The organism is Glycomyces sp. MUSA5-2 (genome assembly GCF_037034145.1).
In the GTDB taxonomy this organism is placed as follows: domain Bacteria; phylum Actinomycetota; class Actinomycetes; order Mycobacteriales; family Micromonosporaceae; genus Glycomyces; species Glycomyces artemisiae.
Window position 1 is genome coordinate 54,819 of sequence record NZ_JBAGKG010000011.1, and the last position, 57,004, is coordinate 111,822.

Below are 57,004 nucleotides of genomic sequence, written 5' to 3' on the forward strand. Positions count from 1 at the left end.
CGCTCCCGGCGTCGGGTAAGGTACTCCGCGGAGGATTCGCATAGTGGCCTAGTGCGCACGCTTGGAAAGCGTGTTGAGTGAAAGCTCTCAGGGGTTCGAATCCCCTATCCTCCGCCACACGGCCGGGTTTCCGAACCCGGCTTTTTTCATGCCCACTGGAGACGCGAAACGGGGCGGGACCTTGCGGTCCCGCCCCGTTCTCACTGCCTCAGACGCTTAGCCCGCGCCCTCGCCGGCCATGCCGCCGCGCGGGCCCGCTCCGGGGCTCTTGGGCGGCAGGGTGCCGGTTCCGGCGCCGGGGCTCTTCGGGGCGCGCTCGCCGGCCAGTTCGGCCGGAGGCGTGTCCGGGATGCCCGCGGGCTTGTCGGCGCCCCTGAAGGTCAGGTTCGTCTTCTCGATGTCCTTCGGGTCGCCGTCGACGTCGACGATGACGATCTGGCCGGGCACGAACTCGTTGAAGAGGATCTTCTCCGAGAGCGTGTCCTCGATCTCGCGCTGGATCGTCCGGCGCAGCGGCCGCGCGCCGAGCACCGGGTCGTAGCCCTTGTGCCCGAGGTACAGCTTCGCGTTGTCGGTCAGCTCCAGGGCCATGTCGCGGTTCGCGAGCTGGTCCTCGATGCGCTTCACCATCAGGTCGACGATCGAGACGATCGCCTCCTGCGTGTGCTTCGGGAACACGATCGTGTCGTCGATGCGGTTCAGGAACTCGGGGCGGAAGTGGTTCTTCAGCTCCTCGTTGACCTTCTCCTTCATCCGCTCGTAGTCGCCGCCCTCGGACGAGTCCGCCTGGAAGCCCAGCGACACGGCCTTGCCGACGTCCCTCGTGCCGAGGTTCGTGGTCAGGATCAGCACCGTGTTCTTGAAGTCGACGATGCGGCCCTGGCCGTCGGTCAGGCGGCCGTCCTCCAGGATCTGGAGGAGCGTGTTGAACACGTCCGGGTGGGCCTTCTCGATCTCGTCGAACAGGACCACCGAGAACGGCTTGCGGCGCACCTTCTCGGTGAGCTGCCCGCCCTCGTCGTACCCGACGTACCCGGGAGGCGCACCGACCAGGCGCGACACCGTGTACCGGTCGTGGAACTCGGACATGTCGAGCTGGATGAGCGCGTCCTCGGAGCCGAACAGGAACTCCGCGAGCGCCTTCGCCAGCTCGGTCTTGCCGACGCCCGAAGGGCCGGCGAAGATGAACGAGCCGGACGGGCGCTTGGGGTCCTTGAGCCCGGCGCGGGTGCGGCGGATCGCCTTCGAGACGGCCTTGACGGCGTCCTCCTGGCCGATGATCCGCTTGTGGAGCTCCTCCTCCATCTTGAGCAGGCGGGAGGTCTCCTCCTCGGTCAGCTTGTAGACCGGGATGCCCGTCCAGTTCGCGAGGACCTCGGAGATCATCTCCTCGTCGACCTCGGTGACCTGGTCAAGGTCGCCGGCCTTCCACTCCTGCTCGCGCTTGGCGCGCTTCTCGTGCAGGCGCTTCTCGGTGTCGCGCAGGCGCGCGGCGGCCTCGAAGTCCTGCGCGTCGATCGCGGACTCCTTCTGGCGGCGGGTCTCGGCGATCTCCTCGTCGATCTCGCGGAGGTCCGGCGGCGCGGTCATCCGGCGGATGCGCATGCGCGCGCCCGCCTCGTCGATGAGGTCGATCGCCTTGTCCGGCAGGAACCGGTCGGAGATGTAGCGGTCGGCGAGCGTCGCGGCCTGCACCAGGGCGCCGTCCGTGATGGACACGCGGTGGTGCGCCTCGTAGCGGTCGCGCAGGCCCTTGAGGATCTCGATGGTGTGCGCGAGCGACGGCTCGGCCACCTGGATCGGCTGGAAGCGGCGCTCCAGGGCCGCGTCCTTCTCAAGGTACTTGCGGTACTCGTCGAGCGTGGTCGCGCCGATGGTCTGGAGCTCGCCGCGGGCGAGCATCGGCTTGAGGATCGAGGCCGCGTCGATCGCGCCCTCGGCGGCCCCCGCACCGACGAGCGTGTGGATCTCGTCGATGAACAGGATGATGTCGCCGCGGGTCTTGATCTCCTTGAGGACCTTCTTCAGCCGCTCCTCGAAGTCGCCGCGGTACCGCGACCCGGCGACGAGCGCGCCGAGGTCGAGCGTGTACAGCTGCTTGTCCTTGAGGGTCTCGGGGACCTCGCCCTTGGTGATCGCCTGCGCGAGGCCCTCGACGGCGGCGGTCTTGCCGACGCCGGGCTCGCCGATGAGCACCGGGTTGTTCTTGGTGCGCCGCGACAGGACCTGCATGACGCGCTCGATCTCGCGCTGGCGCCCGATGACCGGGTCCAGCTTGCCGTCGCGCGCGGCCTGCGTCAGGTTGCGGCCGAACTGGTCCAGCACGAGCGACCCGGACTGCTGCGACTCCTGGGAGGTGCCGCCGGCGGTCGCGCCCGCGGGCTCCTTGCCCTGGTAGCCGGAGAGCAGCTGGAGGACCTGCTGGCGGACCCGGTTGAGGTCCGCGCCGAGCTTGATGAGGACCTGGGCGGCGACGCCCTCGCCCTCGCGGATCAGGCCCAGCAGGATGTGCTCCGTGCCGATGTAGTTGTGGCCCAGCTGGAGCGCTTCGCGCAGGCTCAGCTCCAGGACCTTCTTCGCCCGGGGGGTGAAGGGGATGTGCCCGGAGGGGGCCTGCTGCCCCTGTCCGATGATCTCCTCGACCTGCTGGCGCACGCCTTCCAGGGAGATCCCCAGGCTCTCCAGGGCCTTCGCCGCCACGCCCTCGCCCTCGTGGATGAGGCCGAGCAGGATGTGCTCCGTGCCGATGTAGTTGTGGTTGAGCATCCTGGCCTCTTCTTGAGCCAGGACGACCACGCGTCGGGCACGGTCCGTAAACCGTTCAAACATGCGCTTCTGCTCCTCGCGTCCGCCGCTACTTCGTCGTCGTTACTGGTCGTGGCTTGCAAAACCCTGTGGGTACACCTTATCCCCCGGGTCCGCGGACGGCGGGTGCCACGTGGGTGACAACAAGCGTGCACCCTAAGCCATTCCCCGTGATAACAGGTTCGCTCTGAGCGCAATACCCGCCGGGCCGGGTCCCAATCAATGGGGAGGCCGCACCGTTCCGGTACATGAGAAAACGCCCGCTTCCAGAGCAGGAAGCGGGCGGTGCGTTCGGGCGCCGGACTACTAGTTGTGCGCGGCGTTGTATTCCTCGACGATGGCCTGCGGAATGCGGCCGCGGGGCGACACGTTCTTGCCGGAGCGGGAGGCCCACTCGCGGATGGCCTTGTTCTGCTCGCGGTCCACGGACTGGCGGCGCGGGGCCGAGACGGCGCCGCGGACCGGCCCGCGCGGGGAACCGAGCGTGTAGCGGCCCAGTCGGGTGCCCGCCTCCTGGAATTTCTCCAGTGCGTCGCGCAGTTCTTTCGCGTGCGACGCCGACAGGTCGATCTCGTAGGCCTGCCCGTCGATGGCGAATTTGACCGTCTCCTCAGCGGTGCTGCCGTCGATATCGTCGATCAGGATGACCTGTGTCTTCTTCGCCATGGCAAATTCCCCTCGGACCCGGCCCAACAGTGCCTTTTGCTCTTACTAGTGCCAGAGCATATACGAGTCCCTAAGAGAAAGGAAAGAGGGTGGAGCGAAAGATTTGTGAATGGATCGCTACCGCGCCGCTCGCGGCGTGGCAAACCGCTCGGCAAACATCATCCGGAAATGGGCCGTCGGGGTGGGCAGAAAGGGACCGCATCGGATTGTCCGCAGTCGGCCGCGCAAGCGGCGCCGCGGGTCCCGATGCGGTCCCTTTGCTTTGCTATTCGGGTTTCACCAGCGGGAAGAGGATCGTCTCGCGGATGCCGAGTCCGGTGAGCGCCATAAGGAGCCGGTCGATTCCCATGCCCATGCCGCACAGCGGCGGCATCCCGTACTCCATCGCCCGCAGGAAGTCCTCGTCGACGCCCATGGCCTCGTCGTCGCCCTTCGCGGCCTGCCTGGCCTGGGCCTCCATGCGCTCGCGCTGGATCACCGGGTCGATCAGCTCGGAATAGCCGGTCGCCAGCTCGAAGCCGCGCACGTACAGGTCCCATTTCTCGGTGAGGCCCGGAGTGGTGCGGTGGCCGCGCACGAGCGGGGACGTCTCCTCGGGGTAGTCGAGGACGAACGTGGGCGCGTGCAGGCCGTCGACGACGAGGTGCTCGAACAATTCCTCGGCGAGTTTCCCGGGTCCCCACTTCGGGTCGACGCCGAGTCCGACTTTGTCCGCGTACGCGACGAGGACGTCGTAGGGCGTGTCCACGGTCACGGTTTCTCCGAGCGCTTCGGAAAGGGACCCGAAGAGCGTGATCTCGGCCCACTCGCCGCCGAGGTCGTACTCCGAGCCGTCCGCGAGAACGACGGTCTCGGACCCGAACACCGATCGCGCCGCGCCTTGAATGAGCGACTTCGTGAGCGCCCCGATCGTGCGGTAGTCGCCGTACGAGCGATAGGCCTCCAGCATCGCGAACTCCGGCGAATGCGACGAGTCGGCGCCCTCGTTCCGGAAGTTGCGGTTGATCTCGAATACGCGGTCGATGCCGCCGACGACGCACCTTTTCAGATAGAGCTCCGGCGCGATCCGCAGGTACAGGTCGATGTCGTACGCGTTCATGTGCGTCACGAACGGCCGCGCGGTCGCCCCGCCCGGCTGGACCTGCATCATCGGGGTCTCGACCTCGATGAACGACTCCGCGTCGAGCTGGTCGCGCAGCGACTTGACGACCCGGGCCCGGTTGCGCACGGTGTCGCGGGCCTCGGGCCGCACGATGAGGTCGACGTAGCGCTGGCGCACCCGCGTCTCCTCAGCGAGCGCCTTGTGCGCCACGGGAAGCGGGCGCAGGGCCTTGCCGGTGATCTGGAACGAGTCGGCCATGACCGACAGCTCGCCGCGCTTGGACGAGACGACCTCGCCGGTGACGCCGATGTGGTCGCCGATGTCGGCGAGGCGCTTCCATTCGGCGAGGGCCTCCTCGCCGACCTTCCCCTGGGAGAGCATCACCTGGAACTCGGTCCCGTCGCCGTCGCGCAGCCGCGCGAAGGCGAGCTTCCCGGCCAGGCGCACGAAGATCACCCGTCCGGTGGTGGAGACGGTGACTCCCGAGGACTCGCCGTCGGCCAGCCCGCCGAACAGCTCGCGGAGCTCCGCGAGCGAGTGGGTGCGCGGGTAGCCGAGCGCGTACGGCTCCTTGCCTTCCGCGAGGAGGGCGGCGCGCTTCTCGCGCCGGATCTTCATCTGCTCGGGAAGGTCGTCGCCAGTCTCAGTGCTGTCTTGCTCGTGCTCGGTCACGTCTTACAGGGTAAACGCCGCCCTTCGCGGCGGTCGTGCGAGTTTCGCCCCCGCGAGCGCAGGTCACAGCCCGGGGCGCTCGATCGCGAACGCCGGGTAGCCGACGACCCGGTCGGGCGAGCCGGCCGCGTCCGCGGAGGTCGCCAGCGCGAGCTGGCGGGGGCGCCGGCCCGTGGCGTCGGCCCAGGCGAGCGTGCCGCGCAGGGCGAACACGCCGCACGCGTGCTGGGGGGCGATCTCGCGGGGCCGCAGGCTCTTGATGGCTTCGGCGGTGGCGGCGTCGATGCGCTGGGCCGTGGCGAGGTCGTGGTAGTGCGACAGGTCGGTGGAGCAGATGAGGACGGCGTCCTCCCCGGCCTCCTCCAGGAGCGCGGCGATGATCCGCGCGGTGTCGGGGGTCTGGCTCATGCCGCAGGCGACGGGCGTGACCTCGATGTCGTCGCCGAGAGCGACCTGGAGGAACGGCAGCTGCACTTCGAGCGAGTGCTCGGCCTCGTGCGGGAGGCGCGAGGAGCCGACGGCGTTCGTGGCGGCGGCGCGGACCTCCCCGAGCGGGGTCCGCCACGCGGTGTACGGCGCGGCGGCGGTGCCGCGCAGCGGGTAGTGGTGGGACGGTCCGACGAGGACCACGCGCTTGACGCGGCCGCGGTGGGCGGCGAGGCGCGCGTACGCCTGGGCCGCGACGGGCCCGGAGTAGCGGTATCCGGCGTGGGGCACGATGTAGGCGGCCGCGAGCGGTTCGCTCACGGGCCCTGCCGCGTCGATGAGGCGCTGGACGTCGCGGCGGAGCAGCCCGGGGTCGGCCGGGTAGAAGCGTCCGGCGACGGCCGGGGGCCGCACGGTTTCGGATTTCGTCGAAGGCATCGCAGGTCTTCCGGTGGTGGGTTATCGCTGACTGACTGACGGTGCGGCGATGCGGATCGGTTGCCGCTTGGGACCCCAGTCTCCCGCCGGTCCCTCGAAGATGCCGGGAACGCGCGCCCCGCAACGTACGCACTGTCCGCTATCCGACACTGCATACCGGTCAATCCGGTACCAATCACGCACTATGAGGGCTTCGCCACAGTCGGTGCAGACGGTGGTCTGCCCTTCCGGGTCGTGCACGTTGCCGGTGTACACGTACCGCAGGCCCGCGTCGAGCGCGATCCGGCGCGCGCGCCGGAGGGTCGCGGGGGGCGTGGGCGGCACGTCCCGCATCTTGAAGTCCGGGTGGAAGGCCGTGAAGTGCAGGGGCACTTCGGGGCCCAGGTGCTCGGCGATCCACGCCGACTCGGCCGCGATCTCCGCGTCCGAGTCGTTGTGGCCCGGGATCAGCAGCGTCGTGATCTCGGTCCACACGTCGGTCTCGTGCACCAGGTATTCGAGTGTGTCCAGGACCGTCCTCAGTGAGGCGAAGGCGATCCGCTTGTAGAAGTCCTCGGTGAAGGCCTTCAGGTCGATGTTGGCGGCGTCCATATGGGAGTACAGCTCCCGGCGGGCCGGGGCGTTGATGTACCCGGCGGACACCGCGATCGCCTTGAGCCCCGCGTCGCGGGCGGCGTCGGCGCAGTCGGCCGCGTACTCCAGGAACACCGTCGGGTCATTGTAGGTGAACGCTATGGAGTTGCACCCCAGGCGTTTCGCGGTGGCGGCGAGCGTCACGGCATCCGCTTGCGAGGAGAGGGTGTCGATCTCACGCGATTTGGAGATGTCCCAGTTCTGGCAGAACCGGCACGCGAGGTTGCACCCGGCCGTGCCGAAGGAGAGCACCGGCGTGCCGGGCAGGAAGTGGTTCAGCGGCTTCTTCTCGACGGGGTCGATGCAGAACCCCGAGGAGCGGCCGTAGGAGGTGAGGACGATCTGGTCGCCCATGCGGGCCCGCACGAAGCACAGGCCGCGCTGGCCTTCGCGCAGGCGGCAGGCCCGCGGGCAGACCGTGCATTCGATGCGGCCGTCGTCCAGGGCGCGGTGGAACCCGGTGCCGACGGTGAACGCGTCGGCGCCTTCCACTCTCGGCCTGGGGGTGAGGGCGGCCATGCCCCAACCGTAGCTCTCTGTGAGTTGCCTTCGCGTTACGGGCAGCGAAAAAGGGCCGCGCAGCCAGTGCGCGGCCCCCTGTTCGTACGGCCTTAGTTCAGGCGCTCGCCGGTGGCGGCGTGGAAGACGTGCTCGTGGCCCGGCTCGGGCACCACGTACACGGTCTCGGCCAGGCGCGGGACGTTGACCGACTCGGTGCGGACGACGAACCGCTCCGAGGAGCCGTTGTAGGCGGCGTGGCCGTAGACGTACGCCTCGGAGCCGAGCTCCTCGACGAGGTCGACCTCGATCGGGATGCCGCCGGAGGACTCCGTGCCGAGCTTGCAGTGCTCGGGGCGGATGCCGACGGTGACCTGCTGGTCGCCGCCCTCGGCGGACGCGGCGTCGCGGACCTCGCGCGCGAGCGGGAGGGTCACGTCGCCGAACAGGGCGCCGGCCTCGGTCAGGGACACGGTCTTGAGGTTCATCGCCGGGGAGCCGATGAAGCCCGCGACGAAGGTGTTGCCGGGCTTCTCGTACAGGGTGCGCGGGGTGTCGCACTGCTGGAGGAGGCCGTCCTTCATGACCGCGATCCGGTGGCCCATGGTCATGGCCTCGATCTGGTCGTGGGTGACGTACACGGTCGTGATGCCCAGGCGCTTCTGGAGCGAGGCGATCTGCGAACGGGTCTGCACGCGGAGCTTCGCGTCCAGGTTCGAGAGCGGCTCGTCCATGAGGAACACCTGCGGCTCGCGCACGATCGCGCGGCCCATGGCGACGCGCTGGCGCTGGCCGCCGGAGAGGGCCTTCGGCTTGCGGCCGAGGTAGTCGGTGAGGTCGAGGAGCTTCGCGGCCTCTTCCACGCGCTGCTTGATCTCGGCCTTCGGCATGCGGCGCAGCTTGAGCGCGAACGCCATGTTGTCGAAGACGGACATGTGCGGGTAGAGCGCGTAGTTCTGGAAGACCATCGCGATGTCGCGGGACTTCGGGGGGAGGTTCGACACGTCGGTGTCGTTGATGAAGATCGAGCCCTCGTCGACCTCTTCGAGGCCGGCGAGCATCCGGAGGGAGGTGGACTTCCCGCAGCCCGAGGGGCCGACGAGGACGAGGAATTCGCCGTCCTGGATCTCGATGTTCAGCTTGTCCACCGCGGGCTTCTCGGTGCCCGGGTAGATGCGGGTGGCGCCCGCGTACGTCACTGTAGCCATGATGTTCCCTTTCACTGGCAGGCACGTGCCAGACGATCCGTGGTAAAAGGCGGTTGTCCGCCGCAGGACGGGAACACCAGGTCCCCGCGCTGGGACGCGCGCAGCGCGGTGCGAGCACCGCGGAGCGTGGTGTGAGCCTAGCCTCGGGTGAATGCCTTTGCCAAGTGGGCTCCGAACGTTTGTCCGGTTTATCGGCGGCCTTTACCGAACCGTTATCCGCTTCGCGCCTATTCCACGCGCAGCGCCTGGAGCAGCCGCTCGTCCCCCACGACGTCGCAGATCCCGAACGGCAGCCGCCCCCACAGCGCCAGCGCGATGTCGGAGGCCGACCCCGCGGCGCGGGCCTGGAGCTCGGTGCGCGCGTCGGGCTGGTCCAGCAGGGCGACCCGGCCTTCGCGCAGGCGCACGAACCACGTCGAGTCGGCGTCCTGCGCGAACAGCTGCACGAGCCCCGTCGCGTCGGGGTGGGCGCCGCGGCGGGCCCCCACGGGGATGAACGCCTCGAACGCCTCGGTCACGGCGTCGGCGGCGAGCGCGACCTGCACGGGCGCGGTCGCCCCGACGGCCATCTGGAGGTCCCAGCGGGCCAGCCCGGTGGCGACGGTGGCGCGCCGGTGCCAGAACTCGGCCCGCCACTCCACGGGCGCCCACGTCCACGCGGGCGACTCGGGGCCGCGGGCCTCGAACGCGTCGAGGACGGCGGCGAGGGACTGGTCGAACAGGTCGAGCACGGCTTTGCCGCTCGCCTCGGGCCGGGGCGGCTCCGCGACGTCGCGGTCCTCGGAGGGCGTCGCGAACAGGGCGTCCACGGTCCACCGGTACAGCCGCACCAGGTCCAGCAGGATCCCGGCCACTGTCGTGTCCGGCCGCGAGGGCGCCACGCGGTCGAGCACCCCGGGCTCGCAGACCGACCGCAGGCCCGCGGCCTCCGTCTTCAGTTCCGTGAGGTAGTCGGTGATGCGCAGCTTAGCCATGGTGACCGCCGTTCCTCGTAGCCTGCGAAAAGTCTAGGCTTTCGGGCGTGACACACGCCAGTCCAACGCCTCACGCCGCCGACCGGAATCTCCTCAGCGCGTACACGACCCTGCGCCTGGGCGGGCCCGCGAAGGAGCTCGTCGAGGTCGATTCGTCCGAGGAGGCGGTGGAGGTCCTGCGCGCGGCGCAGGGCCCGACACTGGTCCTCGCCGGGGGGAGCAACGTCGTCATCGGCGACGCGGGCTTCGACGGGACCGTGGTGCTCCTGCGCGGCGGCGGCGTCGAAGCGCTCGACGAGCGGACCGTGCGGGTCCAGGCGGGCCAGGTCTGGGACGACTTCGTAGCGTGGACCGTGGTCAACGAACGCTCCGGCGTGGAATGCCTCAGCGGCATCCCCGGCTCGGTCGGAGCGACCCCGATCCAGAACGTCGGCGCCTACGGCCAGGAGGTCGCCCAGACCATCGAGTCGGTCCGCGTCTGGGACCGCGAGAAGGACGAGGTCCGCGACTGGACCCCCGCCGAATGCGGCTTCGCGTACCGGCACAGCGTGTTCAAGCACTCCGACCGGTACCTGGTGCTGAGTGTGGACTTCGCGCTGGAGGCGTCGGCGCTGTCGCAGCCGATCGCCTACGCCGAGCTCGCGAAGCGCCTCGGCGTCGACATCGGCGGCCGCGCGCCCCTCGCCGAGACCCGCGCGGCCGTCATCGAGCTGCGCCGGGGCAAGGGCATGGTCCTCGACGAGGCCGACCACGACACCTGGAGCGCGGGCTCGTTCTTCACCAACCCGATCGTCGGCGCGCACGTCCTCCACGACATCGCCGAGAAGGCCGGAGGCGAACCCCCGCACTGGAAGACCGACGACGGCCAGGTGAAGATCTCCGCCGCCTGGCTCATCGGCGCCGCCGGTTTCGAAAAGGGCTACGGCCACGGAAACGTCAGCCTCTCAACGAAACACACCCTCGCCCTGACCAACCGAGGCGGCGCCACGACAGCAGAACTCCTCGCCCTCTCCTCCGAGGTAGCCGACAAGGTCGAGACTGACTTCGGTATCCGCCTCCACCCCGAACCGGTCATGGTGAACGCCGAACGCTCGGCGAAACGCACAGGTCCCACGACCGACGAGATCGTGGCCGCCATTCACGAAGCCCGCGAAGAACGCATGCGCTCAATCGAGGAAGCGCTGGGATGGTCCGACGACTCTCGACGGCACGACCCGAATGCTTAGGCAGGGCGAGACACGCCGAGGGCTCCTTTCGTTCGCCGAATCCCGCTAACTTGGATATACTCTGACCTACATGCGATATCAAAGTGTGGAGGCGGTCATGACCAAGACTCTCGTAGACGTGGACGATGAGCTGCTGGCCGATGTGATGGCCCAGAGCGGCGCGAGGACCAAGAAGCAGGCCATCAACGAAGCACTTGAGTACTACCGCGAGGCGCAGCGTACCGGCCCTCAGACCGCTTGGAAGAACCTGCGTCGCATGGCGGCCGATGGCACCCTCAACCTGGACGAAGTCGAGAGGCTCAGCAACGCCCACAAGGACGACCGTTCCAGCGAATGATCGACTACCTCATCGACACCAGTGCACTCATCCGAATCATCCGCGGACAGGCCGACCCGGCTTGGATCCGGTATGCAGACGAAGGCCGGTTCGCGATCTGCGAGCCAGTGATCTTCGAGTTCGTGCATGGTTCGGGGGCACGAGAAGCCCAGGCGATCGAAGCCGAACTGCTGGCGGGTCACGAATGGATACCGTTGCCGAACAAGGTCGGCTCTTACATGCGCGACTTGCGCCGCGACCTCACCAGCCGCAGCATGCACACCATGTTCAGCCTTCCCGACTACCTCATCGCGGCTACCGCGATGCAGTTGGGTTTGACCGTGCTGCATGAGGACAAGGACTTCACTGCCGCCGCCCGGTACCACCCGTCGCTCCTGGAACAGCGCATCAGCAAGACTCTGCCCAGGCCGCCAAGAGCTGAGGGCTAGCGAAGGAGGGCCGCCGCTTCCAGGGCCGTGTAGGTGGCGATGATCTTTGCTCCGGCTCGTTTGATCGAGGTGAGGGACTCCAGGATGGCGGCGTCTCGATCGATCCAGCCGCGTTCGGCGGCGGCCACGAGCTGGGCGTATTCGCCGGAGATGTGGTAGGCCGCAACGGGAACGGGAGAGCGTTCGGCGGCGGCGCGGACCACGTCGAGGTACGGGAGGGCGGGCTTGACCATGACGATGTCGGCGCCCTGCTCGATGTCGAGGTCGATCTCCAGGAGCGCTTCGGTGGCGTTCGCGGTGTCCTGCTGGTAGGTGCGGCGGTCGCCCTGGAGCTGCGACTCGACGGCCTCGCGGAACGGCCCGTAGAAGGCGCTGGCGTACTTGGCGGCGTAGGCGAGGACGCCCGTGTCGGTGTGCCCGGCCTCGTCGAGGGCCGAGCGCACGAAGCCGACCTGGCCGTCCATCATGCCGGAGGCGCCGAGGAGGTCGGCGCCGGATTCGGCGAGGGCGAGGCCCATCTCGGCGTAGCGGTCGAGGGTGGCGTCGTTGTCGACCGAGCCGTCCTCGCGCAGGACGCCGCAGTGGCCGTGGTCGGTGAACTCGTCGAGGCACAGGTCCGGGATGACGACGAGGTCGTCGCCGATCTCCTCGCGGATCGCGCGCGTGGTGCGGTTGAGGATGCCGTCGGGGTCGGTCGCGGCGGAGCCGACGGCGTCGCGCACGGCGGGGACGCCGAAGGGCATGAGCCCGCCGAGCCCGGCGCGCGCGGCCTCGACCACGAGCTTGCGCACGGAGTCGACGGTGTGCTGGTAGACGCCCGGCATCGTCGCGATCTCGACCGGCTCGTGCAGGCCCTCCTTGACGAATACGGGCAGGACGAGGTCGCTCGGATGGACGCGGGTCTCGGCGACGAGACGGCGAAGGGCCGCAGTGCGGCGCAGCCTCCGGGGCCGGATGACGGGGTATTCGGAGCTGTGCGGCACTGCGGCCACTTCCCTTCTTGCGTAACAACTCTCTAGCGGAACCTCAGGGCCGTGGGGCCCTGGACCTTCTGGCCGCGGCGGGTCTTGATCGGGCCCTCGGCCAGGCGCTGCTTGAGCTCCGTGGCGTACTCGGCGAGCGCCTCGATGAGGTCGGGCACCGAGGCGTTCTCGGGCTTGGCGTCCACGCGCAGGCCGAACTCGGTCGCGGTGTCCGCGGTGGCCGGGCCGATGCACGCGACGACGGTGCGCTGGTGCGGCTTCCCGGCGATGCCCACCAGGTTGCGGACCGTGGAGGACGAGGTGAACAGGACCGCGTCGAAGCCGCCGGACTTGATGGCGTCGCGGATGTCCGCGGCGGGCGGCGAGGCGCGCACGGTGCGGTAGGCGGTCACGTCGTCGACCTCCCAGCCGCGCTCCGAGAGGCCCTGGACGAGCGTCTCGGTGGCGATGTCGGCGCGGGGCAGGAGCACCCGGCCGACCATGTCGAGGATCGGGTCGTGCGGCGGGAAGACCTCCAGGAGGCCCTCCGAGGACTGCTGCCCGGTCGGCAGGAGCTCGGGCTCGATGCCGAACTCGCGCACCGCGTTCGCGGTGGCCTCGCCGATGCAGGCGATGCGCAGGCCGCCGAAGGCGCGGGCGTCGAGGCCGTGCTCCTTGAACTTCTCCCAGATGGCCTTCACGGAGTTCTGGCTGGTGAAGACGATCCACGCGTAGCGGCCGTCGACGAGGCCCTTGATGGCCCGCTCCATCTGGGCGGGCGTGCGCGGCGGCTCGACGGCGATGGTCGGGACCTCGCACGGGATGGCGCCGTAGGCGCGCAGGCGCTCGGACATGACGCCGGCCTGCTCCTTGGTGCGCGGGATGAGGACCTTCCAGCCGTACAGCGGGCGCCCCTCCCACCATGCGAGCTCGTGGCGGTCGTCGACGCCGGGGCCGATGGTGAGCACGACCTGCCCGGCGTAGCCGAGCGCGGCCTCCACGAACGTGTCCACAGAGGAGGTGGTGGTGTACTCGGTCTCGCCGGTCGCGTCGCCGGTGACGGCCACGGCGGTCTCGCCGGAGACGCCGCCTGCGAGGAGGATGTCCCGCAGGGAGGAGAGGTCGGAGACGTCGGCGGTGACGGTGAGCGAGCCGCGCTTGATCGCGTCGGCGATGACGAGCGGCTCCACGGACGCGATGTCGTCGATGTCGATGACGGTGCGGATCTCCCCGGGGGGCATCCCCGCGTACACCGCGACGGCCTGCGCGTGGCTCATGCCCGGGATGACCTCGAAGCGGGCCTGCTCGGCCGAGGCGGCCTTGATCTCGGCCTTGGCGAGGCGGTTCGGGTAGGCGTCGCCGACGATGAGGCGGGCGATGTTCTCGCCCTCGCGCGCGGCGGCGGCCATGAGCTTGCCCTGGTCGGACGGGGAGGACTCGATCAGCTTGAGCTTCGCGTCGTCGCCGTTGATCTCCTTCGCGGCCTCCACGAGCGACTGCGGCAGCGACCGGTCGTAGTAGACGCGGTCGGCCTCGCGGATCGCGTCGAGGGCGCGCTTGGTCAGCAGTCCCGGGTCGCCTGGGCCGGTCCCGACGAAACGCACGCGGCCCACCGGCTTACGGGCACTGGTCATGTTCTCTCCATCAGCAATCGTCTGAGATACGTCTACTTCAACAGTTGTGCGGCACCCGCGTCGAGCAGTTCCTCGGCGAGCCGCCTGCCCGCGGCCGCGGCCTGCTCGGCCAGCTCCGGGCCGCCGTTGTCGGCGAGCGCGGCGGTGGTCGAGAGCCGTTCGATGACGGAGCCGTCCACGGCGCCGACGGCGCCTCGCAGATACAGGTCGACTTCGCCGGGATCGGCGCCTTCGGCGACGTCGGCGAGTGAGGCGACGGGAGCGCTGCATCCGGCTTCGAGCCGTTGCAGCAGCGCGCGCTCGGCGGCGACGGCGGCCTGGGAGTACCGGTCGTTGAGCTTAGCCGAGATCAGCGCAGATGTCATGTCGGCTTTGCGGCATTCGACCGCCAACGCCCCTTGTGCCGGAGCGGGAAGCATCACCAACGGGTCCAGGTACTCCGTCACTTCCGCCTGGCGGCCGACCCGCTTGAGGCCGGCGGCCGCGAGGATCACTCCGTCGAGGTCTTTGCCGACGCGGCCGATGCGGGTGTCGACGTTCCCGCGGATGGGCACGCACTCGAAGCCGCGCCCCAGGGCGTTCAGCTGGGCGATGCGCCGGGGCGACCCGGTGCCGATCCGGGCGCCGGGGCCCAGGTCGGCGAGGGTGCGGCCGTCCGCGGCGACGAGCACGTCGCGCGGGTCCTCGCGCGGCGGGACGCCGATGACGAGGTGCTCGGGCTGGGCCGTGGGCAGGTCCTTGTACGAGTGGACCGCGATGTCGATCTCCTCGCGCTCCAGGGCCTCGCGGAGCTGGTTGACGAAGACGCCGACCCCGAGCTCCGCGACGGGGACCGTGGTCCCGTCCCCTGTGGTCTTGATCTCCACGAGTTCGACGTGCTCGCCAGTCAGGCGGCCGATCGCGTCCGCGACCATGCCGCTCTGCGCGAGAGCGAGCTTCGATCCCCTGGTCCCGACTCGGATCACGGGCGTGCTTCCCTTCTCAAGACTGCTGCGTCGCAGCCGTTCCGGTTTCGGACGGGGCGGAGGGGATCGTCCCGAGGGCGTCGGCCACGGGGGCCGTCGCGGGGCTGATCTTCAGGGCCTCGACGAGGTGGTCGCCTTCGGCGGCGGTGAGGACGGCCGCGTCGAGGGCGAAGAGGTCGCGCAGGGCGCGCGCGTAGTCGGGGGCGCCGGGCTGCCCGGCGAGCTCGCGCACACGCACGGTGGGCTCGTGGAGGAGCCGCTGCACGACGCGGTGGACGGTGCGGGCGACCTCGGCGCGCTGGTCGTCGGTGAAGTCGCCGCGGCGGGCCACGCGGGCCAGCTCGGCGTCGACGATGTCGGCGGCCGCGGAGCGCAGGGCGGCGACGGTGGGGGTGACGGCGTCGGCGCGCAGGCTCTCGTTGAACGCGGCGATCTCCTCGGCGAGGAGCCGCTCCACTTCGGCGAGGGTGTCGGCGGCGGCGCCCGCGGCGTCGGCCTTCTGGATCTCGGCGATGTCGACCACGGTGACGCCGGGCAGGAGCGCGACCTCCTCGGCGACGTCCTTGGGCAGGGCCAGGTCGCAGACGACGAGCGGGCGGGTGCGCCCGGCGAGGTCGGCGGCGCGCAGCACCGGCTCGGGCGAGGACGTGGCGCACACGAGCAGGTCGACCCCGGCGGCGAGGCCGGCGAGGTCGGCGTAGTCGGCGGGCGCGGCGTCCCAGACCTCGGCGAGGCGCTCGGCCTTGGCGCGGTCGCGGTTGGCGACGGCGAGGGACTTGACGCCCGAGCGCGCGAGGGTCGCGGTGGCGAGCGAGCCCATGGACCCGGCGCCGACGACGGCGGCGCGGGTCTCGGTGAGGCCGTTGGCGAACCCGGCCTCGGCGAGCGCGCGCTCGGCGAGGTCGAGGGCGGCGGTGACGATGGAGGGCGCGGCGGCGTCCACGTCGGTCTCGGCGTGGATGCGCTTCCCGACGCGCAGGGCCTGCTGGAACAGCTCGTGCAGGTGGCGGCCGACCTGGTCGGCCTCGCGGGCGGTGTCGTAGGCGTCGCGGAGCTGGCCGAGGATCTGCGGCTCGCCCGCGACCATGGAGTCGAGCCCGGCGGCGACGCGGAAGGCGTGGGCGACGGCGTCGGCGCCGTGGCGCACATACCCGCAGGAGGCGAAGTCGAGGTCGGCCTGGAGCTCGGTGAGGCCCCAGATGCGGTGGAGCTCGTCGACGATCGCGGAGAGCCCGCCGTGGAAGGAGGCGGCGACGGCGTAGACCTCGACCCGGTTGCACGTGGAGAGGACGACCGCCTCGCGGACCTCGCCGCCGCGCAGGAGGGCGCGCGCGAGGTCGGCGGCGGCCTCGGGGCCGACCGCGAGCCGTTCCAGGGTCTCGACCGCTGCGCTGCGGTGCGAGATGCCGACAACCAGGAGGTTCACTGCACCGTTCCCGTCTCTAGACGTCTGTTTCCGGCCTGCTGAGCGTCTTGTGGTGTTCGTGGAATGAGAGGATCTGGAGCTCGACGGCCAGGTCGACCTTGCGGACCGCCACTCCCTGGGGGACGGCGAGGACGCACGGCGCGAAGTTGAGAATGCTTGTGACACCAGCATCTACGAGGAGGTCGGCCACGTGTTGGGCGGCCGCGCCCGGTGTGGCGATCACCCCTATGTTGATGCCTTCGTCACGCACGGCCCGGGCGAGGAGCGCCACGTCGCGCACCTGGAGGCCGTCGAGGTCCTTGCCAATGATGCCCGCGTCGGCGTCGAAGAGGCCAACGATGTCGAACCCGCGTTCGGAGAATCCGGGGTAGCGGGCGAGCGCCTGCCCCAGGTGCCCTAGGCCGATGATGGCGACCCGGGAGTCCTTCGTGAGTCCGAGCACACCGGCGATGTGGGTGGCGAGGTTGGCGACGGAGTAGCCGATGCCGCGCATCCCGGACGCGCCGAGCTGGGACAGGTCCTTGCGGAGCATCGCGGAGTTGACGCCCGTGGCGGCCGCGAGGGTCTCGGAGGAGACGGTGTCGACTCCGGACTCGGAGAGCGTGCCGAGGGCGCGGAGGTATTCGGGCAGGCGCCTGACGGTGGCGGCGGGCAGGTCGGCCGCCGCCGCAGGCGGGACCGCGGCGGCCCGCTGGCCTGTGCCTTCACCGGTGGTCGTCAATGCTGGAGCTCCAGGTCCGATCCGCGCCGCCGTTCACCGGCGCGCCACTCAGCTTAAGAAGTGGATGTCGCGGGGAATACGGAGGGGTGAACGGACTCGGCGGCTCGCGGTCGCCTGCGCGGTACACCCCCGTATCACCGGGCGAGGCCCGGCTGTACCGAAATTGCAGACGTCCCGGCGAGCCGCCGTCTGCCAGAATTTTGCCCTAAAAGACCGTTGTGTATTGGTATTTCAGATATTCATCGGTGTGTCGCTTCGCGGTGTCGCCTCAGGCCGGAGGGACTTGGAGGTCCTTGAGCAGGCGCGGGACGTCGACGTCCCAGTAGCCGTGCTCCTTCCCGTCGAGCAGCAGCACGGGGAGGCGGTCGCCGTAGTCGCGCGCCAACTTAGCGTCGTCGGCGACGTCGACCTCCGTCCACGGCTCGCCCGTCTCCGCCGTCACCCGGTCGAGCGCCTCGCGCGCCGCACCGCAGAGATGGCACTCCCTTGTAGTCAGCAGCGTCAGCCTGTTCACCCTGCTCCCTCCGTCATTCCAAGAAGTCGGGCCGGATCGCACAGCTTGTGCGACACCCTCCGTCATTCCTCGCTCACTATTGAGGCACAACCGGTCCGCGGCCGCGGACCACCGAACGTTTGGGGAGGTAATGGTGGGATTCCGCCCCCGCAACGAAGGGTACGCCGGCGCATCGGGCGCGCGCCGACATCGACCCCCGCACACCCGTCACCGAGCGCGACACGCCGATCGCAAATACGCGTCGCCGACCCCGCGGATTTCTAGACTCAGGCGGGTCAGTCCCTGCGGGATCCGTTCGCTCGACTCGGCCCGACGACCCCTCACACGAGGAGGCCACTAGTGCCCGGTATTGCACCGACCTTGGCTGTGGCAAGCCACGACTCGGCAGTGCTCACAGCAGACATCGCCCCCTTCTTCAACCCCGGATCGCTCGGCTCGCTGCTCGCGCAGCACCCGGCCCCGACCTTCGCGCGCCTCAAGCAGGCCGTGTGGACGGTCCTCAGCCTGGACACCGGCACCGCCGAGCAGCACCAGGTGCGGCCCGGCCGCGGCACGGGCCCCGGCGCGGCCGGAGGCGCCGCGGAGCCGCGGGGCACCGACCACCACGAGGACCAGGTCGACGGCGACGAGGTCGCCGACCTCGTCGCGCGCGCCCAGGACGGCGACCCGGGGGCCTTCGGGGAGATCTACGACCGCTACAACGAGACGGTCTACAGGTACATCTACTTCCGCGTCAACAACGCCCAGCTCGCCGAGGACCTCGCGTCCGAGACGTTCCTGCGCGCGCTGCGGCGCATCTCCAGCTTCTCCTGGCAGGGCCGGGCGTTCGGCGCGTGGCTGGTGACCATCGCGCGGAACCTCGTGGTCGACCACTTCAAGTCCGGCCGGTACCGGCTGGAGATCGTCAAGCCCGACGTCCTCGGCGCCGACGAGAAGGACTCCGACCCGAGCACCTCGCCCGAGACCGCCGCGCTGGAGAAGCTGACGAACGCGACCCTCCTCACGGCCGTCAAGAAGCTCAACCCCGACCAGCAGGAGTGCATCGTGCTCCGCTTCCTCCAGGGGTTCACCGTCGCCGAGACCGCCCGCACCATGGGCAAGAACGAGGGCGCGGTCAAAGCGCTCCAGTACCGTGCGGTGCGGACCCTCGCAAGGCTCCTCCCCGACGGCTTCCGAGGCTGAGAGGCCCTCCGATCCCCGCAACTCCCCTCCCGGCCGCATGCGTCGGGAACCCGACACCACCCGTTCCCAAGGGCCTCGGCCCCCTATCCCGTAATCGACGATCCGCCTCCTCACGGCGGACCGGAACTGCCAGGTCAGGGCCCTTTACCGGCCCGATACCGCCGCGAGACCCTTCCGCGACGAGGACGATGTGGTCCGAAACGCAAGGTTCGCGGCGAACCGTAACCTCAGGGGCTACTCGTGCGTTGTTCTCAGTACAGGAGCAGGATCCATGCAGTGAGAGGGGGTGTGCCCGGTGACATTGAACCCTATGGAGCGCCGACGCGCGGAGGAATTCGCGCGGCTGCTTGACTTCGAAGGACCCACCCTCCCTCACTCGCGCCGCAGCGCGGACGCATCGGGTGCGTCGGCAGAAGCACTCGCCGAACTCGTCGGCGTCACCGAACGGCTCGGCGGGCTGGGCGACCAGCTCGTCAACACCGCGCGACCGTCAAGGGACTGGCAGGACGCCACCCGCAGGCGGCTCATGGCCGTCGCCACCGAAGAGGGCATCGGCGTCACCGCCAGGCACCGCGCCAGCGCCGCCGTCCCCGAGACGAAGCGCGCGCCCGTCCTCGACGAGATGTTCCCGCGCCGCCCCCGCGGCGGCAGGCGCATCGCGATCGTCGCGGCGCTGCTCACCGGCACCGTCGCCATCTCCGGGGTCTCCGCGGCCTCCGGCGACGCCCTCCCCGGCGAGACGCTCTACAACGTCAAGCGGTCCACCGAGCGGGCGCAGCTGGCCCTCGCCGGCAACGACCTCGGCCGCGCGCAGCTCTACCTGGAGTTCGCGCGCACCCGCATCCAGGAGGCCCAGCTCGTCGCCGACGACGACGAGGCCGCGGCGGCCGCGCTCACCGACGCCACGTCGGAGCTGAAGAGCGCCAGCGCCCTCCTCGGCGAGCTCGCCGTCGCGAACGGCGACCCCGCGCCGCTCGACTACCTCGACCTGTTCGCCAACGAGCACCGCTGGGTCCTCGACGACCTCGTGGGCGACCTCGGCGGCGACGCCAGGGACGCGGGCGAGGAGCTCGCGTCGGTCCTGGAGGCCGCGGCCGTCAGGTCCGTCGAGCTGCGCGAGTCGCTCGACTGCACCAAGCCCGGCGCCGGCGCCGACGAGCTCGGCCCGATCCCCGGCGCGTGCGCGCAGAACAACGTCGACGCCACCGAGCCGGCGTCCCCCGGGGCGACCGGCGGCACCGGGGAGAGCGGCAGCGCCGAGCCCGAGGAGGGCGAGGCCACCGGGTCCGACGGCGGGGCGACCGCCGGGGCCGACTCGGACGAGCAGACCGACGCGCCCGCGTCCGATCCCGCGAGCGGCGGGGCCACCGGCCCCGCGTCCGACCCGACCACCGGGGCGGAAGAAGAGGACGACGTCCTCGGGGAGCTCACCGGGATCATCTCGGACCTGTTCGATTGATCACCCGCCGCGGGAACGCGGCGGGAAGGAAAAAGGTGCGGAGCAGGGCCGGGGAGCCGCGAGGCGACCCGGCCCTTCCGCGTCTCTGAGAAACGGCGCGAAAGCAGCCGGTGCGGTGCGGCGGCAAGCGTCCCCCGAGCGCACGGAGCGAAAGCCGCAATTGCGCCCACCCGTACCAGAGGCACGCGACCGGGGCCATACATGAACAAGGCCACACTGGAAATTCACCGGGCTCGCGTCCTCGCGTTACAGGCCGTCTGCCTTGGGCTTGTAGGCTTTCAGAGTGTCAGAGATCGAGGCTTCCTCCAGCGCCTCCGCCACACCCCGTTCCATGACCGTGCGGGGCGGCGGCGTCGCTCGCACCCAGTCCAACGCCCACTCCGTCGTCGTCGAGCCCGGTGCGCCCGGCGAGGACGAGCTCGCCCACATCCCCTCCGCGGCGTTCTTCGACGTCGACAACACCCTCATGCACGGCGCCTCCACGTACTACCTCGCCCGCGCGCTGGCCCGCCACGGCGTCCTCTCGGGGCGCGACATCCTCGGCTTCGCGTGGAAGCAGGCCCGCTTCAAGTTCCAGGGCGTCGAGCACCACGGGCACATCTCGCAGATCAAGTCGTCGGCGCTCGAACTCGTCGCCGGGTTCCCCGTGGACGAGATGCGCGCACTGTGCGAGGAGGTCGTGGACCGCGACATCTCCCCGCGCATCCTCGCGCCCGTGCGGCGCCTCGCCGAACGCCACCTCGAAGCCGAGCAGGAGGTCTGGCTCGTCACCGCCAGCCCCGTCGAGCTCGCCGGGGTGCTCGCCACGCGGCTGGGCCTGACCGGCGCGCTCGGGACGATCGCCGAGATCGAGAACGGCTGCTACACCGGCCGCCTCGTCGGCGACCTCATGCACGGCCCCGCGAAGGCCGAGGGCATCGCCCAGCTCGCGGCCGAGCGCGGCCTCGACCTGGCCATGTGCACCGCCTACTCCGACTCGGCGAACGACCTGCCGATGCTGCGGAAAGTCGGCCGCGCCATCGCCGTCAACCCGGACACGCGGCTCGCCCGCCAGGCCCGCCACCACGGCTGGCCGGTCCTTGACTACCGGCGCGGCCGCCGCGCCGCGAAGCTCGCGCTGCCCGCCGCCACGGCCGCGGGCGTCGGCGCGGGCCTGCTGTACCTGTACAAGTCCCGCGAACGCGACTAGGGGCGCGATTGGACGGCGCGCAGCGGTTCGCACTCGCCGGGACGGCGGTGCTCGCGCTCGCCTGGCTCGCGTGGCCCTCCCCCGACCGGCCCGAGGCCGCCTCCCTGCCCGCTCCCGTGCCGACGGTGTGGCAGACGTGGGACGCCGAGCCGGTCGACTGGCCCGGCACGACCGCTGACGGCCGGGCGTGGACCCCGCTGAAGGTCCTCGACGACGGCCAGGCGCTCGCCACTGACGGGGCCGGGAGCCTGCTCTATGTGGAGCTCACCGAGGACGGCGACGCGGTCGCGACGCCGCTGGCCGAGCCAGGGGCCGTCCCCGGGGTCGTGGCCGCGGCAGCCACCGACGAGCGGCTCGCGTGGATCACGTCGGTCCCGGACGCGCAGGGGCGCGTCGCCTCCGAGCTTTGGACCGCGCCGCGCGGCGAGGACGGGAAACCAGGCGAGGCCTCACTGCTGACGGCCGACACCGGGGACGTCATCGCCTCCGGTTCGGCCTACGACCTCCAGTTCGCGGCCGAAGGGCTCCACTGGCTCGCCACGGCCCGCTCCGAGACGCTCGTGACCGAGCACCGGTCGATCCCCGTCGAGGGCGGCGAGGTCGCGGTGACCGGCCACCTTGGCGCGTGGCAGGCGGCCGCGTGGCCGTGGCTCGCCAGTGCCGGGTCCGACTCGCTGGGCGGGGCGCAGCTGGTGCGCACCGACACCGGTGCGGGCGTGAAGGTCTTCTCCGGCGCGGAGGAGCTGACGCTGTGCTCGGCGACGTGGTGCCGGCTGATCGTGAACGCCGAGGACGGGGCGCGCACCGACCTCGTCCGTCCAGACGGGACCGGGAGGGTCACCGTCGCGGAGGGGTTCACCTCCGCGGTGTCCCCCGATGTGGGACTGATCGACCGGTTCGAGCCGCTCGCCGAACGGGCGGTCGCCGCGGGCGACGCGACGGAGATGACGCTGTTCGACCTCGAAGCGGGAGAGGCGTTCCTGGTCGCGTCCAGTGCGGGAGCGACAGGCGCCGATGCGCGGCGCCTGTGGTGGTCGACGGGCACGGGCGAGCTCCTGGTGTGGCACGTGCTCGACCTCACGGACCTGGCTTAATGCGAGGCGTTCCCGCGCCCGGCGCGGGTAACGTCGGTTCCGTGACCACACCGCACAGCGCCGGGACCGGGTCGGCCCGCCCGCAGATCATGGGGATCCTCAACATCACCCCCGACTCGTTCTCCGACGGCGGGCGCTACCTCGACTTCGGCGACGCGGTCGCGCACGGCGAGCAGATGGCGGCCGACGGCGCCGACCTCATCGACGTCGGCGGCGAGTCGACGCGGCCAGGCGCGGACCGGGTGGACGCGGCGACCGAGACCGCGCGGGTGGTCGACGTGATCGCGGCGCTCGCCGAACGGGGCCTTGCGGTCTCGATCGACACGACCCGCGCGGCGGTCGCGGCGGCGGCGATCGGGGCGGGCGCGAGCGTCGTCAACGACGTGTCAGGCGGGCTCGCGGACCCGGACATGGCGCGGGTCGTCGCGGACACGGGCGTGCGGTGGGTGCTCATGCACTGGCGCGGGCACTCGGCTGACATGCAGCAGCTCGCGAAGTACGAGAACGTGGTCGCGGACGTGAAGGCCGAGCTGGAGGACCGGGCCGAGGCGGCCCTGGACAACGGCGTGGAGCGGGACAAGCTGATCCTGGACCCGGGGCTCGGGTTCGCGAAGACCGCGGAGCACAACTGGAAGCTGTCGGCGCACCTGGACGAGTTCGTGGCGCTGGGGTACCCGGTGCTGTTCGGGTCGTCGCGGAAGTCGTACCTGGGGCGGCTCCTGGGCGACGAGAGCGGGAAGCCGCGGCCGGTGGGGCAGCGGGAGGCCGCGACGCTGGCGACGTCGGTGCTGGCGTTCGAGGCGGGCGCGTGGGGCGTGCGGGTCCACGACGTGGCCGGGACGGCGGACGCGCGCGCGGTGTGGGAGGCGACCCGGGCGGGCCGTTAGACGGCTCCGCGCGTCTCGTCTCGGAAGTTGGAACAAATGTTGCCGATTCCGGTGACACACCCGTAGCATTTCGCTCGTACTTCATCCAGAGCAGCCGAGGGGTCCGGCCCTGCGACGCTGCGGCAACCACCGGCACGCCTTCCACGGCGTTGCGGCAGGTGCCAAATCCGGCCCGCCACGAGCGGGAAAGATGAGGGAGGAGCCTTCTCGCATGTCTTCAGCTCACACAGCCAATGCACTCTTCGCCGACAGCCCCGCCAAGGGCCTGGTCTGCCGCAACTGCAACGCCACCTACGACCTGGTCGCCCAGCACGCCTGTTGGCAGTGTTTCGGGCCGCTCGAAGTGGACTACGACCTCGACGAGCTGGCGAAGGTGACGCGGGAGCAGATCGAGGCCGGCCCGCAGAACATCTGGCGGTACGCGCCGCTGCTGCCGGTCGGCGTCCACCCCGAGGACCGGGTGAGCCTGAACCCGGGCCTGACCCCGCTCATCGACGCGAAGCACCTGGCGAAGGCCCTCGGCATGAGGAAGCTGTGGGTCAAGGACGACAGCGCGAACCCGACCCACTCGTTCAAGGACCGGGTCGTGTCGACCGCGGTGTCGGCGGCCGTGAAGCTCGGGTTCAACCGGTTCGCGTGCGCGTCCACGGGGAACCTCGCGAACTCGGTGGCGGCGCACGCGGCGCGCGCGGGCGTCCCGTCGATCGTGTTCATCCCCTCGGACCTGGAGCCGGGGAAGGTCGTGCAGTCGGCGATCTACGGCGGCACGCTCGTGGCCGTGCAGGGCTCGTACGACGACGTGAACCGGCTGTGCTCGGAGCTGACCGAGACCGACGACTTCGAGTCGACGGCGTTCGTCAACGTGAACATCCGCCCGTACTACGCGGAGGGCTCGAAGACCCTCGGGTACGAGGTGGCCGAGCAGCTCGGGTGGCGGCTGCCGGAGCAGGTCGTGGTGCCGATGGCCTCGGGCGAGCTGCTGACCAAGATCCACAAGGCGTTCGAGGAGTCCGCGGAGATCGGCCTGACGGCCCCGGGGAAGGTCCGGGTGTTCGGGGCGCAGTCGGCCGGGTGCAGCCCGATCGCCGACGCGTTCAGCGCGGGCACCGACGTGATCACGCCCGTGAAGCCCACGGGGATCGCGAAGAGCCTCAACATCGGCGACCCGGCGGCCGGGCCGTACGCGATCGAGGCGTGCCGCTCGACGGGCGGCGGGATGGCGAAGGTCTCCGACGACGAGATCCGCGAAGGAGTGAAGCTTCTCGCCGCGACCACCGGCGTGTTCGCTGAAACGGCCGGCGGGGTCGTCGTCGCTACGCTCCGTAAGCTTCTGGAGGCGGGGAGCCTCGACCCGGAGGCCGAGACCGTCATCTACAACACCGGTGAGGGACTGAAGACACTGGACGCGGTGTCGTCCCTGGTGGGGCCGACGCATACCGTGAAGCCGTCGCTGAAAGCGGCGAAGGACGCGGGGATTCTAGTTTCCTGAATGGAGTGAGGAGTTCGGAATCCGTGCTCGTAAAACGCTTTCCGAACTCCTGAAATTATCACTCTCAGTGACCGATGTGAAGTGAAGTGTCGGGTACCCGACAAAAACAAGAGAAGTTCGGGTCTTGACCGTATTCACTGAATGAGCAAGAATTCTTCTTGCGGGAGGCCGCAGACGTCCTGTCGCCACTCACCCGGTTGACTGCGAGTCCTGGGGCTAGAACGTGTCGAGCAGCGCCAGCCGGTGTCAGGAACTGCGGTCTCCCGACCAAGCCCCCGGTGTTCGCATTCCCGGTTCCCTGCTCCCCCAAACCTTTTCGCCATGAGCCGCGGCTATCCGCTTGCCCCCGTCGCACCCCTCTGCCAGGCTCAGGCCATGACGCATTTCGACATCGTCCCGGTGGACCCCTCGAACCACCTGCTCGTGCAGTCCTGGCTCGACGCGCAGGAATCGGTGGAGGAGCACGACTTCCGGGGACTGCGACCGTGGCACCCGCTCGGCGCCCTCGGTGCCCTGGTCGTCCACGACCCCGACACCCGCCGCGAGAAGTGGGCGGCCGTCTGCGACGGCGAGGTCCTGGGCTACCTCGACCTCACCCTCTCCGACCGCGACAACACCCACCTCGCGGGCTTCTCGATCGGGGTGCGCCCCGGCTCGCGGCGCCACGGCATCGGCTCGGCCCTGCTGCGGCACGCCGAGGAGCGCGCCGCCGAGGACGGGCGCACCTCGGTCTCGACGTGGCTCGCGGTCCCCCACGAGTCCTCTCCCGACGTCCGCGGCGGCGGAGGCCCGTTCCTGATCGACAAGGGCTACAAGCGGTCCCTCGAAGCGGCCATTCGCATGTGCGAGCTCGCCGCGGTCGATGAAGCGGCCCTCGACCGGCTCTGGGACGACTGCGCGGCGAAGGCGGAGGGGTTCGAGCTCGTCTCCTTCCACGGCGTCCCGCCCGAGCGGATCATCGACGGCATCGCGTACCTCAACAACCGCATGTACACCGACATGCCGCTGGGCGACTGGGACCTCCAGGAGGGGAAGGTCACCGCGGACACGGTACGCGGATGGGAGCGCCAGCGCCGCCAGCGCGGCCAGCTGAACCTCCAGACCGCGGCGGTGCACCGGGAGAGCGGCGAGGTCGCCGGCCTCACCGAGATCCAGGTCCTCGCCGGGGACGAGCGGCACTGCATGCAGGGCAACACGATCGTCGACCCGCGCTTCCGCGGCCACCGGCTCGGCACGATGCTCAAGATCGCGAACCAGCGGCGGCTCCAGTCGATGCGGCCGTGGATGCGGTACGTGTGGACCGGCAACGCCGAGTCGAACTCGCAGATGATCGCCATCAACGAGGCCGTCGGGTACCGCCTTGCGGGGCACGAGACGGTGTTCCAGAAGAAGCTCGGTTAGGAAGCGCGCCTAGCGGATCAGGTCCTCGTGGATCGCGCGGCGCTTCGCGTGGAGCTCGGCGATCCGCTCGCGGGCGGCCTCGTCGCCGTCGCGGGCGGCGTCGCGCAGCGCGTGGATCTCGTCCTCCAGGTCGAGACCGCGGCGGTTGAGCTCGAACAGCGTGCCGCCGACCTCCGGCTCGGGGGTCTCGCGGATGATCCTGGCCCCTTCGGCGGTGACGCCGAACGGGGCCAGTCGCGCTGCGTCGAGTTTGAACGCGCGGCGGTGGCCGGCGACCTTGTCCATGCGGTCCGAGCCCTCGCTCTGCATGTGGGACAGGCCGGTGTGGGCGTAGAGCCACCACATGGTCTCGCCGTCGAGGTGGCGCACGTTGTAGTTCCACGGGGCGAGGACCTGCGCGAGCGTGCGGTGGTTGTTGCGGTAGACCGTGCCCGGGTCCGAGGCGTGCTCCAGGAGGCTCAGGCCGATCGAGGGGCTGTGGTGGTAGGCGCGGTGCCCGGCGGCCTTCGACGGGACCCAGTTGCAGCCCAGGACGGGAGAGAGGATCGCGGGCGCCTTGTTGCCCGCGGCGAGGTACGCGGCGGCCTCCGCGTGGAGGCGGCCGGTGAGGTCGCGGTGGATCGCGTCGTCGTCGTCGAGGCGGGTGGTGAGGACCCAGCCCCGCTTGCGGGCCTTGGCCTCCGCGCGGACCCAGGCCGCGAGATCGGGCACGAAGTCGCGCTTGAGCTCGGTCTCGGCGATCCGGATCCAGGGGCGGCCCTCGGCCATGCCGTCGAGGCGCTTGCGGGCCTCGGGCGGCATGTCGCGGTCGACCCCGATCACCCAGACGAAGTCGCGGTCGGCCTGGGCGTCGAGCGAGGCGAGCGTCAGGTGCTCCATCATGAGCTGCCGGTAGGCGAACCACTGCTCGTCGAACACGCCGATCCCGTGGCGGGTGGCGATGACGTGCAGGAACTCCTTGGACCGCGGGGCGGCGCGGCGCAGGCGGCGCTTGATCGAAGCCGGGACGAGAGGCGACAGGCGCATGGGCTCACTTCCTCTGGGCGGGAGCGTGACTATGCCGTGAGAACGCCCCGGGGCCGTGGCCGGTTGCCGGCACCCGGGTGAACGGTCCGCGAACTCCTGATGTCACGCGGCGAGGCGGCGGCGCCACCACTCCAGGGTCTCGGCCAGCGCGGTGTCGGTGTCGGTCGGCTTGTCGCCGAACGTGTCGGTGAAGTCCTGCGACTCCATGACGTACGGTCCGTCCCACTGGTGGCGGGTCTCGGCCATGCCCTTCATGGCGGGCGCGGCGATGCCGACGACGTGGATGAGGAACCACCAGGGCATCCTGCCGACGCGGACGGGGCCGCGGCCGAGGAGGCGGGCCATGGCGTCGATCATCTCGCGCTGGGAGGCGGCCGGGGCGGTGGGGACGTGCCAGGGGCGGCCCCAGGCGCGGTCGTCGCCGCCGAGGCGGATGAGGGCGCGGGCGACGTCGGGGATGTAGGTGAAGGAGTGGGGCGCGTCGGGGTCGCCGAGGACGCTGACGCCCTTGCCTTCGACGACGGGGCGGACGATGCGCTCGCCGAGCATGGCGTCGGCGAGGGCGCCGGGGCCGAAGTAGTCGGAGCCGCGGGCCTCGGTGAAGCGGAGGTCGCCGCTGTCGTGGAGGGCCATGGCGTCGTTCCACATCTTGATGCGGATCTGGCCCTTGTGGCCGGGGGACTTGAGCGGGGTGCGCTCGGTCATGGGGGCGGTGACGGGGCCGTAGACGTACAGGTTCCCGGTGTTGACGAGGCCGGCGCCGTGGGCCTTGGCGGCGGCGAGGATCGCGGCGAACATGGGCGGCCACTCGTCGGCCCACTGGTGGTACCCGGCGGGGTTGGCGCAGTTGTAGATGACGTCGGCGCCCTTGGTGGCGGCGGTGAGGGCGGCGGCGTCGCGGGCGTCGACCTTGACGTGCTCGATGCCGGGCTGCGAGGGCCCGCCGGAGCGGCTGAGAACGCGCACGCGCTCCCCGCGCTCGGCGAGGAGGCCCGCGACGGTGGAGCCGATCTGGCCTTTGCCGAGGATGACGTGGTCGGTCATTGGGAGATCCCTTCTCGCATTCGAGAGCGGTGCTCTCTGTTGAGATCAACGATCGCACACTCCTGCCGAAAATGCAAGAGCAGTGCTCTCGAATTTTGACGGGTGCTCTCGCTGTGCCGCTCGCACACGCGACGGACGGCCGCACCGAGCCGGTGCGGCCGTCCGTCCTCGGGTCGCTATCCCTCGCGGTTCTGGGCGTAGTTCTCCAGGTACTCCAGCTGCTCGGGGTCGAGGCTGGGCCGGACCCGCTCCATGGCCTGCTCGACGTGACCGGCGGTGACGATGCTCGCGTCGAGGGACTCGCGCATCGCGGTGAGGGCGGCCTCCCGGACGAGCGCGGCGCAGTCGGCGGCGGAGTAGAGCCACAGCTCGTCGGCGACGGCGTCGAGGTCGACGTCCTCGGCGAAGGGCACGTTCTTCGCGTTGGCGCGCAGGATGTCCGCGCGCCCGCGCGCGTCGGGCGGCGGCACGTAGACGAGGCGCTCCAGGCGGCCGGGGCGCAGGAGCGCCGGGTCGATCATGTCGGGGCGGTTGGTGGCGCCGACGACCACGACGTCGCGCAGGGCCTCGGCGCCGTCGAGCTCGGTGAGGAGCGCGGCGACCACGCGGTCGGCGGTGCCGCCGTCGGTCCCGGCCCCGCGGACCGGCGCGAGGGCGTCGAGCTCGTCGAAGAACATGAGGGTGGGGCTGGCCTGGCGGGCGCGGCGGAAGAGCTCGCGCACGTTCTTCTCGGACTCGCCGACCCACTTGTTCAGCAGCTCGGACCCCTTGACGCTCATGACGTTCGCATGGCCCTCCCCCGCGACCGCGCGCACGATGTAGGTCTTCCCGCAGCCGGGCGGGCCGTACAGGAGGATGCCGCGCGGGGCCTCGATGCCCAGGCGCGTGAACGCGTCCGGGTACGTGAGGGGCCACAGGACGGTCTCGGTGAGGGTCTGCTTCAGGTCCTCCATGCCGCCGACGTCGGCGAGGGTGAGCCCGCCCAGCTCGACCGAGTCCCCGGCGAGGCTGGTGGGCCGCACCGATTCGAGGGCGCCGTCGAAGTCGGCGATCTGAAGCGCGGTGGCCCCGCCGTCCTTGGCGCGCAGGGCCGCCCGCACCCCGGCCTCGCGGACCATGACCGCGAGGTCGGAGGCGACGTAGCCGGGGGCGCGGTGGGCGACCGCTTCGAGCTTGACGTCCTCGGCCACCTTCATCGAGCGGGTGAAGTACACGAGGAGGTCGCGGCGGGCCTCGGCGTCGGGCATGGGCACGACGACCTCGTGCTCCAGGCGCGAGCGCAGTGTCGGGTCCACATCCTCGACGCGCGCGGTCGTGCAGACCACGGCGTGCTCGCCGGGTTCGGCGAGGACCTCCTCGACGAGGCGGGCGAACATGGTGCCCAACGGGGTCCGGCGCCCGGCGGGCGCGAGGTGCTCGACGCCGCGGACGAGCAGCACCCCGGGGACCGCGAGCGCGGCGACGGCCGAGCGGAGCCGGTCGGCCGCGGCGTTCGCCTCCAGGGCCGCGAGGTCGGAGCCGGAGACCTCGCTGACGCGCGCGCCGACCGCCTCGGCGACCGAGCGGACGATCGTGGCCTTCCCGGCGCCCGACGGGCCCGAGACGAGCACGCCCAGGGCCATGTCGGTGCCGACGACCTTGAGGACTTCGCGGTGGTTGAAGCCCAGGTCGAGGAGTTCGCGCAGCTCCTCGGCGGGGATCTTCGCGCCCGCGAGCTCGTCGTACGGGATCGGGGCGACGCCCGGGACGGCTTGCGGCGCAGGCGTATTCGACAGCGGCGCCTGCGACTCGGTGCGCGGCCGGGCCGCGCTCGCGGTGCCGCCGTAGGAGACCGGCATGCGTTCGGCGGTGCGGCCGGCGGGCAGCGGCAGGTCCGAGGGGAGGTCCGCGGCGGCGCGCGTGGCGCCGACCCACTCGACGCGGGTGTCGGAGGTGATCATCGCGCCGCGGGCCGGGTCGGCCTCGACCACGTTGAGCACCATGGTGGTCCAGCCCATGCCGAGGGTGTTGTTGAGCGTGCGGCGGGTCGCGGTGACCGCGTCGCGCGCGGAGGAGCCGAGCTCGATCGGCAGCAGCGACACGTCGTCGCCCTCGCACACGACCTTCGACAGCAGCGCGAGCCGCAGCGTGTCCGGGTCGACCACGGCGACCGCGGACGCCGGGCCCGACAGGACCACCCGGTCGGCGGCGGTGAGGGCGACCGGCGCGAGGCGCACGGGGTCGCCGTCGCGGGCGCCGATGTTGCCGAGCGTCAGGTCGTCGGCGTAGAGGGCGCGGCGGGACGCGTACCGGTCGGCTTCGAGGGCGATCGCGGCGGTCGTGCGCCTCCCGGTGATCCCGACGGCGTCGCCGGGGCGCAGGCCCAGGGCGGTGAGGGCCTCGGGGTGGAGGCGGACGATGCCGCGCCGCGCGTCGAGCGCGGCGCGGGCGCGGGTGGCGGTCAGAGTGAGGGTACCGGCGGTGGTCACGCGGCCCAGCCTATTACGGCCCGGCGCCGATCGGCGACGCTCGCCTCCGGCCCCCGAGGTCGGGGGTGTCGGTTCACCGACGCCCCCGGCTTCAAAGGTGCCAGCGGGGTGCGACAGTCGACTGGTGTGGCTACTCCTCGGCGGGGGTGAGGTCCATGCGGTAGACCGTGGCGCCGTCCTCGACGAGGATCGCGACCGCGGCCCCCTGGTCGGCGAACTCGCGCCACCGCTCGCCCAGCCACGACTCCGCGTCGCCCTGGCTGCCCAGGTCGCTGTCGGGGGTTTCGATGGCGTTGCCGTCGGCGTCTTCGAGCTTCCAGGTCCAAGTCATGGGGCAACAGTACGCGATCGGGCGGTGCGCCGGTTCCGTGAATCCGCTCGGGTTTTCCACAGTCGGGGCGCTCACCAGTCCCAGCGGTCGTTCACCGGGGCGGTCACCGGAGTGCGCTCGACCTGCACCGGCTCCTCCCCGCGGCGGCGGGGCCCGAAGGCCGCGCCGAGCGCGAACAGCGTCCACAAGGGCAGGAGCCCGAGCCACAGCCACGCCGGGGACACCGGCATCGGCGCGAGCGTCACCACCCCGCGGTCGATCGCGTCGAGCACCGCGATCCCGCCCACGATCACCGTGAACCCGCCGAGGAACCGCACCCCCGACCGGAACCACGACCGCCCCGCCAGCAGCCACCCGCCGCCCCACAGCGCCACCGCGAGCGCCTCGTAGTCGGCGCGGCCCGACCAGACCGCGAGCACGAACAGCAGCGCCCCGCACCCGGTCGCGATGGCCGAGAACGTCATCGCCCCCGCCCGCGGCGGGTTCGGCGACCGCGCGGCGCCGAGCCACCCCGCGCCCGCGAGGAACAGCAGCACCGCGGCGAACGCCACGGCCGTCTGGAATTCGAGCCGGTCGGTGAACCGCGCTCCGAGCCAGTCGCACGTCGCCGACAGGTCGCCCGAGTCCCCGAGCCCGCACTCCCACACCTTCAAGGTGCGCAGCGGGTCTCCGGCGATGCGCGCGACGTCGCCGCCGCACGCGGGGAGCACCGAGGGAGTCGTGCGGTGCGTGCCGGACTCGTCGAAGCAGGTCGCGGCGCCGGTGCCGTCCCACCACACGTCGAGGCGGTTGCGGTGCTTCGCGCCGTCCTCGCGGAAGCCGTAGACGTTGCCGCTGAACGTGTTCCGGTCCCCGCCGAGCCCCGCCTCCTGGCCCGGTCTGCCCCAGGCGGCGACGCCCGCGGTCTGCTGGTTCCAGATCCGGTTCTCGGCGACCGCGGTGCCGGTGCCGTTCGCGATGAGCACGCCGACCCCGGCGGGGTAGGTGCGGTCGGGGCACAGGACCCCGCCGGTCCAGTCGCGCTGGGCCGCATCGGTCTCGCAGGCGGCGGTGCCGAGGAGGCTGTAGTGGTCGGCGTTGTTGCCGTAGACGACGTTGTCGCTGACGTCGATCTCGGCGGCAGGCCCGGAGTCGGCGATGACGAGCCCGGTCGTGTTGCCGTGCAGGCGGTTCCCGACGGCGCTGGCGGTGGTGTCGGTGCCGCGGATCTCGATCCCCGCGGCGTTCCCGGTGGCCTCGCAGCCGATCACGTGGGCGCTGGAGTTCTCGATGAGGACCCCGGCGGTGTCGGCGGCCTCGGCGCGGCAGTCGCGGACCTCGACGCCGGAGGAGTCGGCGACGTGGATGCCCGCGCCGTCGCTCTGGAACGCGCCGACCTCGTCGAGCATCGCGCTTTCGACGGCGGTGAGCCGCAGGGCGGCGCCGCGGGCCTGGCCGAAGGCGACGCCCTTGATGTAGAGGCCGGAGGCGGCGTGGGCGGTGAGGACGGCGTCGGCGGCGAAGTGCGCGGAGACCTGCACGTCGTCGGGGCTGTCGCCGACGCCCTCGATCTGGAGGCCGGCGGTCTCGACGACGATCGTGGCGTCGACGGTGTAGTGGCCGGGGAGGATCTGGATGCGCGCGTCGGGTTCCGCGGCGGCGATGGCGGCGGGCAGGTCGCGGTAGCCGTCGGCGAGGCAGTCCTCCTGGAGGCGCTCGTTGGCGATGCGCTCGCTGTAGACGACGCCTTCGTTGCGCTCGGCGAAGTCCTCGGCGTCGTCGGTGCACACGAGGAGGAGGGGGCCGTCCTCGCGGTACGCGGGCGCGTCGGGCTCGGGGACGGCGGGGAACGGGTCGGGCTCGGCGAGGCGCGACTCGGTGGCGGTGCCGCCGACGTAGCAGGTGAAGACGAGCACGGCGAGCACGCCGGTCATGAACGCCAGCGCGGCGAGGCGCCGATCGGAGCGGTGCGGGCGGGGTGCGGGGGACACGTGCAAAGGTTAGCCCGCGTCGCACACGGTGTGAAGAGCCGCGAATCGGCTGGGCCGCAAACATTTCGGGCGTTGAAAGCTTAGGCCCGTAATACCATCCCTAGCCCCCACCCACCCAGAGGGGACCGTAGGCGCCAGGTTGCCATCCGGGTCCGACAAAAACGGGCCCTCGCGGGCCCCGTGTCACCCGATCGGGGGTGGTCGCTCTCGCCACCGCTCCCGCCGGTGCGGGCGTCGCGGCATACCGCCCGTGGTTGGGGCGGTATGCCGCTTGCGCAGCGGCTGCGCCGTCTGCACTGGAGGCCAGTACAGAGAAAGGGAGAACCTCTCACTTTACAGTGAGGGGTCCTCCCCTGCAGTACTCAGTCGGCCCGAGTAAGCAGTCCCGAAGGGCTGCTTACATCATGCCGCCCATGTCGCCCATGCCGCCGCCGGCGGCGCCGGCGCCTTCCTTCTCCGGGGCGTCGGCGACGACGGCCTCGGTGGTGAGGAACAGCGCGGCGATCGACGCGGCGTTCTGGAGCGCCGAGCGGGTCACCTTGGCCGGGTCGGGGATGCCCGCGGCGAGCATGTCGACGTACTCGCCGGAGTCGGCGTTGAGGCCGTGGCCCGCAGGCAGGCCCTTGACCTTCTCCACCACGACGCCGCCTTCGAGGCCGGCGTTCTCGGCGATCGCGCGGAGCGGCGCGCCGAGCGAGCGGCGGACGATCTCCACACCGGTGGCCTCGTCGCCCTCGGCCTCGACCTTCTCGAACGCCGAGTCGGCCTGGGCGAGCGCGGTGCCGCCGCCGGGGAGGATGCCCTCTTCCACGGCCGCCTTGGCGTTGCGCACGGCGTCCTCGACGCGGTGCTTGCGCTCCTTCAGCTCGACCTCGGTGGCCGCGCCGACCTTGATGACGGCGACGCCGCCGGCCAGGCGCGCGAGGCGCTCCTGGAGCTTCTCGCGGTCGTAGTCGGAGTCGGAGTTCTCGATCTCGGCGCGGATCTGGTTGATCCGGCCCTGGATCGCGTCCTCGTCGCCGCCGCCGTCGACGATGATGGTGTCGTCCTTGGTGATGACGACCTTGCGGGCCTGGCCCAGCAGGGACAGGTCGGTGTTCTCCAGCTTGAGGCCGAGCTCCTCGGAGATGACCTGGCCGCCGGTGAGGATGGCGATGTCGCCGAGCATGGCCTTGCGGCGGTCGCCGAAGCCGGGGGCCTTGACGGCGGCCGACTTGAAGATGCCGCGGATCTTGTTGACCACCAGGGTCGGGAGGGCCTCGCCGTCCACGTCCTCGGCGATGATCAGGAGCGGCTTGCCGGTCTGGGTGACCTTCTCCAGGGTCGGCAGGAGGTCCTTGACCGCGGAGATCTTCTGGTTCGCGACGAGGATGTACGGCTCTTCGAGCACGGCCTCCATGCGGTCCTGGTCGGTCACGAAGTAACCGGACAGGTAGCCCTTGTCGAAGCGCATGCCCTCGGTCAGTTCGAGGTCGAGGCCGAAGGTGTTCGACTCCTCGACGGTGATGACGCCTTCCTTGCCGACCTTCTCCATCGCCTCGGCGATGATGGCGCCGACGGTGGCGTCGCCCGCGGAGATGGACGCGGTGTTCGCGATCTGCTCCTCGGTGTCGACCTCCTTGGCGCTGGCCTGGAGGTGCTCGACGACGGCCGCGACGGCCTTCTCGATGCCCTTCTTGATGCCGATCGGGTTGGCGCCGGCGGCGACCGCGCGGAGGCCTTCCTTCACGAGGGCCTGCGCGAGCACGGTGGCGGTGGTGGTGCCGTCGCCCGCGACGTCGTCGGTCTTCTTGGCGACCTCCTTGACGAGCTCGGCGCCGATCTTCTCGTAGGGGTCCTCCAGCTCGATCTCCTTGGCGACGGACACGCCGTCGTTGGTGATCGTGGGGGCGCCCCACTTCTTGTCCAGCACGACGTTGCGGCCCTTCGGGCCGAGGGTCACCTTGACGGCCTCCGCGAGGGTGTTCAAGCCCCGCTCCAGCCCGCGGCGAGCCTCCTCGTCGAATGCGATCATCTTCGCCATGTGGATGGCTTCCTTTCGGATAACGTTCGTCGGTCGACGGTGAGGCGGCATACCCGCGACGGTAGGCCCAGAGGACCCGACCACCTCATCGCGTGTTTAGCACTCCCCAGCGGCGAGTGCCAAATCAGTTGTAGCACTCTCGCCGTGAGAGTGCCAATCCGGGGCACGGAACCAGTGGTGGAAAGCGCGGACGCCGGGGCGGGTGCCCCGGCGTCCACTGCACGGCATCGATCCTTACGGGGTCGGCGAGGGCGATCCGGGGTGGCCGGGCTCGCCGGGGCCGGTGTATTCGCCGGGGGCCGCCGCGCCCGAGGCCTCCGCGGACAGGGACGTGGCCGAGAGCGGCTCGGTGCGCCCGCGCAGCCACGCGTACGTGCACAGGGACGCCGACAGGACCCAGATCATCGGGGCCAGGAGCAGCAGCGCCATGACCGCCTCGGTGACGACGGTGAGGATCGCGGCGAGCCAGCCCGCGAAGACCGCGTGCCACACGCCCGCCAGGAGCAGGCCGATGATCGCGATGAGGATGTTGGCGGCGATGGCGACGAGCACGACGATGCACAGGCGCCCGAGCGCGGGCCAGAACGCCGAGTGCGTCAGCTGGATCGACCGGCCGTAGGGGCTGCGGCGGGCCTCGAAGACCGCCGCGGGGGCCATGAGGCTGAGCGCGAAGATCGCCCACAGGCCGGGCAGGACGCACAGGACCAGGCCCGCGACGATGGTGACCCAGGCGAGCAGCAGCCACAGGAAGAACTTCCCGCCGCGCTTGAACCCGAAGGAGAACGCCTCGCCGAGGGAGAGGAAGCCCCCGGCGGCCTCGGCCGCGGCGGTGCGCACGGCGCCGAGGACCGCCGAGCCGGAGACGTACAGGACCGCGAGGCCGAGGACCAGGCCGATGAACCCGGCGAGGACGCCGGGCGAGTACTCGCGCACGAACGTCCCCCAGTCGGTGACGGCCACGTCCGTGTCGGGGGTGCGCACGTTGTTGTTGTAGGCGCCGAGGATCCAGCGCGGCAGGACCACGCCGATCAGGAGGATGAGGCCGACCGAGCGCCAGGAGCGCTGGACGACGTCGAGCGAGGCGTGCCACCAGCCCTCGAACGTGTCGGTGACGAGCGGGTCGCCGCCGGAGAAGCGGCCGGACGGCTCGTCGGTCGGGCCGGGGTTCCAGTAAGGATCGTCGCTCATAGGGCGGATCGTAGTCCAGGCAACCGTGCATATCAGACAAATGACCGCACCGCATCCGTTCGGTGACGCCCGTTTCGTCCGTTCCCGCCGCCTGCACGCCCGCGACCGGTTAGCGTCGGCAGGTGTCGGCGCCGGTCGCGCCGGGTACCAGAGTGCGCAGTGCAGCGCCGAGACACGGGAGGACCGAGATGTCCCATCGCGAGTACCCGGCCGCCGGCCGCGAGAAGACCTTCTTCGGGCATCCGCGCGGCCTCGCGGTCCTGTTCGGCACCGAGATGTGGGAGCGGTTCAGCTTCTACGGGCTCCAGGGCATCCTGCTGACGTTCCTCACCGCGTCCGTGCTCCAGAACGGCCTGGGCCTGAGCGACACGGTCGCCGTCCCGATCGCGTCGCTGTACTCCGGCGCGGTGTACCTGACGTCGCTGCCGGGCGGGTGGCTCGCCGACCGCATCCTGGGCGCACGGCGCGCGGTGCTCATCGGCGGCGTCATCATCATGTGCGGCCACATCTCGATGGCGATCCCGGTGAGCGGCCCGGCCCTGGTGTTCCTCGGCCTGTTCCTGGTCGTGCTCGGCTCGGGCCTGCTGAAGCCGAACATCTCCGTCATGGTCGGGCGCCTCTACGACGGCGACACCGACGCGCGCCGCGACTCCGGCTTCTCCGTGTTCTACATGGGCATCAACCTCGGCGGGTTCCTCGGCATCCTCGTCACGCCCTACCTCGCCGGGGACGACCGCTGGCACCTCGGCTTCGGCGCCGCCGCGGTCGGGATGGCGCTCGGCCTGCTCTGGTACGTGCGCGGCTGGTCGCGCCTGACGGGCACCGGCATCGGGCCCTCGCGGCCGCTCGCCGACGAGGAGCGCGGCAAGGTCGTGCGGATCATCGTGATCTCGCTCGTGGTCGCGGCGGTGGCGATCGCGATCTGGGCGGCGACCGGGACGCTGACGCTCTCGACGGTGCCCACGGTCGTGACGATCCTGTCGATCGCGGCCGCGGTCTGGTACTTCATCTACATCTTCGGCGAGGCGAAGGACGTGACGCCCGCGGAGAAGGCGGGCCTGCGCGCGTACGTCGGCCTGTTCATCGCGTCGGTCGTGTTCTGGATGCTGTACCTCCAGATGGGGTCGATCCTCACCGCGTTCGCGGCGAACTCCGTGGACCTCGACTCGTGGGGCTTCCACCTGCCCGCGGGCGGGGTGCAGAACTTCAACTCGATCTTCATCCTCATCTTCTCGCCGATCTTCGGCGCGATCTGGCTCAAGGCCGGGACGGGCTTCGGCACGGCGTACAAGTTCGCGCTCGGCGTGGGCCTGACGGGCCTGTCGTGGGTGTTCCTGGGGTGGCTGCAAGGCCGCGCCGACTCCGGGATCCTCGTCGCGCTCGGGTGGATGGTCGTGGTGTACCTGCTGCTGACGTGGGGCGAGCTGTGCGTCTCGCCCGTGGGCCTGTCGGTGACGACGCAGCTGGCGCCCGCGAACCTCAAGGGCCAGTTGATGGGCGTGTGGTTCCTCGGCCCGGCCGTGGGCACGCCGCTCGGCGGGCAGGCGTACGCGTTCCTGGTGCCGAAGGTCGGCGAGCAGGCGTTCTTCTACATCCTCGCGGGCCTCGCGATCCTCACGGCCGTGGTCCTCGCGGTGTTCAGCCCGGGGCTGCACCGGCTCATGGGCCGCGGCGGGCACGGACCGGACGCGGTCATGGAGACCCCGGCCGAGCCGCGGCCGCAGTAGGTCAGCGGCTGGAGAACCACTCCCCCGCCTGGGCCATGAAGCGGCGCACCGGGTTCTGCCGCGGCAGCGACGCCGCGCTGGGGCCGGGGTGGGACGCGGCGAAGCCCGGCTCGATGAGCCGCGGCTTCAGCGGAGTGACCGGCTTGATCCACGAGTCCGTCTCGCCCCCTTCGGGATCGGCGGCCCACTGGCGGCCGACCCGGTCGAGGCCGATCGGGTAGACCGTGGCGCCGTTCGCATCGACGCGGATGCGCAGGAAGCACTTCTGGTCGATCACCGACATGCCCGCGAACAGCTCGTTCGCGTTGACGCCCAATCGGTTCGCGACCACGAGGTAGAGGCCCACGAGCCAGGTCCCGGCGAGCCCGGCGAGCGGCAGGTACACCAGGTATGTCCACAGTGACACGTCGTCGAACTGCTTGATGATCTGCGCGCCCGTCCACGACAGCGCCACTTGCGCGAGGCCGTGCAGGCCGCCGAGTATGTAGTGCCTGCTCGTGCGGCGGCCCTGGCCGGGGTGCGCGAAGCCGACGCCTGCGCCGAGGAGCACGGCCGCGACGGCGACGGTCGTCCCGGTTCCCTCCAGGATGGACACGGTGGCGATGAGGGAGACGACGGCCATGAGCGCCACGAAGCCCTTGTTCAGCCACGGCAGCCGCGCGAAGATCCCGAACGCGTAGCCCATCGACTTCGCCTTCGACGGGTACGTCTGCGTGAGTCGGAACTCCCGTTCGGGCGCATCGGGTTCGGGGACCGACTTGCGCGGGGCCGTCAGCTCCTCGGGGAGCGTGTGGGTCGGAGACAGGTACGCGCCGCCGCCCCCGGCGCCCACCAGGTGCCGCACGCCGTCCACTTCGGAGTAGTGCGCGTAGTGGTGGCGGTCGCCGGTGAGGATGAGGGGCACGCGGCCGCCGCGCGCGGCGATGACGTCGCGGATGAAGTGGTCGATCCGGTCGAACGAGCGCGGGTCCTCGGCCGTCCACAGCCACGACGGCTGCGCGACGCACAGGATCACCTGGTCGCCCGGCTGCATCTGCTCGGCCGCGCGCCGGAAGTACTCGATCTGGTTCTGGTCCAGGTGGGTGTCGAACTGCGCGTCGAGCGCGAACAGCCACCAGCGGTGCGGCAGGTTCAGCGCGTAGTAGGACCGCTTCTGGAAGGTCCGGTACCCGCCGATCGTGCGGCCCTCGGTGAACTGCCGCGCGAACGCGGTCAGGCCGTCGAACCAGTCGTGGTTCCCCGGGATCGCGTACAGCGCAACGGGACAGCCCGGGTTCGCGGCCTCGTACGGGCCCTTCATGCGCTGCTCGTACTCGACCCAGTCCCCCGCCGGGTACACCTCGTCGCCGCCCATGACGAGCACCGAGCCGCGCGGCAGCCGCTCGCCGCCGACCTCCAGTTCGTCCTGGGCCATGAGGTACGCGATCGAGTAGGTGGCGTTGAAGCCGTCGCCGATGTCGGCGACGTAGTCGATCCACAGCTCCTCGGCGCCGGAGTGGTCGTAGACCGGCTGCGGGCGGTTGCCGATGATCTCGCGCTTGTCGACGTAGCCGCCGAACACGCGGGCGAGGCCGAAACGCATGCTCGTGTCGATGAGCGTGCGCGGCGAGAGCCAGCGCACCGGCTTCTGGGGGACGAAGCGGAGCTGCTCGGGGGTGAGGTCCTTTGGGCGGCGGGACATAGGTCCCATCATGGCACGGTCTGGGGCGCAACGGTACCCGCGCAAACCGGTTCGGGTGACGCCCGGTGTCGGCCTAGACTCGCGCCATGATCGCAACGCGCAGCGCCGGCCCCGGCGACATCGAGGAGCTCGTCCGGTTCCGGTCGCTCCTGCTCTCGGAGTGGTTCGACACCTCGGACCCGCAGTGGCGGGCCGTGACCGCCGAGGCCCTGTCGCGGCGCCTCGCCGAGCCCTCCCCGACGATGCACGCCGTGGTCGTCGACGCGCCCGACGGGTCGGGGCGGCTCGCGGCCTGCGCGGTGGGGACGGTGAGCGAGCGGCTGCCGACCCCGGGGAACCCGTCCGGCCTGTACGGGTGGGTGTTCAACGTGGTGACCGATCCCGAGTGGCGGCGGCGCGGGTACAGCCGGGCGTGCATGGACGCGCTCGTGGAGTGGTTCCGCGACAACGGCGTCGGCACGGTGGAGCTGCTCGCGACGGACCAGGGGCTCGGCATGTACGAGCAGATCGGGTTCAAGGTCTCCGCGGAGCCCGCGATGCGGCTGTCGACCGCCTGATCCGCTGCCACACGGCGAGCACGAGGGCCCCGAACGCGACGGGCGCCGCGGCCGGCCCCCACCATGCCCAGTCGGCGGCGGCGAGGGGGCCGGTGAGCGCGGGTTCGGGGGCGTCGGCGCAGGTGCCGATGTCGCCGGTGGCGTCGACGTGGAAGCAGTCGACGGCCGGGACTCCTTGGGGCCCACCGGTGCCGACTCCGGCGGCGATCCCGTAGGCGAGGACCGCGAGAAGCAGCGCGGTGAGGGCGAGGGCGAACCGCACGTCAGTCCCGGACGTTGATCGACGGCGGCTTGAACCAGCCTGCGGCGCCGAGGGCGAGGAGCAGGAGCACGGCGAACGCGAGCGCCGCGAGCACGAGCGCGGGCAGCACGACCCCGATGAGCGCGACGACCGCGAGGCCCGCGAGGGCGCCGATCCGGGAGCGCGAGACGCGGCCGGTGTCCGCGCGCACCGCGAGCAGGTTCCCGACGAGGTAGACGGCGGGACCGCCGACGACGGCGAGCACGGTCATGGCACCGGCGGTCCCGAACGGGTCGGCGACGACCAGCGCGGCCCCGACGACCGCGGCCGCGGCCCCGATCCCCATGAGCGCGAGCGGCGCGCCCCTGGTCCCGCTCCGGTACAGCCGCCACAGGACGACGACCGTGGCGAGCCCGAGCAGCACCGCGACGACCGCGGGCACCACCGCCCCGCCGTCCGCCCGCACTGTGGACCCCGCCATCAGCCGATGCTATCCCGGGCGGCGCGCGGCGCGGGGCGCAAAGCCCGTGCCTCAGAGGAAGAGGCAGAACGGGTGGCCGGCGGGGTCGAAGAGGACTCTCACGTCTGCTTGGGGTTGGAAGTCGGCGAGGCGGGCGCCTTGTTCGGCGGCGTGGGCGACGGCGGTGTCGAGGTCGTCGACGTGGATGTCGAGGTGCTGGGTGGCGTGGGGGCGGTCGTCCTGGGCGGGCCAGACGGGGGCCTGCCAGTGCGCCTCGTATTCGAAGTTGAGGGTGAGGCCGTCGCCGGTGCGGACCTGGGCCCACCCGGCGCTGTCGGGTTCGCCGGGGCGGGGCGGTTCGCTGACGGCGACGGGGACGCCGAGGAGGCGCGCGTAGAAGTCGGCGAGGAGCCGCGGGTCGGGCGCGGTGACGGTGATGGAGGTCAGCGTGAGTCGGGTCCCGGTCATCTGGTGAGGGTAACGCCGAAGGCCCCGGCGCAAACGCGTTCGGGGCCTTCGCACGGGGCGGTCACGCGGCGTCGAGGGCTTCGGTGATCTTGCGGGTCATCTCGGCCATGGTGGGGCTGGGTTCGCCGCGGTGGGCGCGGTTGGCGGCGGCGATGGCGACGGTGACGGTGCGGCGGAAGTTCTCGGCCTCGGCGGGGTCCTGGGCTTCGAGGAGCTTCACCGAATCGGTCAGGGCGGGCAGGACCTGGTCGGCGAGGGCGGCGGAGCTCTTCGCCTGGAGTTTGAAGTCGCGCTTCTTCTCGGCGAGGACGTGGCCGACGGCGCCGGTGGCGGCCGTGAGCGCCAGCGTGCCGTCGGTGGCGACCTTGTGGGCCGAGCCCGCGATGCCCGCGTAGGACATGAGGGTGACGGCGCCGTAGGCGGCGGTGCGGATGGTGGTCTTGTCGTGGGCGGTCAGTTCGACGGTCATGGCGGTGCTCCTGGTTGCGGTGTTCGGTTTCCGGCGGTGGTCTCGACGATAAGCCGACCGTGGTCGGTATCGTTCGCGATCCGCTCATGTCCGCAACTATCGGCGGGCCCGCTGACAGGGCGCTGACATGCCGCTGAGCTGGAACGGAGCGAGGGCCCCGGCCGCCGTCAGCGGCCGGGGCCCTCCTCATCTGGCAGCGTTATGGCTGTTCAAGGCCCTCGACGGCGGCAGCGAGCGCGTCGGCCGCGGCGTCGACGTCCGCTTGGACGGCGTCGGCGCCGATCGCGGCGGCCGCGTCGCGGGCCGCGGTCAGGGCGGTCCAGGACGCGGGCGTCCAGTCGGCTTCGGCGAGGTCCGCGGTCTCGTCGAGGAGGAGTTGCAGGCCGGTGCGGTCGGCGACGGTGGTGAGGAACTCGACCTCGGCGAGGTTGGTGTTCCCGCTCGGGGCGTTCACGCGCAGCGCCCCGTATGCGGCGACCTCGGCGAGGTCGATCGTGTTCCAGCCGCCGTTCGCGGCCGTGACGGTGGCGAAGGTCGTCCAGGTCGCGCCGCCGTCGTTCGAGCCCTGGAACTGGACGCCGACGGCCCGCGACACGTGGGTCGAGCGCGGGTGGAACCGCACGGTCTCCACGGTGAACGCGGTGTCGCCGCCGGGCAGGACCCGCACCCAGCCGCTCGCGGTCGTGGTGTCGGTGTACGTGGCGGTGTCGCCGTCGAAGAGGGCCCAGCCGTTGGCGGCGGCGTCCTTCGTGCCGTCCCAGGACGCGCTGCTCGCGGTCACCCAGTCGGCGTCTACGACGGCCGCTTGGGTGGTCGCGGGGTCTTCGAGGAGGCCCCAGGCGTCGAGGAGGCGGCGCGCGAGCGCGGTCTCATCGGCGCCGGTTTCCTCGGCGGCGGCCTTGACGGCGTCGAGTTCGCGGGTGAACAGGATCGCCGAGGCCCGCGAGTGCGCGTCGAGGTCGACGGCTTCGGCCCGGGCGACGATGGTGTCCAGGTCGAGGTCGAGGCTGCCGAAGACGCGCAGTTCCGCGATGTCGATGAGCGCGCGGTTCGACACCCGCAGGTACCGGTAGCCTTCGGCGCCTTCGGCATCGAGGCCCTGCCAGGACAGGGTCTTGACCGTCGGGTCGGTGAGCCGCGTCCAGGTGTCGAGGTCGTTCGAGCCCTCCAGGACAAGGTCGTCCATGCGGATCATGCCGTTGTTGTCCTGCCGCGCGAGGAAGTCGGCGCGGTCGAGCACGAGGCTCGCGCCCTCGCCGAAGTCCCAGATCAGCGTCGACTGCCCGTCGACGACGGGCACGTCGCTGAACGTCGCGGCGTTCCCGTCGAGCATCGCCGCCGAATGCGCGGCCTTCGCCGGGTCGGGTTCGCCTGCGGCCGTGACGACTTCGGCGGCGGACAGGTCCACGAGGTTCCGCTCGTCGGAGCCGTACAGGGCGGTCCCGTCGGTGGAGCCGTGGATCGTGACGGCGGTGTCGCCGTCGGCGGTGGTGTGGTCGATCGCGAGGTCGAGCCGCTGCCCGCCGTCGAGGTCGCCGAGAACGCCCGTCGCCGTCCAGTGCAGACCGTCCTCAGAGGCCACAGTGAGCGGCTGGCCCGCGATCGACGCCGAGACGCCGGTGATCGCGGTCGGGCTGGTGAACGCGACGTTCACGGTGTCGCCCGCGGTCACCCTGCCCGCCAAGGCGTCCGGGGACGCGATGGTGGCGGTGGTGATATCCCCTTGGACCTCGCTGCGCTCGCCGCCGATGCGGAACTCGCCGATCGACCAGATGCCCGGGTAGGCCGGGTCGGTCGGGATGCCCGGCTCGTCGAGCTGGACCTTCAGGTACCGGTACGCCTCGTCGGCGTGCTCGGCGGCGACCGGGAGGGTCTCCCAGCGGCTCGTCTCCGTGGTCGGGCGCTCGGTGAGGAGGTCCCAGGAGACGCCGTCGTTCGAGCCGTACACGTTGGTGCCCTGCGAGCGGTTCGGGAACAGCGCGCGGGCCTGGAACGCGAACGCCTCGGCCGTGATCCGGTACTGCGTCCCGAAGTCGAGCGTGAACGAGTCCGACCGCAGGTCGCCGCTGCTGGAGGTGTTGTCGGCGTCGGCGAGCGCGTTGAGCGCGCCCGCGCTGAGGCCGACGGGCACCGCCGTGTCCGCGTAGTCGAACGTGTCGTCGGCGAGCTGCGGGTTGAGCGGCGCGAGGGCGCCGATCGCGTCGACGAGGGCGGCGAGCGCCTCGTCGAACTCCGCTTCGGTGCCGCTGCGGGCGGCGTCCTTGGCGACGTCGCGGGCGGCCTCGAACGGCTCGTGCGTCACCGTCGTGTAGGTCGTGCGCCGGTCGGTGCCGTTCCTGACGGCGGCCTCGACGGTCTGGGACCGGTTGGGCGACACGATGAGATCGACGGTGCGGGCGGCGACGGACTCGCCGTCGTCGGCCACGACCTGCACCTCGTAGCGGCGGGTCTCGCGCTTGGCGGGCTCCCAGGTGAGGATGCCGGTGGCGGTGTCGAACTCGGCGCCGCGCGGCAGGCCGTCGACCGAGTAGGCCACGGTCCCTTCGGTGTCGGCGGCGGACAGGTCGATCTGCGACTCGTCGCGCGCCGTCAGGAAGTAGGCGTCCTCAGTGGAGTTGAACGCGGGCGCGGTGAGGTCGGTGGCACCCGAGAGGATCACCGAGTCGAGGTCGACCGTGGTGCCGTCGGCGCCGGTGAGGCGGTAGAAGTTGACGTTCTGGCCGCCCGCGGGGTACGTGACGTACCGCCACTCGCCGCCGGTGTCCGGGAGTTCAAGCGACGCAAGGGTTCGCGTCGGCTGCTCGTCGGGGTTGACCCCGGTGGCCTCCTCCTTGTAGAGCACTTCCAGGTCGGCGGGGCCGTCGCTGCGGAACTTCAGGCCGATGCGGGCGTTCGCGCCGTACATCATGCGCCCGACGACGCTGGTCGTGCCGTCCTCGGACAGCGAGGCGCGCGCGAAGGTCGCGCCGTCCTCGGTGACCAGCTCGGTGCCCTCGTCGAGGGCCATCCCGGCGTCGGCGAACGACAGCGCCGGGGTCTCGGGGAGCGGCGCGGGCTCGGTCCCGGCGAGGGACTCGGGGAAGGCCACCCAGTACTCGGGGTTCTTGTCTCCGGGGGCCCAGAAGTTCGCCACGCCCGTGCCGTACCAGTAGTAGGGGCCGGTCATGCGGTCGGAGAGCTCGGCGAGGTAGGGGGCCTCGGCGGCGACGTCGACGCCGCGTTCGAGCGCGTACTCGTAGTAGAGCTCGTTGACGGGGTTGAACAGGCGGCCGCGGTACGCCTGGGCGATGGTGACGCCCTGGCCGGTCTCGTCGACCCACGGCGTGGGCGCGCCCATCATGAACCCGTAGAACGCGTCGGCGCCGTCGAGGAGCCGCCGGTCGAGGAAGTCGTAGGCGGACACCGCATCGGAGGCGGTGGAGACGGTCCCGGCGGCCGGATCGACCTTGGTCCCTTGGACTTCGAGCATCCGCGCGAGGCCCGTGAAGTTGTCGATGTTGCACTCGCCGTGCGCCTGGTCGCGGCCCATCTCCCGCATCTGCACGAAGTCGGTGCCGTAGGGGTTGATCGGGTCGTCGGCGTCGATGAGCGGCAGCAGCGGCGCGAGCGCGCCGTTGTCGTACGCGGTGTCGCCGGAGTTGACGGTGAACCACTCGACGCCCTTGGCGTAGCCCTCGGCGTCGTCCGAGTAGATTGCGGTCGCGATCCGCCCGAATAGGCCAAAGTTGTGCTGGTTCATCCACCGCTCGTTGGAGAACAGGAACGTCTCCACCACGGGGTTCGCGAAGTTCCCGAGCAGGTCGGCGTCGTCCTCATCGGACCAGACCACGTCGTAGCCGCCGTACTCGCCGGGCGTGTCGTCGTCCACCGGGTCGGTGGCGCGGATGATCTCGGCGGCCATGAGGAACTGGTACAGCGGGTGGCCGGTGTGGATGTGCGCGTCGGCGAAGTACGTGTACTTCGTGGGGTCCATGCCTCCCCAGGTCCGCAGGGCCTGGATCGCGTTGCGGCGGTAGACCTCGTCGCCGGTGATCGTCCACATCAGCGCTTGGGTGAGGGCGCCGAATGAGTCGTTGGTCTCGCGGTTGCGCATGCCCACCTGGGTGAAGGTGGGGTCGAGTGGCACGTCGGGTTCGGCGGCGGACTTGGAGTTCGACGCCCGGTAGGTGGTGGAGGCGAAGCCCGTGTCGGTCATCGCCGCGAAGTAGGAGGCCCAGGGCTCCTGGCCGGCGCGGGCCATCTCCTGGGCGTTGCGCAGGTCGTCGGCGGTCAGGCCGACACCGGGGTGGACGAACCCGGCGTCGGACACCGTCTCGTTGATCTCGACCACGTGGTCGGTGAGGAGGTCATCGTACTCGGCCGCCTGCGCCTGGGCGGGCAGCGCGACCATGCCGAGGCCGGTGGCGAGGGCAGCGCCCATCGCCATGAGCCGCAGGCGCTTTCGGTGAGGGACATGCCCCGTCGCACGTCGTTCCAATGCACTGTCCTTCCGGATATCAGCATCCATCTATGCGGACGATAGCGGTTTCTGCACCGCGAATCAAGGACAAGACAGATAACGGTCTCTGCACAAACGGGCGTTTCCGGGAAATGCCACTCGCGTGGTTATCGAATCGTTATGTTCCTCAAACTGCTTGTCTAGCTGCAAAGTCATGGTCTAACTACGATGCGACTGCGCCATGGCATGGGGATTTGTCGATGGCGAGGGCTCGACAAGCCGTCAGGTGATCCCTAATCTAGAAACCGATATCTATCCGGCTGATCGAAGGACCCCGCGTGGCTGACCGACCGAGGGCGCTGCTCGCCATGAGCCCCGAGTTCCTCCCCCTCCTCTTCCCCGACCCGCTCATGCGGCGCCTGCGCGACGCGCTCGACCTCGACCCGGACCTGGTCGCGCAGGACTTCGCCGACCCGGCCGTGCAGCCGGTCTGGGCCGAGGCCGAGGTGCTCGTCTCCAGCTGGGGCGTGCCGCGGCTCGACGCCGAGGCGCTCGCGAAGGCGCCGCGGCTGCGGGCCGTGCTGCACGCGGCCGGCACGGTGAAGTCGATCGTCGCCCAGGAGGGCTGGGAGCGGGGCCTGGCGGTCTCCTCGTCCTCCGGCGCGAACGCGCTGCCGGTCGCCGAGTACACGCTCGCCTCGATCCTCATGGCGGGCAAGGGGATCTTCAACCTCCGCGAGGACTTCCGGGCGCAGCGGTCGTTCACGCTCGGGTACGTCCACCCCGAGGTCGGGAACTTCGGGCGCACCATCGGCATCGTCGGCGCCTCCAAGATCGGCCGCCGCGTGATCGAACTGCTGCGGCCCTTCGACTTCGACGTCCTCGTCGCCGACCCGTACCTGGACGAGGCCGAGGCCGCGGAACTGGGCGCCGAACTCGTGGACCTCGACTCGCTCATCGCCCAGTGCGACATCGTCAGCGTCCACGCCCCCGATCTGCCCGAGACCGCGAAGCTCATCAGCGCGGAGCGCCTGGCCGCGATGAAGGACGGCACGGTCGTCGTCAACACCGCCCGCGGACGCCTGGTCGACACCGACGCCCTCACCGCCGAGGTCGCCGCCGGGCGCCTCTCCGCGGTCATCGACGTGACCCACCCCGAGCCGCTCCCCGCCGACTCGGTGCTCTACGACCTGCCGAACGCGTTCGTCACCCCGCACGTCGCGGGCTCGCACGGCAACGAGCTGTCCCGCATGGGGCTGTTCATGGTCGAGGAGGCCGAGCGGTGGGCGAGGGGCGAGGACCTGGCCCACCGGGTCGACCCGACGACGCTGTGGAGGCAGGCATGACCGAATAGAAAGCGTTCTCTCACTTGAACATCCAGCAAGCAACGGCATCAGATTGACTGATCTCCATATCTACTGATACCGTTCTCTATCCCGTGACCAGCAAGTTATCCCTCACCAGTATCAACGTTGATCAAAGGAGGCCCCTCATGGCCGAATTCTCCCGCCGCCGGCTCCTCGGCGCGGTCGGCGCCGCCGCCGCGGCCGCCACCGTCGGCTCCACCGCCGCCTGCTCCGACAACGCCGGAGGCGCCGCGGGCGGCGACTACGACATCCCCACGTTCCAGCCCGCGCCCGAACTCGACGTGCAGCCGTACTTCACCAGCGACACACCGGGAATGGAGTCGGTCTACACCGAGCAGGTGACGACCTTCTTCAAGTCGGTCGAGCGCGAGCCCGGCTCGGGCGGCACGGTCACGACGTTCCAGTTGACGTGGGGCGACCCGGCGACACCGCTTGAGGACAACCCCTACTGGCAGGAGCTGAACGAGCGCCTCGGGGTGAGCTTCGAGCCGCAGTTCGTCCCGCAGCCGGTGTTCTACGAGAAGTTCGCGACGATGCTCGCCTCCGGCGAGGTCCCGGACCTGGTGTTCGTCGACGACCAGAACGCCGTGAACCTCCAGGGCATCCGCGACGGCGCGTTCGCCGATCTCTCCGAGACCCTCTCGGGAGACAACATCCTCAAGTGGCCCAACCTGGCCGCGCGCAAGGAGGAGATCTGGAAGGCGAGCCTCAAGGACGGCCGCATCTACCAGATCCCCTCGATCGTCTGGGCGCTCACCAACGTCCCCACGATGCGCACCGACCTGGTCGACCAGACCTCGATCGGCCGCGCCCCGACCGACGCCGACCAGCTGTTCACGATGCTCAAGGAGGTCTCCGCGCTCGGCTCCGGGCCCGGCGGCCAGCAGGTATACGGCCTCAACAAGTACGACTCGGCCACGGCGCTGATGTTCCAGCGGCTGTTCAAGACCGGTCCCGAATGGCAGCAGAACGGGGACGGCGACCTGGTCCACATGATCGAGACCGAGAACTACAAGGCGATGCTCGAATGGCTCGCCCGCGCCTGGGCCGAGGGGGTCTTCGACCCGGTCTCCATGTCGCCCACCGCCACTGACATCGTCTCCGGCGCCGCGCTGCGCTACGACGCCGTCGGCGGTTCCATCGGCGCGACCGGCCTGCCGCAGTGGGAGAAGGACCTGCCGGGCGCCAAGTTCGACTTCTTCGACATGCCCGGCTTCGACGGCTCCGCCCAGCTCGCTGTGCGCAACGTCCCGTATGGCCGCTCCACCTGCGTCTCGGCCGCCGCGGCCGAGGACGAGGACCGGCTCACCGAGATCCTCAACGTCCTCGACTACCTCTCGGCCCCGTACGGGTCGGAGGAGCAGATGTTCATCGCCAACGGCATCGAGGGGCGCCACTACAGCCTCGACGAGCACGGCATCCCGATCCCGATCGCCGACAACCAGATCGAGAAGGGCGTCCAGTACGTCGGCGTCGTCTCCGGCGACAACTCGTACCGGTTCCACCCCGACGCGGCCCCGTGGGTCGACTCCTTCACCACCGTCATGGAGTCGCTGGCGCAGAACTCGATCGTGCGCCCGCTCGAAGGGCTCGAAGGCGCGTCGCAGACCTTCGTCACCAAGGGCGCGCAGCTGAAGCAGCTCGTCACCGACTTCGAGAACGGCGTCATCACCGGCCGCGACTCGATCGACAGCCTTGACTCGTTCGTCTCGAACTACATGTCGCAGGGGGGCACCCAGGTCCGCGACGAATACGCCCAGGCGCTGAAGGACGCGGGCAAGTGAGCGTGAACATCGCCGAAAGCCCCGAGGCCCGCACTGCGCGGGCCCCGGGGCCGCCCGCACCGCCGAAGCCGCGCAAGCCCTCACTGCGCCAGCGCATCTGGCGCGAGCGCTGGGCCTACACGTTCATCGTCCCGGGCGCGCTGTTCTTCCTGGTGTTCGCGTACGTTCCCATGCTGGGCAACGTGGTCGCGTTCCAGGACTACTCGCCGTTCCGGGGCATCGAGGGCTCGCCGTGGGTCGGCTTCGCGAACTTCACCGCGATTTGGACCGACCCCGAAGTGCTCACGGCCCTGCGCAACACGCTCATCATCGCGGTGCTGCAACTGGTCTTCGCCTTCCCCGCCCCGATCGCCCTCGCGCTGCTGCTCAACTCGCTGATCTCCGACCGGGCGAAGCGCTTCGTCCAGACCGTGGTCTACCTGCCGCACTTCCTGTCGTGGGTCATCGTCATCTCGGTGTGGCAGCAGGTGCTGGGCGGCGGCGGCCTCGTGGCCGGCCTCCTCGACGGCATGGGGATGCCCGGGTTCGACGCGATGACGAACGCGGACACCTTCAAACTCCTCGTTGTCGCCCAAGGCATGTGGAAGGACGTCGGCTGGGGGACGATCATCTTCTTCGCGGCCATCGCCGGAATCCCGCACGACCGCTACGAGGCCGCCGCGATCGACGGCGCCACCCCGTGGCAGCGGACCTGGCACATCACCCTCCCGGCCCTCGTCCCGGTCGCGACCCTGCTCCTGATCCTCAACATCGGGTCGATCCTGACGGTCGGCTTCGAGCAGCTCCTGTTGCAGCAGCCCATGGTCGGCGCCGACGCCGCCCAGGTGCTCGACACGTTCGTCTACTTCAGAGGCGTGATGGGCGGCCAATGGGGCATCGCCACCGCGGCGGGCCTGCTCAAGGGGATCATCGGCACCATTCTCGTCCTGTCGGCCAACCGGCTCGCCAAGCGCCTCGGCGGAGAGGGGATCTTCTGATGACCGCAGCGACACTGTCCCGCCAGGGCAAGAACAGCCTTCCGCCGTGGATGAGCCTGCCGTCCGTTTGGGTCAGAGCGGTGAAGGCGCTGGTGATCGTCCTGATCGTGATCACCATGATCTACCCGCTCGTCTACGTGATCGCGATGAGCTTCGCCTCGCCGTCCCAGGCCCGCGCGGGCGTGGTCTTCCCGACCGAGTTTTCTCTCGACGCTTACCGCGCGATCTTCAACGGCGGCACGGTGACCCAAGGTCTCACCAACTCGCTGTTCATCACGGTGGTCGGCACCATCCTCTCGCTCGCGGCAACCTCGATGCTGGCATGGGGCCTGGCCCGCACCCGCCAAGTGCCCGGCGCGAAGGCGGTGCTGATCCTGGTACTGGCGACGATGTTCTTCAGCGCGGGCATCATCCCCAACTTCATGCTCATCAAGTACCTCGGCCTCCTGGACTCCACCTGGTCCCTGATCATCCCGGGCCTCATCTCGGCCTTCAACATGATCGTCATCAGGAACTTCTTCCAAGGACTCCCCGAAGAACTCATCGAGGCGGCGAGGATCGACGGCGCAGGCGAATGGAGGATCTTCCTCCGCATCGTCCTCCCACTCTCCAAACCCGTGCTCGCCGTGATGGGCCTGTTCTACGCGGTCGGCTACTGGAACACCTACTTCAACGCGCTGCTCTACATCAATGACTCGGAGAAGTGGCCCATCCAAGTGGTCCTCCAGCAGTACGTCCTCGCCGGAGTCCAAATCCCCGGAGCCGTCGTCTCCCCCGACGCCCCGCCCCCGCCCGGCGTCACCCTCCAAATGGCGGTCATCGTCCTGGCGACCGTCCCCATCCTCGTGGTCTACCCGTTCCTCCAGCGCTACTTCACTTCAGGAGTCCTCACCGGAGCCATCAAAGGCTGAACACACCCAAGGGGCCGAACGCTGTTCGGCCCCTTTCGCCATGCCCTCCTTAAGTACCGCATCATCGACATTCCCGTAGTAACCTCATGTAGTCCCGCAACGACGCCTCCTTCCCCACCCTCCCCAGGAGCACCCGCATGCCCGACTCCCCCGGCTCCGGCGGCCAATTCGCCGCCGACCTCTATGAGCTCTACGAAGTAGCCCAGAACGACCTCCGCCCCCTCGCCGAGCAGTACAGCGGGTTCTCCGCGAAACTCCAGCAGTCCTCCGGCTACAACCTCGACCCAGCTCCCGTCGCAGGCACCGTCGCGGGAGGCAGCGGGATCTTCCGCTCGGGGTCCGCGCTCCTCGCGCTCCGGGATGACGTCCAGTACGCCTTCGCCAAGAGCAGCGAGAACGTCGAAAGCGCAGCGGCGACACTCATCGACGTGGCCGAGAGCTACGCCGATGCGGACGACGAAACCCGCGCAGACTTCGACTCGTTTAAGGCCGAGGACTTCCCCGACGGAGAGACGCCGAGGCCGCCGCACAATCCGGTCTATCCGGGCAACGAGCGTTCCAGCGGCCCCATTTCTCATGACTGATCGAATCCTGGAAGGAAGCCGATGTGGTTGCGATCCTGACCGCCGATGAGGTCGAGATGAAGCTGTACGACCTCGCCGTCAAAGCGAACGAATTGAAGGCCCTCGAAACGGCAGTCGACGCATGGAACCCGGCAGCCGCGGCAGCGGCCGCCGTCGGCATGGGTTTGCCCTTCCAGGCGTATTACAACGCCGCGATCGATTCGCAGGGAGGGGTGATCTCAAGCGGCGACTACCCGGAGCTGAGAAGCATCCCCGAGCTCTGCCGCAACATCTTCAGCATCGACCCCGAGGAGTTCAGAGGAGCCACAGAGCTCCTGGACGCCGTGGCCAAGGACATGGCCGACTTCCAAGGAGCGCCAGGCAATGTGCTGACCAAGATCGGCAACTGGTACGGCGATGCCGCTGAGGCGTTCGAGGAGTATTTCTCCGGATACGAAGGAGCCCAGGCGCGACAGGCCGAGATGCTCGCGGCGACGGTCAATGCATGCGGTTCGCTGGCGTCCATCGTCGAGACCTCGCAGGAGTCGATGAGCAGCCTGCTCACAAGCGCGAACGAACTCGCCGACAAGATGATCCAGCACTACTGGGACACCCAGGAGGCCATGCAGAACACCATGACCCTCGTGGTGCTCGCCGTGATAGCGGCGGGCCTCAGCGCTGGAGCCGCCGTGGGCGCGCTGGCACTCGTCGGAAGCATCGGCGGCGGAGTCTCCGCACTCGCCGGAGGCATGTACTCATTCCAACTGAGCGAGGATGAGCTGTCCGCTCAGAACCTGAGTACGCTGCTCGACGACGTTTGCGGAAAGTTCACCGAAGTCGAAAGTGCGATCAGGCACGCCGACGACGAGATCTTCGAGAACATCGACGCGCTCCGGAGCGGTTGGTCAATGCGCGAAGTGGCGATTCCGGCCCCGCCCGGTGCCGACGAGACCGACATAGAGAGCTTCCACCATGAATCGAGCCTCTGACCCCTCTTCGGTTCCGCAGGGGTGGGAGCCCGGCTCCACCCGGCGGATGCTCTTGCTGGCGGGCTTCATCGTCGTGTGCATCGCGATGCTGGCCTCGTATCCGCTCATCAAGTGGCTCCGGATCGACTACCGCTTCACGGCCCCAGATTCCTGGGCCGAGTCGTGCCTCGGCGGCGACGAAACTGCGGCAGAGTACCTGGACTGGGCTGAGGCGGACGCTCCCCAGCCGGAGGTCTCCAGATTCGGGCTTTCGGAACACACCTATTCCTGCCGTTGGAAGTGGCAGACCGCCGAGTCCGGGACCGGCGGGCAGGAGCTCACCATCGAGATCGAGGTCGATGACGACCGCATGTATGAGCCGCGGAACCCTGGCGATGGCTGGAGTACCGACTACGAGTCCCTGAGCGGCTGGGAGCACGGAACCTGCCAGAAGCGGATCGGACTGACCGTCGATGCCGAGTACCAGTGCATCGCCTCCGACAGCAACCTGCGCCTCACCGTCTCCAGCCGGAATCTCACTGAAGACACCGAGGACGACCCGAAGTACTTCGGCCCGAGCGACAAGTCAGTGGAGGACCTGACCGTCGAGCTCGGCGAGTTGGTGCGGGAGACGTTCGCTCGTTGATGGAAGAGGGGCCGGGCGCGGGTGCGTCCGGCCCCTCGGTTTCCAGGGGCGCCGTCCTGGGGGGAGGTGATGCCCTTGGTCTATTCCTCCTTGAAGGCGTCGCCGATGCCGGTCGGGTTCGCTCTGCGGAGGCGGCTGATGAGGAAGACGGGCAGGGCGATCACGGCGAGTCCGGCGGCCGCGAGGGCGATGATCTGCCAGGTCGTGAAGAGCGGCGTCTTGGCGGGGACGGTTTCGAAGTCGGCTTCGGAGTGGATGGTGGGGAAGTCGGCGGTGACGATCATCTTGTCGCCTTCCTCGAAGAGCTCGTTGTTGCGCTGGAAGTCTTCGAGGCTGGTGTAGTCGTCGCCGTTCTCGTCGACGATCGCGACAGTGCGCTCCTCGGTGCAGACGAGGAAGACGACCGACTCGTCCCATTCCTCCGAGTCGGCGAGGTCGATCAGCAGGATCTGCGAGTACGTCGCGCCGGGCTCGTCGCAGGAGGTCGCTTCTCCGGACGCGCCGCAACCGGCGAGGAAGGACAGCGCGAGCAGTGCGGCGGCGGCGTTCGGGAAGGCGGGCATCGGTGTCTCCGTTCCTGGGGCACTTCGACTCTCCCAGAATGCAACACGGATGCCGGGACCCCTCCCGCGAAAGCGTGAATACGCGTTTCGCCGCCGTGCCAGGAGGACCCGGGGGGATCCTGCGGCACGGCGGCGGATGGGGCGGTGGCGGTGCGGCTCGTTACGCGGCGAGCGCCTCGTTGATCTTGCGGGCCATCTCGGCGAGGGTGGGGCTCGGCGCGCCCTTGTGGGCCCGCTCGGCCGCGTCGATGACGACCGCGATCGTGCTGCGGAAGTTCTCGGCCTCGGCCGGGTCCTGCGCTTCCAGGAGCTTCACCGACGCGGTGAGCGCGGGGAAGACCTCGTCGGCGAGCGCCGCGGTCGACTTGCCCTTGAGCTTCGCGCCCTTGGCGGAGGCGACCACGTGGCCGACGGCGCCGGTCGTGGCGTTCAGCGCCAGGGCCGCGTCGGTGGCGACCTTGTGAGAGGACCCGGCGATGCCGGCGGCGGCCAGCAGGGAGACGGTGCCCCAGGCGGCGGTGCGGATGGTGATCTCGTCCTGGGCGGTGATGTTGACGGTCATGTCGTGCTCCTTCAAGCGGTTCGTTTTCTCGGCGGTTCGCCTTGATGAGAGAACTATCGGCGGACGGCCTGACACGCCGCTGACACCGCACTGACAACCCACACGACCTGCGTTTACACCCCTTGCACCGATTTCATAGACTCCCACCCATGGGACTTCCGGGACCGCTCGCGAAACGGGCGCGCGACGTCGATCGCGCCGAGCACGAATGGGGACGCCGGGAAGTCGACTCCTGGGCCCGCACCGCCGAGTTCGGCCAGCCCTTCAGCTGGGGCGAGGCCGAGGCCGCCGTGCTCGCCCGCGACTACGACCGGCTGCCCGGCTCGTTCGGGGCGCGGATGCTCGGCGTCGTGGGCTGGACAACGGTCGTGATCGCCGCGATCCCGCTGGCAGGGGCGTCGCTGATCGGGCTCGTCCTGGTCGCGCTCGGCCGCGGCGAGACCGGCGCCGACGCCGCCCAGGACTGGTTCTCCCTGGCGACCACCGCCTTCGCGGTCGCGACGGTCGCCGCGGTCGTCGCCTTCACCATCTGGTGGGAGACGCGGCGCCGCAGCATCGCGCTCCTGATCATCAACGCGCTCAACCTGGTCGGCTCGGCCGCCGCGTACGCCGTGCTCGCGGTCTCCACTGCCACGGCCGAGTCCTGGCTCCCGATCCTGATGCTCGCCTCGGGCCTGGTCAGCGCCGCCACGCTGGGACTCGGGCTCTTCTCAAAGCCCGAAGGCCGCACGAACAACCGCAAGAAGTCCCTCAAGCCGCCCCGCCGCGGCCCGCGCGGCGACAAGCGTGCCCGCGCGCTGCGGGCGCGCAAGCGCCTGCTGGAGGTCGTCGTCCACCGCGGCCTGGTCAAGCTCGACGAAGCCGACCTGATCCGCGTCGGCGAGTTCCCCCTCGGATACTGGTCCGAGCTCGACGGCCTCGACGAACGCGAATGGCGCCGAGTCCTCGAACGCCGCCACACCGGCTGGCGCGACTTCACTTCAGAGACCTGACGACCGGCCGACACCAAGCGCGACAAAGACAACCAGAGAGAAGCCCTGCAATGCCGAGAGCCGCGGCGATCCAGCCCAACGAGTGGGCGACCACCCATCCGAACTTCGAGGGGTTCGACCTCGGGAGCCTGAACCGCGTCGTCATCGACTACGCCTTCATCGAACTGACGATGGCGAAGCGCTGGCACCGCCGCACCGGCCTGGGCCGGGCGTGCGCCGTGATCGGGCGGATCTTCACGATCATCGGGCTCATGGCCGGGGTCGCGATGGCGGCCTTCATGCTCGTCGGGACCGATTCGGAAGCGCTGCTTCCGGTCGTGTGGAGCGGCTCGGCCCTGGCGTGTGTCGCGGTGCTCGGGTTCCTCGTGCCGTGGGCGCTGACGCCCTACCGGCAGTGGGACCGCACGCTGTGCGGCATCTCCGTGATGATGGGCGTGGTCGCACTGTTGTCGCTCGGCTCGGCCCTCGTCCGAGGCGTCACGATTGCGCCACTGTGGTCGGTGGTGGTGCCGCTCGTCGTGCTGCTCCTCGTCGCAGTCGGCGCCATTGTCGCCGACGTCAGGCTCCGCACCACCGACATGCCGCCCGCGGTCGACCTCGACTCGTTGTCCCCGAACGAGATCGAAGTGCTCCTGAAGGTCCGCCGACGCGCCCTGACGATCCTGCGGTCGCGCAACATCGTCTCCTACGCCGACTTCCGCGCATTCGACGAGTCCCCGCTCGACCCGTCGCCAACCACCGCCTGAACGACCTCCCGACGAAGTGGCCCGGCCGGGAGCCCACCTGCTCCCGACCGGGCCGTTGGGGAGGGCAAGGTCAGTCCGTATCGGGGTTGTCGATGAGGGCGTTGCAGCGCTCCAGGATCCACCCGCACCACGGGTCGCCGAGCCAGGTCGGGGACCATTCCGCGACGTCGTCGGGATCGTCGGTGAACCGGCAGCACTCCCGCGGGCCGGCGCCGTCCTCCACGTCGAGGAGGTACTCGATGACGCGAGGCGACTGGGCCGGTTGGGAGCCTAGCGAGTAGAGCGTGAACACCGCGGGCCCGCGCTGGAAGTCCCCCAGGTACCCGTCAACGCCGGGCTTCCCGTCGGACCGGAGGTTGTAGGGGCCCTCATCCGCACTACCCATTGCAGAACCGCGCCCCGCCCAGGATGTGCCTGCCGCGGTAGAAGACTCGGAACGCCTGCTCCTCCAACCAGATCTTGTCCTGCGGCTTCAGCCGCGACCAGTACTGGCCCCAG

50 protein-coding genes, 1 tRNA gene, 1 pseudogene and 1 riboswitch (1 of these 53 running past the window's edge) are annotated in these 57,004 nt (G+C 70.3%); of the genes and pseudogenes, 22 read left to right on the forward strand and 30 right to left on the reverse strand.

Annotated features, from left to right (window positions below; all coding sequences use genetic code 11):
* Window positions 1–29: 29 nt before the first annotated feature.
* Window positions 30–117, forward strand: a tRNA-Ser gene (locus WA640_RS25170).
* A gap of 201 nt (window positions 118–318) precedes the next feature.
* Here WA640_RS25170 and WA640_RS25175 read toward each other — a convergent pair.
* The 7 genes and pseudogenes from WA640_RS25175 to WA640_RS25205 all read right to left on the reverse strand — a co-directional run.
* Window positions 319–2,829, reverse strand: a pseudogene (locus tag WA640_RS25175) (ATP-dependent Clp protease ATP-binding subunit); the annotation flags it as partial.
* A 282-nt stretch (window positions 2,830–3,111) separates the two neighbouring features.
* On the reverse strand, window positions 3,112–3,471 hold the full coding sequence (locus WA640_RS25180) for a histone-like nucleoid-structuring protein Lsr2 (protein ID WP_106363171.1): 360 nt from the start codon (window positions 3,469–3,471) through the stop codon (window positions 3,112–3,114).
* Between the two features lie 265 nt (window positions 3,472–3,736).
* The gene (lysS, locus tag WA640_RS25185; RefSeq protein WP_442904828.1) at window positions 3,737–5,191 is read right to left on the reverse strand and encodes a lysine--tRNA ligase; all 1,455 of its coding nucleotides are present in this window, start codon (window positions 5,189–5,191) and stop codon (window positions 3,737–3,739) included.
* 117 nt (window positions 5,192–5,308) lie between these two features.
* A complete protein-coding gene (gene amrB / locus WA640_RS25190; protein WP_335991533.1) occupies window positions 5,309–6,109 on the reverse strand; it encodes an AmmeMemoRadiSam system protein B in 801 nt (266 codons plus the stop codon).
* A 21-nt stretch (window positions 6,110–6,130) separates the two neighbouring features.
* The gene (amrS, locus tag WA640_RS25195; protein ID WP_106363169.1) at window positions 6,131–7,261 is read right to left on the reverse strand and encodes an AmmeMemoRadiSam system radical SAM enzyme; all 1,131 of its coding nucleotides are present in this window, start codon (window positions 7,259–7,261) and stop codon (window positions 6,131–6,133) included.
* Between the two features lie 92 nt (window positions 7,262–7,353).
* Window positions 7,354–8,448: an ABC transporter ATP-binding protein gene (locus WA640_RS25200; protein ID WP_106363434.1), complete on the reverse strand. Its 1,095-nt coding sequence runs from the start codon at window positions 8,446–8,448 to the stop codon at window positions 7,354–7,356.
* Window positions 8,449–8,675: 227 nt separating this feature from the next.
* The gene (locus WA640_RS25205; protein WP_335991536.1) at window positions 8,676–9,422 is read right to left on the reverse strand and encodes a hypothetical protein; all 747 of its coding nucleotides are present in this window, start codon (window positions 9,420–9,422) and stop codon (window positions 8,676–8,678) included.
* A gap of 47 nt (window positions 9,423–9,469) precedes the next feature.
* On the opposite strand from WA640_RS25205, the gene WA640_RS25210 reads away from it, so the two are divergent.
* The 3 genes from WA640_RS25210 to WA640_RS25220 all read left to right on the forward strand — a co-directional run bounded on the left by WA640_RS25210 (window position 9,470) and on the right by WA640_RS25220 (window position 11,413).
* Window positions 9,470–10,648 (forward strand): UDP-N-acetylmuramate dehydrogenase, encoded by a 1,179-nt coding sequence (locus WA640_RS25210; RefSeq protein WP_335991537.1) that lies wholly within the window; start codon window positions 9,470–9,472, stop codon window positions 10,646–10,648.
* A gap of 97 nt (window positions 10,649–10,745) precedes the next feature.
* Window positions 10,746–10,985: a type II toxin-antitoxin system VapB family antitoxin gene (locus WA640_RS25215; protein WP_335991539.1), complete on the forward strand. Its 240-nt coding sequence runs from the start codon at window positions 10,746–10,748 to the stop codon at window positions 10,983–10,985.
* Entirely contained in the window at window positions 10,982–11,413 is a 432-nt protein-coding gene (locus tag WA640_RS25220; protein ID WP_335991540.1) for a PIN domain-containing protein, read from the forward strand. Before WA640_RS25215 ends, WA640_RS25220 begins: the two co-directional genes overlap by 4 nt.
* Here WA640_RS25220 and hemB read toward each other — a convergent pair.
* The 6 genes from hemB to WA640_RS25250 all read right to left on the reverse strand — a co-directional run bounded on the left by hemB (window position 11,410) and on the right by WA640_RS25250 (window position 17,635).
* Window positions 11,410–12,396: a porphobilinogen synthase gene (hemB, locus tag WA640_RS25225; protein WP_335991542.1), complete on the reverse strand. Its 987-nt coding sequence runs from the start codon at window positions 12,394–12,396 to the stop codon at window positions 11,410–11,412. The genes WA640_RS25220 and hemB overlap by 4 nt on opposite strands.
* Window positions 12,397–12,428: 32 nt before the next feature.
* Window positions 12,429–14,009, reverse strand: a complete 1,581-nt coding sequence (locus WA640_RS25230) for a uroporphyrinogen-III synthase (protein WP_106363163.1) — start codon at window positions 14,007–14,009, stop codon at window positions 12,429–12,431.
* Window positions 14,010–14,041: 32 nt separating this feature from the next.
* Window positions 14,042–14,974: a hydroxymethylbilane synthase gene (gene hemC, locus WA640_RS25235; RefSeq protein ID WP_106363162.1), complete on the reverse strand. Its 933-nt coding sequence runs from the start codon at window positions 14,972–14,974 to the stop codon at window positions 14,042–14,044.
* 16 nt (window positions 14,975–14,990) lie between these two features.
* Window positions 14,991–16,400, reverse strand: coding sequence for a glutamyl-tRNA reductase (locus WA640_RS25240; protein ID WP_335991544.1), 1,410 nt, complete (start codon window positions 16,398–16,400; stop codon window positions 14,991–14,993).
* A gap of 16 nt (window positions 16,401–16,416) precedes the next feature.
* The gene (locus WA640_RS25245) at window positions 16,417–17,121 is read right to left on the reverse strand and encodes a redox-sensing transcriptional repressor Rex (RefSeq protein WP_335991545.1); all 705 of its coding nucleotides are present in this window, start codon (window positions 17,119–17,121) and stop codon (window positions 16,417–16,419) included.
* Window positions 17,122–17,389: 268 nt separating this feature from the next.
* Window positions 17,390–17,635, reverse strand: coding sequence for a glutaredoxin family protein (locus WA640_RS25250; protein WP_335991546.1), 246 nt, complete (start codon window positions 17,633–17,635; stop codon window positions 17,390–17,392).
* Between the two features lie 387 nt (window positions 17,636–18,022).
* On the opposite strand from WA640_RS25250, the gene WA640_RS25255 reads away from it, so the two are divergent.
* The 7 genes from WA640_RS25255 to WA640_RS25285 all read left to right on the forward strand — a co-directional run bounded on the left by WA640_RS25255 (window position 18,023) and on the right by WA640_RS25285 (window position 26,336).
* On the forward strand, window positions 18,023–18,817 hold the full coding sequence (locus WA640_RS25255) for a sigma-70 family RNA polymerase sigma factor (protein ID WP_335991549.1): 795 nt from the start codon (window positions 18,023–18,025) through the stop codon (window positions 18,815–18,817).
* Window positions 18,818–19,127: 310 nt separating this feature from the next.
* Window positions 19,128–20,276, forward strand: coding sequence for a DUF5667 domain-containing protein (locus tag WA640_RS25260; protein WP_335991551.1), 1,149 nt, complete (start codon window positions 19,128–19,130; stop codon window positions 20,274–20,276).
* Window positions 20,277–20,559: 283 nt separating this feature from the next.
* A complete protein-coding gene (locus WA640_RS25265; RefSeq protein WP_219926612.1) occupies window positions 20,560–21,465 on the forward strand; it encodes an HAD family hydrolase in 906 nt (301 codons plus the stop codon).
* Window positions 21,466–21,473: 8 nt separating this feature from the next.
* Window positions 21,474–22,559 carry a hypothetical protein gene (locus WA640_RS25270; protein ID WP_335991554.1) on the forward strand — a complete coding sequence of 362 codons (1,086 nt, stop codon included), beginning with the start codon at window positions 21,474–21,476 and terminating at the stop codon, window positions 22,557–22,559.
* Window positions 22,560–22,648: 89 nt separating this feature from the next.
* Complete coding sequence (folP, locus tag WA640_RS25275) at window positions 22,649–23,446, forward strand: dihydropteroate synthase (protein ID WP_442904829.1); 798 nt, start codon at window positions 22,649–22,651, stop codon at window positions 23,444–23,446.
* A 78-nt stretch (window positions 23,447–23,524) separates the two neighbouring features.
* Window positions 23,525–23,643: riboswitch (SAM riboswitch) on the forward strand.
* Between the two features lie 14 nt (window positions 23,644–23,657).
* Window positions 23,658–24,935: a threonine synthase gene (gene thrC / locus WA640_RS25280; RefSeq protein WP_335991558.1), complete on the forward strand. Its 1,278-nt coding sequence runs from the start codon at window positions 23,658–23,660 to the stop codon at window positions 24,933–24,935.
* Between the two features lie 375 nt (window positions 24,936–25,310).
* A complete protein-coding gene (locus tag WA640_RS25285) occupies window positions 25,311–26,336 on the forward strand; it encodes a GNAT family N-acetyltransferase (RefSeq protein WP_335991560.1) in 1,026 nt (341 codons plus the stop codon).
* A 9-nt stretch (window positions 26,337–26,345) separates the two neighbouring features.
* Here the strand turns inward: WA640_RS25285 and WA640_RS25290 are convergent, their stop codons facing one another.
* From WA640_RS25290 to WA640_RS25320, 7 genes are all read right to left on the reverse strand, one after another.
* Complete coding sequence (locus tag WA640_RS25290) at window positions 26,346–27,362, reverse strand: glycosyltransferase (RefSeq protein ID WP_335991562.1); 1,017 nt, start codon at window positions 27,360–27,362, stop codon at window positions 26,346–26,348.
* 102 nt (window positions 27,363–27,464) lie between these two features.
* Window positions 27,465–28,406 carry an NAD-dependent epimerase/dehydratase family protein gene (locus tag WA640_RS25295; RefSeq protein ID WP_106363152.1) on the reverse strand — a complete coding sequence of 314 codons (942 nt, stop codon included), beginning with the start codon at window positions 28,404–28,406 and terminating at the stop codon, window positions 27,465–27,467.
* 176 nt (window positions 28,407–28,582) lie between these two features.
* Entirely contained in the window at window positions 28,583–30,874 is a 2,292-nt protein-coding gene (locus tag WA640_RS25300; RefSeq protein ID WP_335991565.1) for an AAA family ATPase, read from the reverse strand.
* A gap of 130 nt (window positions 30,875–31,004) precedes the next feature.
* Window positions 31,005–31,205 carry a hypothetical protein gene (locus tag WA640_RS25305; RefSeq protein WP_106363150.1) on the reverse strand — a complete coding sequence of 67 codons (201 nt, stop codon included), beginning with the start codon at window positions 31,203–31,205 and terminating at the stop codon, window positions 31,005–31,007.
* A gap of 71 nt (window positions 31,206–31,276) precedes the next feature.
* The gene (locus WA640_RS25310) at window positions 31,277–33,175 is read right to left on the reverse strand and encodes a right-handed parallel beta-helix repeat-containing protein (RefSeq protein ID WP_335991567.1); all 1,899 of its coding nucleotides are present in this window, start codon (window positions 33,173–33,175) and stop codon (window positions 31,277–31,279) included.
* Window positions 33,176–33,572: 397 nt separating this feature from the next.
* On the reverse strand, window positions 33,573–35,198 hold the full coding sequence (groL, locus tag WA640_RS25315; RefSeq protein ID WP_106363148.1) for a chaperonin GroEL: 1,626 nt from the start codon (window positions 35,196–35,198) through the stop codon (window positions 33,573–33,575).
* A gap of 234 nt (window positions 35,199–35,432) precedes the next feature.
* On the reverse strand, window positions 35,433–36,386 hold the full coding sequence (locus tag WA640_RS25320; RefSeq protein ID WP_335991569.1) for a hypothetical protein: 954 nt from the start codon (window positions 36,384–36,386) through the stop codon (window positions 35,433–35,435).
* A 188-nt stretch (window positions 36,387–36,574) separates the two neighbouring features.
* Between WA640_RS25320 and WA640_RS25325 the strand changes: the two genes are divergently transcribed.
* Window positions 36,575–38,113 (forward strand): peptide MFS transporter, encoded by a 1,539-nt coding sequence (locus WA640_RS25325; protein ID WP_335991571.1) that lies wholly within the window; start codon window positions 36,575–36,577, stop codon window positions 38,111–38,113.
* 1 nt (window position 38,114) lies between these two features.
* On the opposite strand, the gene WA640_RS25330 is transcribed toward WA640_RS25325, so the two are convergent.
* Window positions 38,115–39,794, reverse strand: coding sequence for a metallophosphoesterase family protein (locus WA640_RS25330; RefSeq protein ID WP_335991573.1), 1,680 nt, complete (start codon window positions 39,792–39,794; stop codon window positions 38,115–38,117).
* An 86-nt stretch (window positions 39,795–39,880) separates the two neighbouring features.
* Between WA640_RS25330 and WA640_RS25335 the strand changes: the two genes are divergently transcribed.
* On the forward strand, window positions 39,881–40,351 hold the full coding sequence (locus tag WA640_RS25335; protein WP_335991575.1) for a GNAT family N-acetyltransferase: 471 nt from the start codon (window positions 39,881–39,883) through the stop codon (window positions 40,349–40,351).
* On the opposite strand, the gene WA640_RS25340 is transcribed toward WA640_RS25335, so the two are convergent.
* From WA640_RS25340 to WA640_RS25360, 5 genes are all read right to left on the reverse strand, one after another.
* Entirely contained in the window at window positions 40,308–40,613 is a 306-nt protein-coding gene (locus WA640_RS25340; RefSeq protein ID WP_335991578.1) for a hypothetical protein, read from the reverse strand. The genes WA640_RS25335 and WA640_RS25340 overlap by 44 nt on opposite strands.
* A 1-nt stretch (window position 40,614) precedes the next feature.
* Window positions 40,615–41,073: a hypothetical protein gene (locus WA640_RS25345; protein ID WP_146148001.1), complete on the reverse strand. Its 459-nt coding sequence runs from the start codon at window positions 41,071–41,073 to the stop codon at window positions 40,615–40,617.
* 51 nt (window positions 41,074–41,124) lie between these two features.
* Window positions 41,125–41,520 (reverse strand): VOC family protein, encoded by a 396-nt coding sequence (locus WA640_RS25350; protein WP_335991580.1) that lies wholly within the window; start codon window positions 41,518–41,520, stop codon window positions 41,125–41,127.
* A gap of 61 nt (window positions 41,521–41,581) precedes the next feature.
* The gene (locus tag WA640_RS25355; RefSeq protein WP_335991582.1) at window positions 41,582–41,989 is read right to left on the reverse strand and encodes a hypothetical protein; all 408 of its coding nucleotides are present in this window, start codon (window positions 41,987–41,989) and stop codon (window positions 41,582–41,584) included.
* Window positions 41,990–42,188: 199 nt separating this feature from the next.
* Window positions 42,189–46,415 (reverse strand): putative Ig domain-containing protein, encoded by a 4,227-nt coding sequence (locus tag WA640_RS25360; RefSeq protein WP_335991584.1) that lies wholly within the window; start codon window positions 46,413–46,415, stop codon window positions 42,189–42,191.
* 350 nt (window positions 46,416–46,765) lie between these two features.
* Between WA640_RS25360 and WA640_RS25365 the strand changes: the two genes are divergently transcribed.
* The 7 genes from WA640_RS25365 to WA640_RS25395 all read left to right on the forward strand — a co-directional run bounded on the left by WA640_RS25365 (window position 46,766) and on the right by WA640_RS25395 (window position 53,643).
* Window positions 46,766–47,773 carry a hydroxyacid dehydrogenase gene (locus WA640_RS25365; RefSeq protein ID WP_335991586.1) on the forward strand — a complete coding sequence of 336 codons (1,008 nt, stop codon included), beginning with the start codon at window positions 46,766–46,768 and terminating at the stop codon, window positions 47,771–47,773.
* A gap of 146 nt (window positions 47,774–47,919) precedes the next feature.
* Window positions 47,920–49,578 carry an extracellular solute-binding protein gene (locus WA640_RS25370; RefSeq protein ID WP_335991588.1) on the forward strand — a complete coding sequence of 553 codons (1,659 nt, stop codon included), beginning with the start codon at window positions 47,920–47,922 and terminating at the stop codon, window positions 49,576–49,578.
* A complete protein-coding gene (locus tag WA640_RS25375) occupies window positions 49,575–50,555 on the forward strand; it encodes an ABC transporter permease (protein ID WP_335991590.1) in 981 nt (326 codons plus the stop codon). Before WA640_RS25370 ends, WA640_RS25375 begins: the two co-directional genes overlap by 4 nt.
* Window positions 50,555–51,466: a carbohydrate ABC transporter permease gene (locus WA640_RS25380; RefSeq protein WP_335991593.1), complete on the forward strand. Its 912-nt coding sequence runs from the start codon at window positions 50,555–50,557 to the stop codon at window positions 51,464–51,466. The genes WA640_RS25375 and WA640_RS25380 overlap by 1 nt, the downstream gene beginning before the upstream one ends.
* A gap of 137 nt (window positions 51,467–51,603) precedes the next feature.
* Window positions 51,604–52,050, forward strand: coding sequence for a hypothetical protein (locus WA640_RS25385; protein ID WP_335991594.1), 447 nt, complete (start codon window positions 51,604–51,606; stop codon window positions 52,048–52,050).
* 23 nt (window positions 52,051–52,073) lie between these two features.
* Complete coding sequence (locus tag WA640_RS25390; RefSeq protein WP_335991597.1) at window positions 52,074–53,018, forward strand: WXG100 family type VII secretion target; 945 nt, start codon at window positions 52,074–52,076, stop codon at window positions 53,016–53,018.
* 46 nt (window positions 53,019–53,064) lie between these two features.
* Complete coding sequence (locus tag WA640_RS25395; RefSeq protein WP_335991598.1) at window positions 53,065–53,643, forward strand: hypothetical protein; 579 nt, start codon at window positions 53,065–53,067, stop codon at window positions 53,641–53,643.
* Between the two features lie 80 nt (window positions 53,644–53,723).
* On the opposite strand, the gene WA640_RS25400 is transcribed toward WA640_RS25395, so the two are convergent.
* Complete coding sequence (locus WA640_RS25400; protein ID WP_335991599.1) at window positions 53,724–54,206, reverse strand: hypothetical protein; 483 nt, start codon at window positions 54,204–54,206, stop codon at window positions 53,724–53,726.
* A 160-nt stretch (window positions 54,207–54,366) separates the two neighbouring features.
* Window positions 54,367–54,768, reverse strand: coding sequence for a hypothetical protein (locus WA640_RS25405; RefSeq protein ID WP_335991600.1), 402 nt, complete (start codon window positions 54,766–54,768; stop codon window positions 54,367–54,369).
* 149 nt (window positions 54,769–54,917) lie between these two features.
* On the opposite strand from WA640_RS25405, the gene WA640_RS25410 reads away from it, so the two are divergent.
* A complete protein-coding gene (locus WA640_RS25410; RefSeq protein WP_335991601.1) occupies window positions 54,918–55,760 on the forward strand; it encodes a hypothetical protein in 843 nt (280 codons plus the stop codon).
* A 50-nt stretch (window positions 55,761–55,810) separates the two neighbouring features.
* Complete coding sequence (locus WA640_RS25415; RefSeq protein ID WP_335991603.1) at window positions 55,811–56,506, forward strand: hypothetical protein; 696 nt, start codon at window positions 55,811–55,813, stop codon at window positions 56,504–56,506.
* A 70-nt stretch (window positions 56,507–56,576) separates the two neighbouring features.
* Here the strand turns inward: WA640_RS25415 and WA640_RS25420 are convergent, their stop codons facing one another.
* Together WA640_RS25420 and WA640_RS25425 are read right to left on the reverse strand one after the other, a co-directional pair.
* Window positions 56,577–56,891, reverse strand: a complete 315-nt coding sequence (locus tag WA640_RS25420; protein ID WP_335991605.1) for a hypothetical protein — start codon at window positions 56,889–56,891, stop codon at window positions 56,577–56,579.
* Window positions 56,884–57,004 carry the end of a hypothetical protein gene (locus WA640_RS25425; protein WP_106363127.1) on the reverse strand. The gene runs 170 nt beyond the window's last position, so only the last 121 of its 291 coding nucleotides appear in the window; the start codon falls outside the window, past its right edge; the stop codon is at window positions 56,884–56,886. The genes WA640_RS25420 and WA640_RS25425 overlap by 8 nt, the downstream gene beginning before the upstream one ends.

Bases quoted from the DNA above. Each gene is read 5' to 3' on its own strand.
- WA640_RS25180 (WP_106363171.1), bottom strand. From the start codon at position 3,471: ATGGCGAAGAAGACACAGGTCATCCTGATCGACGATATCGACGGCAGC.
- lysS (WP_442904828.1), bottom strand. From the start codon at position 5,191: ATGAAGATCCGGCGCGAGAAGCGCGCCGCCCTCCTCGCGGAAGGCAAG.
- amrB (WP_335991533.1), bottom strand. From the start codon at position 6,109: ATGCCTTCGACGAAATCCGAAACCGTGCGGCCCCCGGCCGTCGCCGGA.
- amrS (WP_106363169.1), bottom strand. From the start codon at position 7,261: ATGGCCGCCCTCACCCCCAGGCCGAGAGTGGAAGGCGCCGACGCGTTC.
- WA640_RS25200 (WP_106363434.1), bottom strand. From the start codon at position 8,448: ATGGCTACAGTGACGTACGCGGGCGCCACCCGCATCTACCCGGGCACC.
- WA640_RS25205 (WP_335991536.1), bottom strand. From the start codon at position 9,422: ATGGCTAAGCTGCGCATCACCGACTACCTCACGGAACTGAAGACGGAG.
- WA640_RS25215 (WP_335991539.1), top strand. From the start codon at position 10,746: ATGACCAAGACTCTCGTAGACGTGGACGATGAGCTGCTGGCCGATGTG.
- WA640_RS25220 (WP_335991540.1), top strand. From the start codon at position 10,982: ATGATCGACTACCTCATCGACACCAGTGCACTCATCCGAATCATCCGC.
- WA640_RS25230 (WP_106363163.1), bottom strand. From the start codon at position 14,009: ATGACCAGTGCCCGTAAGCCGGTGGGCCGCGTGCGTTTCGTCGGGACC.
- WA640_RS25260 (WP_335991551.1), top strand. From the start codon at position 19,128: ATGGAGCGCCGACGCGCGGAGGAATTCGCGCGGCTGCTTGACTTCGAA.
- folP (WP_442904829.1), top strand. From the start codon at position 22,649: ATGGGGATCCTCAACATCACCCCCGACTCGTTCTCCGACGGCGGGCGC.
- thrC (WP_335991558.1), top strand. From the start codon at position 23,658: ATGTCTTCAGCTCACACAGCCAATGCACTCTTCGCCGACAGCCCCGCC.
- WA640_RS25285 (WP_335991560.1), top strand. From the start codon at position 25,311: ATGACGCATTTCGACATCGTCCCGGTGGACCCCTCGAACCACCTGCTC.
- WA640_RS25290 (WP_335991562.1), bottom strand. From the start codon at position 27,362: ATGCGCCTGTCGCCTCTCGTCCCGGCTTCGATCAAGCGCCGCCTGCGC.
- WA640_RS25295 (WP_106363152.1), bottom strand. From the start codon at position 28,406: ATGACCGACCACGTCATCCTCGGCAAAGGCCAGATCGGCTCCACCGTC.
- WA640_RS25305 (WP_106363150.1), bottom strand. From the start codon at position 31,205: ATGACTTGGACCTGGAAGCTCGAAGACGCCGACGGCAACGCCATCGAA.
- groL (WP_106363148.1), bottom strand. From the start codon at position 35,198: ATGGCGAAGATGATCGCATTCGACGAGGAGGCTCGCCGCGGGCTGGAG.
- WA640_RS25320 (WP_335991569.1), bottom strand. From the start codon at position 36,386: ATGAGCGACGATCCTTACTGGAACCCCGGCCCGACCGACGAGCCGTCC.
- WA640_RS25325 (WP_335991571.1), top strand. From the start codon at position 36,575: ATGTCCCATCGCGAGTACCCGGCCGCCGGCCGCGAGAAGACCTTCTTC.
- WA640_RS25330 (WP_335991573.1), bottom strand. From the start codon at position 39,794: ATGTCCCGCCGCCCAAAGGACCTCACCCCCGAGCAGCTCCGCTTCGTC.
- WA640_RS25335 (WP_335991575.1), top strand. From the start codon at position 39,881: ATGATCGCAACGCGCAGCGCCGGCCCCGGCGACATCGAGGAGCTCGTC.
- WA640_RS25345 (WP_146148001.1), bottom strand. From the start codon at position 41,073: ATGGCGGGGTCCACAGTGCGGGCGGACGGCGGGGCGGTGGTGCCCGCG.
- WA640_RS25350 (WP_335991580.1), bottom strand. From the start codon at position 41,520: ATGACCGGGACCCGACTCACGCTGACCTCCATCACCGTCACCGCGCCC.
- WA640_RS25355 (WP_335991582.1), bottom strand. From the start codon at position 41,989: ATGACCGTCGAACTGACCGCCCACGACAAGACCACCATCCGCACCGCC.
- WA640_RS25360 (WP_335991584.1), bottom strand. From the start codon at position 46,415: ATGGCGATGGGCGCTGCCCTCGCCACCGGCCTCGGCATGGTCGCGCTG.
- WA640_RS25370 (WP_335991588.1), top strand. From the start codon at position 47,920: ATGGCCGAATTCTCCCGCCGCCGGCTCCTCGGCGCGGTCGGCGCCGCC.
- WA640_RS25380 (WP_335991593.1), top strand. From the start codon at position 50,555: ATGACCGCAGCGACACTGTCCCGCCAGGGCAAGAACAGCCTTCCGCCG.
- WA640_RS25385 (WP_335991594.1), top strand. From the start codon at position 51,604: ATGCCCGACTCCCCCGGCTCCGGCGGCCAATTCGCCGCCGACCTCTAT.
- WA640_RS25395 (WP_335991598.1), top strand. From the start codon at position 53,065: ATGCTCTTGCTGGCGGGCTTCATCGTCGTGTGCATCGCGATGCTGGCC.
- WA640_RS25400 (WP_335991599.1), bottom strand. From the start codon at position 54,206: ATGCCCGCCTTCCCGAACGCCGCCGCCGCACTGCTCGCGCTGTCCTTC.
- WA640_RS25405 (WP_335991600.1), bottom strand. From the start codon at position 54,768: ATGACCGTCAACATCACCGCCCAGGACGAGATCACCATCCGCACCGCC.
- WA640_RS25410 (WP_335991601.1), top strand. From the start codon at position 54,918: ATGGGACTTCCGGGACCGCTCGCGAAACGGGCGCGCGACGTCGATCGC.
- WA640_RS25415 (WP_335991603.1), top strand. From the start codon at position 55,811: ATGCCGAGAGCCGCGGCGATCCAGCCCAACGAGTGGGCGACCACCCAT.
- WA640_RS25420 (WP_335991605.1), bottom strand. From the start codon at position 56,891: ATGGGTAGTGCGGATGAGGGCCCCTACAACCTCCGGTCCGACGGGAAG.